Annotated in this window: 64 protein-coding genes (1 of these 64 only partly in view); 26 read left to right on the top strand and 38 right to left on the bottom strand. The window is 63.9% G+C overall.

The genetic code is table 11. The features are described from left to right. Window positions 1–327, top strand: partial view of a GntR family transcriptional regulator gene (locus K5R33_RS08775; protein ID WP_220748660.1) — the 3' portion only. 321 nt of this gene lie to the left of the window's left edge; only the last 327 of its 648 coding nucleotides appear in the window; its start codon lies off the left edge, out of view; the stop codon is at window positions 325–327. Window positions 328–334: 7 nt separating this feature from the next. Here the strand turns inward: K5R33_RS08775 and K5R33_RS08770 are convergent, their stop codons facing one another. From K5R33_RS08770 to K5R33_RS08685, 18 genes are all read right to left on the bottom strand, one after another. After that, window positions 335–967, bottom strand: coding sequence for a hypothetical protein (locus K5R33_RS08770; protein WP_220748659.1), 633 nt, complete (start codon window positions 965–967; stop codon window positions 335–337). A 241-nt stretch (window positions 968–1208) separates the two neighbouring features. Further along, window positions 1209–2603: a dihydrolipoyl dehydrogenase gene (gene lpdA / locus K5R33_RS08765; RefSeq protein ID WP_220748658.1), complete on the bottom strand. Its 1395-nt coding sequence runs from the start codon at window positions 2601–2603 to the stop codon at window positions 1209–1211. Between the two features lie 75 nt (window positions 2604–2678). Continuing rightward, complete coding sequence (locus K5R33_RS08760; RefSeq protein WP_220748657.1) at window positions 2679–3074, bottom strand: MAPEG family protein; 396 nt, start codon at window positions 3072–3074, stop codon at window positions 2679–2681. After that, the gene (locus K5R33_RS08755; RefSeq protein WP_220748656.1) at window positions 3071–3430 is read right to left on the bottom strand and encodes a hypothetical protein; all 360 of its coding nucleotides are present in this window, start codon (window positions 3428–3430) and stop codon (window positions 3071–3073) included. The genes K5R33_RS08760 and K5R33_RS08755 overlap by 4 nt, the downstream gene beginning before the upstream one ends. Further along, window positions 3427–3825: a cupin domain-containing protein gene (locus K5R33_RS08750; RefSeq protein ID WP_220748655.1), complete on the bottom strand. Its 399-nt coding sequence runs from the start codon at window positions 3823–3825 to the stop codon at window positions 3427–3429. Before K5R33_RS08750 ends, K5R33_RS08755 begins: the two co-directional genes overlap by 4 nt. Further along, window positions 3822–4001, bottom strand: a complete 180-nt coding sequence (locus K5R33_RS08745; RefSeq protein ID WP_220748654.1) for a hypothetical protein — start codon at window positions 3999–4001, stop codon at window positions 3822–3824. Before K5R33_RS08745 ends, K5R33_RS08750 begins: the two co-directional genes overlap by 4 nt. 494 nt (window positions 4002–4495) lie before the next feature. Continuing rightward, window positions 4496–6004: a 2-oxoglutarate dehydrogenase complex dihydrolipoyllysine-residue succinyltransferase gene (gene odhB / locus K5R33_RS08740; RefSeq protein WP_220748653.1), complete on the bottom strand. Its 1509-nt coding sequence runs from the start codon at window positions 6002–6004 to the stop codon at window positions 4496–4498. A 3-nt stretch (window positions 6005–6007) separates the two neighbouring features. Further along, window positions 6008–8971, bottom strand: coding sequence for a 2-oxoglutarate dehydrogenase E1 component (locus K5R33_RS08735; RefSeq protein WP_220748652.1), 2964 nt, complete (start codon window positions 8969–8971; stop codon window positions 6008–6010). Then, window positions 8968–9579, bottom strand: coding sequence for a hypothetical protein (locus tag K5R33_RS08730; protein ID WP_220748651.1), 612 nt, complete (start codon window positions 9577–9579; stop codon window positions 8968–8970). The genes K5R33_RS08735 and K5R33_RS08730 overlap by 4 nt, the downstream gene beginning before the upstream one ends. 94 nt (window positions 9580–9673) lie before the next feature. Then, window positions 9674–10423 (bottom strand): alpha/beta hydrolase family protein, encoded by a 750-nt coding sequence (locus K5R33_RS08725; protein WP_220748650.1) that lies wholly within the window; start codon window positions 10421–10423, stop codon window positions 9674–9676. 32 nt (window positions 10424–10455) lie between these two features. Beyond that, a complete protein-coding gene (gene sucD / locus K5R33_RS08720) occupies window positions 10456–11343 on the bottom strand; it encodes a succinate--CoA ligase subunit alpha (RefSeq protein WP_220748649.1) in 888 nt (295 codons plus the stop codon). A gap of 19 nt (window positions 11344–11362) precedes the next feature. Continuing rightward, window positions 11363–11947: a hypothetical protein gene (locus K5R33_RS08715; RefSeq protein WP_220748648.1), complete on the bottom strand. Its 585-nt coding sequence runs from the start codon at window positions 11945–11947 to the stop codon at window positions 11363–11365. Next, on the bottom strand, window positions 11944–12465 hold the full coding sequence (locus tag K5R33_RS08710) for a succinyl-CoA synthetase subunit beta (RefSeq protein WP_255576265.1): 522 nt from the start codon (window positions 12463–12465) through the stop codon (window positions 11944–11946). Before K5R33_RS08710 ends, K5R33_RS08715 begins: the two co-directional genes overlap by 4 nt. Further along, complete coding sequence (locus K5R33_RS08705) at window positions 12462–12848, bottom strand: hypothetical protein (RefSeq protein ID WP_220748647.1); 387 nt, start codon at window positions 12846–12848, stop codon at window positions 12462–12464. Before K5R33_RS08705 ends, K5R33_RS08710 begins: the two co-directional genes overlap by 4 nt. A 139-nt stretch (window positions 12849–12987) precedes the next feature. Beyond that, entirely contained in the window at window positions 12988–13287 is a 300-nt protein-coding gene (locus tag K5R33_RS08700; RefSeq protein ID WP_220748646.1) for a hypothetical protein, read from the bottom strand. Beyond that, window positions 13284–14477: an ADP-forming succinate--CoA ligase subunit beta gene (gene sucC, locus K5R33_RS08695; protein WP_220748645.1), complete on the bottom strand. Its 1194-nt coding sequence runs from the start codon at window positions 14475–14477 to the stop codon at window positions 13284–13286. Before sucC ends, K5R33_RS08700 begins: the two co-directional genes overlap by 4 nt. 323 nt (window positions 14478–14800) lie before the next feature. Then, the gene (gene mdh / locus K5R33_RS08690; protein WP_220748644.1) at window positions 14801–15763 is read right to left on the bottom strand and encodes a malate dehydrogenase; all 963 of its coding nucleotides are present in this window, start codon (window positions 15761–15763) and stop codon (window positions 14801–14803) included. A gap of 176 nt (window positions 15764–15939) precedes the next feature. After that, complete coding sequence (locus K5R33_RS08685) at window positions 15940–16269, bottom strand: hypothetical protein (RefSeq protein WP_220748643.1); 330 nt, start codon at window positions 16267–16269, stop codon at window positions 15940–15942. A 266-nt stretch (window positions 16270–16535) separates the two neighbouring features. Here K5R33_RS08685 and K5R33_RS08680 point away from each other — a divergent pair, with 266 nt between their 5' ends. The 5 genes from K5R33_RS08680 to K5R33_RS08660 are packed head-to-tail and all read left to right on the top strand — an operon-like array spanning window position 16536 to window position 19932. After that, the gene (locus K5R33_RS08680) at window positions 16536–17402 is read left to right on the top strand and encodes an HpcH/HpaI aldolase/citrate lyase family protein (protein ID WP_220748642.1); all 867 of its coding nucleotides are present in this window, start codon (window positions 16536–16538) and stop codon (window positions 17400–17402) included. A 3-nt stretch (window positions 17403–17405) separates the two neighbouring features. Next, the gene (locus K5R33_RS08675) at window positions 17406–17969 is read left to right on the top strand and encodes an NnrU family protein (RefSeq protein ID WP_220748641.1); all 564 of its coding nucleotides are present in this window, start codon (window positions 17406–17408) and stop codon (window positions 17967–17969) included. Continuing rightward, window positions 17969–18175 carry a DUF1737 domain-containing protein gene (locus tag K5R33_RS08670; protein ID WP_220748640.1) on the top strand — a complete coding sequence of 69 codons (207 nt, stop codon included), beginning with the start codon at window positions 17969–17971 and terminating at the stop codon, window positions 18173–18175. Before K5R33_RS08675 ends, K5R33_RS08670 begins: the two co-directional genes overlap by 1 nt. Next, window positions 18172–19206, top strand: a complete 1035-nt coding sequence (locus K5R33_RS08665) for a MaoC family dehydratase (protein ID WP_220748639.1) — start codon at window positions 18172–18174, stop codon at window positions 19204–19206. The genes K5R33_RS08670 and K5R33_RS08665 overlap by 4 nt, the downstream gene beginning before the upstream one ends. A gap of 39 nt (window positions 19207–19245) precedes the next feature. Then, window positions 19246–19932 (top strand): DUF4344 domain-containing metallopeptidase, encoded by a 687-nt coding sequence (locus tag K5R33_RS08660; protein ID WP_220748638.1) that lies wholly within the window; start codon window positions 19246–19248, stop codon window positions 19930–19932. On the opposite strand, the gene K5R33_RS08655 is transcribed toward K5R33_RS08660, so the two are convergent. Continuing rightward, window positions 19926–20477, bottom strand: a complete 552-nt coding sequence (locus tag K5R33_RS08655; RefSeq protein WP_220748637.1) for a YdeI/OmpD-associated family protein — start codon at window positions 20475–20477, stop codon at window positions 19926–19928. The genes K5R33_RS08660 and K5R33_RS08655 overlap by 7 nt on opposite strands. Window positions 20478–20501: 24 nt before the next feature. Further along, the gene (locus K5R33_RS08650; protein WP_220748636.1) at window positions 20502–20840 is read right to left on the bottom strand and encodes a DUF3140 domain-containing protein; all 339 of its coding nucleotides are present in this window, start codon (window positions 20838–20840) and stop codon (window positions 20502–20504) included. A gap of 206 nt (window positions 20841–21046) precedes the next feature. Between K5R33_RS08650 and sdhC the strand changes: the two genes are divergently transcribed. From sdhC to K5R33_RS08595, 11 genes are all read left to right on the top strand, one after another. Next, the gene (sdhC, locus tag K5R33_RS08645) at window positions 21047–21430 is read left to right on the top strand and encodes a succinate dehydrogenase, cytochrome b556 subunit (RefSeq protein ID WP_220748635.1); all 384 of its coding nucleotides are present in this window, start codon (window positions 21047–21049) and stop codon (window positions 21428–21430) included. 10 nt (window positions 21431–21440) lie between these two features. After that, the gene (gene sdhD, locus K5R33_RS08640) at window positions 21441–21812 is read left to right on the top strand and encodes a succinate dehydrogenase, hydrophobic membrane anchor protein (RefSeq protein ID WP_220748634.1); all 372 of its coding nucleotides are present in this window, start codon (window positions 21441–21443) and stop codon (window positions 21810–21812) included. A gap of 19 nt (window positions 21813–21831) precedes the next feature. Then, window positions 21832–23643 carry a succinate dehydrogenase flavoprotein subunit gene (gene sdhA, locus K5R33_RS08635; protein WP_220748633.1) on the top strand — a complete coding sequence of 604 codons (1812 nt, stop codon included), beginning with the start codon at window positions 21832–21834 and terminating at the stop codon, window positions 23641–23643. Between the two features lie 311 nt (window positions 23644–23954). After that, the gene (locus K5R33_RS08630) at window positions 23955–24098 is read left to right on the top strand and encodes a hypothetical protein (RefSeq protein ID WP_220748632.1); all 144 of its coding nucleotides are present in this window, start codon (window positions 23955–23957) and stop codon (window positions 24096–24098) included. Further along, window positions 24095–24397 carry a hypothetical protein gene (locus tag K5R33_RS08625; protein WP_220748631.1) on the top strand — a complete coding sequence of 101 codons (303 nt, stop codon included), beginning with the start codon at window positions 24095–24097 and terminating at the stop codon, window positions 24395–24397. The genes K5R33_RS08630 and K5R33_RS08625 overlap by 4 nt, the downstream gene beginning before the upstream one ends. Then, window positions 24394–24624 carry a hypothetical protein gene (locus K5R33_RS08620; RefSeq protein WP_220748630.1) on the top strand — a complete coding sequence of 77 codons (231 nt, stop codon included), beginning with the start codon at window positions 24394–24396 and terminating at the stop codon, window positions 24622–24624. Before K5R33_RS08625 ends, K5R33_RS08620 begins: the two co-directional genes overlap by 4 nt. Then, window positions 24621–25421: a sulfotransferase family protein gene (locus K5R33_RS08615; RefSeq protein ID WP_220748629.1), complete on the top strand. Its 801-nt coding sequence runs from the start codon at window positions 24621–24623 to the stop codon at window positions 25419–25421. Before K5R33_RS08620 ends, K5R33_RS08615 begins: the two co-directional genes overlap by 4 nt. Beyond that, a complete protein-coding gene (locus tag K5R33_RS08610) occupies window positions 25411–25776 on the top strand; it encodes a hypothetical protein (RefSeq protein WP_220748628.1) in 366 nt (121 codons plus the stop codon). The genes K5R33_RS08615 and K5R33_RS08610 overlap by 11 nt, the downstream gene beginning before the upstream one ends. A gap of 12 nt (window positions 25777–25788) precedes the next feature. After that, on the top strand, window positions 25789–26568 hold the full coding sequence (locus tag K5R33_RS08605; protein WP_220748627.1) for a succinate dehydrogenase iron-sulfur subunit: 780 nt from the start codon (window positions 25789–25791) through the stop codon (window positions 26566–26568). Beyond that, window positions 26565–26978, top strand: a complete 414-nt coding sequence (locus K5R33_RS08600) for a hypothetical protein (RefSeq protein ID WP_220748626.1) — start codon at window positions 26565–26567, stop codon at window positions 26976–26978. Before K5R33_RS08605 ends, K5R33_RS08600 begins: the two co-directional genes overlap by 4 nt. 114 nt (window positions 26979–27092) lie before the next feature. Further along, window positions 27093–27596 carry a redoxin domain-containing protein gene (locus K5R33_RS08595; protein ID WP_220748625.1) on the top strand — a complete coding sequence of 168 codons (504 nt, stop codon included), beginning with the start codon at window positions 27093–27095 and terminating at the stop codon, window positions 27594–27596. A 3-nt stretch (window positions 27597–27599) separates the two neighbouring features. On the opposite strand, the gene K5R33_RS08590 is transcribed toward K5R33_RS08595, so the two are convergent. Next, window positions 27600–27773 (bottom strand): hypothetical protein, encoded by a 174-nt coding sequence (locus tag K5R33_RS08590; RefSeq protein ID WP_220748624.1) that lies wholly within the window; start codon window positions 27771–27773, stop codon window positions 27600–27602. A 272-nt stretch (window positions 27774–28045) separates the two neighbouring features. Here K5R33_RS08590 and K5R33_RS08585 point away from each other — a divergent pair, with 272 nt between their 5' ends. Beyond that, a complete protein-coding gene (locus tag K5R33_RS08585) occupies window positions 28046–29212 on the top strand; it encodes a type III PLP-dependent enzyme (protein ID WP_220748623.1) in 1167 nt (388 codons plus the stop codon). 18 nt (window positions 29213–29230) lie between these two features. Here K5R33_RS08585 and K5R33_RS08580 read toward each other — a convergent pair whose 3' ends face one another. Next, the gene (locus K5R33_RS08580) at window positions 29231–29701 is read right to left on the bottom strand and encodes a DM13 domain-containing protein (protein WP_220748622.1); all 471 of its coding nucleotides are present in this window, start codon (window positions 29699–29701) and stop codon (window positions 29231–29233) included. Window positions 29702–29832: 131 nt separating this feature from the next. On the opposite strand from K5R33_RS08580, the gene creD reads away from it, so the two are divergent. Then, entirely contained in the window at window positions 29833–31176 is a 1344-nt protein-coding gene (creD, locus tag K5R33_RS08575; RefSeq protein WP_220748621.1) for a cell envelope integrity protein CreD, read from the top strand. A gap of 55 nt (window positions 31177–31231) precedes the next feature. On the opposite strand, the gene deoD is transcribed toward creD, so the two are convergent. The 3 genes from deoD to K5R33_RS08560 form a co-directional block, all read right to left on the bottom strand. Further along, on the bottom strand, window positions 31232–31936 hold the full coding sequence (deoD, locus tag K5R33_RS08570; protein ID WP_220748620.1) for a purine-nucleoside phosphorylase: 705 nt from the start codon (window positions 31934–31936) through the stop codon (window positions 31232–31234). Window positions 31937–32006: 70 nt separating this feature from the next. Next, window positions 32007–32312, bottom strand: a complete 306-nt coding sequence (locus tag K5R33_RS08565; RefSeq protein WP_220748619.1) for an H-NS histone family protein — start codon at window positions 32310–32312, stop codon at window positions 32007–32009. Between the two features lie 69 nt (window positions 32313–32381). Next, entirely contained in the window at window positions 32382–34373 is a 1992-nt protein-coding gene (locus K5R33_RS08560; protein ID WP_220748618.1) for an ethylmalonyl-CoA mutase, read from the bottom strand. Between the two features lie 245 nt (window positions 34374–34618). Here K5R33_RS08560 and K5R33_RS08555 point away from each other — a divergent pair, with 245 nt between their 5' ends. The 7 genes from K5R33_RS08555 (at window position 34619) to K5R33_RS08525 (ending at window position 41427) form a co-directional block, all read left to right on the top strand. Then, window positions 34619–35905: a 1-acyl-sn-glycerol-3-phosphate acyltransferase gene (locus K5R33_RS08555; protein WP_308443227.1), complete on the top strand. Its 1287-nt coding sequence runs from the start codon at window positions 34619–34621 to the stop codon at window positions 35903–35905. Window positions 35906–36036: 131 nt separating this feature from the next. Further along, entirely contained in the window at window positions 36037–37329 is a 1293-nt protein-coding gene (gene ccrA, locus K5R33_RS08550) for a crotonyl-CoA carboxylase/reductase (protein WP_220748617.1), read from the top strand. 201 nt (window positions 37330–37530) lie between these two features. Continuing rightward, the gene (locus tag K5R33_RS08545) at window positions 37531–37728 is read left to right on the top strand and encodes a hypothetical protein (protein WP_220748616.1); all 198 of its coding nucleotides are present in this window, start codon (window positions 37531–37533) and stop codon (window positions 37726–37728) included. Then, complete coding sequence (locus K5R33_RS08540; protein WP_220748615.1) at window positions 37688–38398, top strand: helix-turn-helix transcriptional regulator; 711 nt, start codon at window positions 37688–37690, stop codon at window positions 38396–38398. The genes K5R33_RS08545 and K5R33_RS08540 overlap by 41 nt, the downstream gene beginning before the upstream one ends. A 127-nt stretch (window positions 38399–38525) precedes the next feature. Beyond that, entirely contained in the window at window positions 38526–39143 is a 618-nt protein-coding gene (locus K5R33_RS08535) for an acyl-homoserine-lactone synthase (protein ID WP_220748614.1), read from the top strand. 38 nt (window positions 39144–39181) lie between these two features. Further along, window positions 39182–40708 (top strand): ATP-dependent DNA helicase, encoded by a 1527-nt coding sequence (locus K5R33_RS08530; protein ID WP_220748613.1) that lies wholly within the window; start codon window positions 39182–39184, stop codon window positions 40706–40708. Beyond that, entirely contained in the window at window positions 40705–41427 is a 723-nt protein-coding gene (locus tag K5R33_RS08525; protein ID WP_220748612.1) for an SDR family oxidoreductase, read from the top strand. Before K5R33_RS08530 ends, K5R33_RS08525 begins: the two co-directional genes overlap by 4 nt. Before the next feature lie 234 nt (window positions 41428–41661). On the opposite strand, the gene K5R33_RS08520 is transcribed toward K5R33_RS08525, so the two are convergent. From K5R33_RS08520 to K5R33_RS19160, 13 genes are all read right to left on the bottom strand, one after another. After that, window positions 41662–42429, bottom strand: coding sequence for a TIGR02186 family protein (locus K5R33_RS08520; protein WP_220748611.1), 768 nt, complete (start codon window positions 42427–42429; stop codon window positions 41662–41664). After that, entirely contained in the window at window positions 42429–43352 is a 924-nt protein-coding gene (locus tag K5R33_RS08515; protein ID WP_220748610.1) for a sulfite exporter TauE/SafE family protein, read from the bottom strand. Before K5R33_RS08515 ends, K5R33_RS08520 begins: the two co-directional genes overlap by 1 nt. Before the next feature lie 219 nt (window positions 43353–43571). Then, window positions 43572–44366 carry a purine-nucleoside phosphorylase gene (locus tag K5R33_RS08510; RefSeq protein WP_220748609.1) on the bottom strand — a complete coding sequence of 265 codons (795 nt, stop codon included), beginning with the start codon at window positions 44364–44366 and terminating at the stop codon, window positions 43572–43574. Next, complete coding sequence (locus tag K5R33_RS08505; RefSeq protein ID WP_220748608.1) at window positions 44350–45315, bottom strand: ABC transporter permease; 966 nt, start codon at window positions 45313–45315, stop codon at window positions 44350–44352. Before K5R33_RS08505 ends, K5R33_RS08510 begins: the two co-directional genes overlap by 17 nt. A gap of 3 nt (window positions 45316–45318) precedes the next feature. Next, the gene (locus tag K5R33_RS08500) at window positions 45319–45948 is read right to left on the bottom strand and encodes a LysE family translocator (RefSeq protein ID WP_220748607.1); all 630 of its coding nucleotides are present in this window, start codon (window positions 45946–45948) and stop codon (window positions 45319–45321) included. Beyond that, a complete protein-coding gene (locus tag K5R33_RS08495) occupies window positions 45945–47057 on the bottom strand; it encodes an ABC transporter permease (RefSeq protein ID WP_220748606.1) in 1113 nt (370 codons plus the stop codon). Before K5R33_RS08495 ends, K5R33_RS08500 begins: the two co-directional genes overlap by 4 nt. A 139-nt stretch (window positions 47058–47196) precedes the next feature. Then, window positions 47197–48747: an ABC transporter ATP-binding protein gene (locus K5R33_RS08490; protein ID WP_220748605.1), complete on the bottom strand. Its 1551-nt coding sequence runs from the start codon at window positions 48745–48747 to the stop codon at window positions 47197–47199. Next, window positions 48744–49106 (bottom strand): hypothetical protein, encoded by a 363-nt coding sequence (locus K5R33_RS08485; RefSeq protein ID WP_220748604.1) that lies wholly within the window; start codon window positions 49104–49106, stop codon window positions 48744–48746. Before K5R33_RS08485 ends, K5R33_RS08490 begins: the two co-directional genes overlap by 4 nt. After that, window positions 49106–50113, bottom strand: coding sequence for a BMP family lipoprotein (locus tag K5R33_RS08480; RefSeq protein ID WP_220748603.1), 1008 nt, complete (start codon window positions 50111–50113; stop codon window positions 49106–49108). The genes K5R33_RS08485 and K5R33_RS08480 overlap by 1 nt, the downstream gene beginning before the upstream one ends. A 137-nt stretch (window positions 50114–50250) precedes the next feature. After that, window positions 50251–50670: a GNAT family N-acetyltransferase gene (locus K5R33_RS08475; RefSeq protein ID WP_255576256.1), complete on the bottom strand. Its 420-nt coding sequence runs from the start codon at window positions 50668–50670 to the stop codon at window positions 50251–50253. Window positions 50671–50720: 50 nt separating this feature from the next. Beyond that, window positions 50721–51341 carry a tRNA (adenosine(37)-N6)-threonylcarbamoyltransferase complex dimerization subunit type 1 TsaB gene (tsaB, locus tag K5R33_RS08470; RefSeq protein ID WP_220748602.1) on the bottom strand — a complete coding sequence of 207 codons (621 nt, stop codon included), beginning with the start codon at window positions 51339–51341 and terminating at the stop codon, window positions 50721–50723. 51 nt (window positions 51342–51392) lie between these two features. After that, window positions 51393–51953, bottom strand: a complete 561-nt coding sequence (locus K5R33_RS08465) for a NifU family protein (protein WP_220748601.1) — start codon at window positions 51951–51953, stop codon at window positions 51393–51395. A gap of 143 nt (window positions 51954–52096) precedes the next feature. Next, window positions 52097–53104, bottom strand: coding sequence for a calcium-binding protein (locus tag K5R33_RS19160; RefSeq protein ID WP_220748600.1), 1008 nt, complete (start codon window positions 53102–53104; stop codon window positions 52097–52099). Window positions 53105–53126: the final 22 nt, after the last annotated feature.

The raw sequence follows: 53126 nt of genomic DNA, 5'->3' as shown, positions 1-53126 counted from the left end.
GCCCTGATCGAGCGTATGGAGGCGATCAATGTCGCCATCGCGGAACAGATCGCGAAACATGACGCCTCCGGCTATATTCGCACGAACCTGGAATTCCACCGAACACTCTATCTGCGCGCCCAGGCGCCCGCGATGCTGGCCATGGTCGAGACGGTTTGGTTGCAATTGGGTCCGACGATGCGGTCGCTGTACGGACGCCTTAACCGGACGGAGCTTCCGAAGAACCATAGGTTGATCGTGGCGGCCCTACGCGCGGGCGATGAACCGGGGCTGCGCCTAGCCGTGCGCGCGGATGTCACCCAAGGCCTTCGGCTCTTGGCGAGTTAAGCGCCCCTCACGTCGGGATCAGGTGCCGTAAATCGCGCAACTCGTGGCGGCGCAGGCGCAGGCCAGCCGCCAAGAACTTCAACATGTTCCGGTCGTGCATGGTCAACGGACCATCCGCCAAGAGGACGGACACCGCCGCATTGAAGACCACCAGCTTTTCTTTCTGCGTCAGGTCAGCCGCCATATACAGAAAGTTCGTGGGGATAATGACGCGGTCCGCGCGCACGGCGGCTTCGCGCAGGTGGTCCGCAGAATAATCCATGTTGGTCGTGTTACGGGCGACCTCGACGGCGCGCTTCAGACGCTCCCCGTCGATCTTTCGGGACCGCCAGACGCAATGGACAATCGCATCCGCCACGCGAAAACGGACCCCATCGGGCAGGCCCAGAATCTCACGCCGGAGGGCACGCCGCCGCAGGCGCAGCTTGTGCACACAGAACGCGAAAACGGCGGCGAGCCCCATCAGACCGATCACCCAAGGCAGCAGGCTCACGGTCTCCCACCAGTCGGCCAGGGCGGTTGGGACAAAGCTACGGTTCTGCGCCGGAGCCGTTTGCGCCTGCCCGGAGGCTGGCGCCAGCGCCCAGATGACTACGGCGGAGACAGCAAGGGACAGGTAGACGGACACGGGGGATTTCATGGCAGCGGACCCAGGTGATCTTCAACGACCTGTCTGAGAGACCACTAAAAGACGGCGACAATTTGAAACAATCGATGTCCGATCATGGCGTGCGAAGGGTAACACTTGGACGCCGATGCCGTGACCTAAGGTAAGGTTTTGGGGCCCTATCCCGCGCCGTATCCGCGCGGTCGTGGACCAAACCCCAGTGAACATCCGCTGTCGGCTTCACTGGGGCAAAGGGGCGGAGTTAATCCTGCCCTTAGCTGTGGATCGGCCCGTCCCCGCAGGCCAGCGCCGCTTCGCGCATGGCCTCGGAATAGGTCGGGTGCGCGTGGCAGGTCCGCGCCAGATCCTCGGCCGCCGCGCCGAATTCCATGGCGACGCAGACTTCGTGGATCAGGTCACCCGCCATGGGACCGATGACGTGGCAGCCCAGGATGCGGTCCGTTTCCTTGTCGGCCAGCATTTTAACAAAGCCGTCCGCTGCGAAGTTCGCCTTGGCGCGGCCATTGCCCATAAAGCTGAACTTGCCGACCTTATAGGCGCGGCCTTCGGCCTTCAGTTGGTCTTCTGTCAGCCCGACGCTGGCGACCTCGGGGTGGGTGTAGATCACGCCGGGGATCACGTTGTAGTTCACGTGCCCCGCCTGACCGGCCAGGATTTCAGCGATGGCCATGCCCTCGTCTTCGGCCTTGTGGGCGAGCATGGGGCCTTCGGTGACGTCGCCAATGGCGTAGATGCCGTCGACGTTGGTCTTATAGTGCTTGTCCACCGCGATTTGGCCGCGTTTGGTCATCTGAACGCCCAGGGCATCCAGACCCAGACCTTCGGTGAAGGGCTTGCGACCGGTGGCGACCAGGCAGATGTCGGCCTTCATCTCATGGGTGCTGTCGTCTTTGCGCAGGGCGTAGTCGATATGGGCCTTGCCGCCCTTGACCTCGACCTTGCTAACGGCGGCACCGGTGATGAACTTGAGCCCTTGCTTCGTCAGAAGCTTTTGGAATTGCTTGGCAACTTCTGCGTCCTGACCCGGCGTGATGCCATCCAGGTATTCGATCACGGTGACCTCGGCGCCCAGGCGCGCGTAAACGCTGCCCAGTTCCAAGCCGATCACACCGCCGCCCACGACCACCATTGAGGATGGGATCTTCGATAGCTCAAGCGCACCGGTGGAGGTCACGATGACCTTCTCGTCGATCTCCACCTCGGCGCCGGGCACATTGGCCGACTCGGAGCCGGAGGCGATGATGATGTGCTTGGCCTCGTGGACCTCGTCCCCGACCTTGACCTGACCGGCGGCGGGGATGGAGCCCCACCCTTTCAGCCAGTCTACCTTGTTCTTTTTGAACAGGAATTCGATGCCCTTGGTGTTCTGGCCAATGACGTCGGTCTTATACTCCAACATCTGCTTCCAATCGACCGAGGGCGCTTTGCCCTTCAGGCCCATCTTGGCGAAGTTGTGTTCCGCCTCGTGTAGCTGGTGCGAGGCGTGCAGCAGCGCCTTGGACGGGATGCAGCCCACGTTCAGGCAGGTGCCGCCGAGGGTCTCGCGCCCTTCGACAACGGCTGTCTTCAGCCCCAGTTGCGCGCAGCGGATGGCGCAGACATAGCCGCCTGGGCCGCTGCCGATGATGATGACGTCGTATTGGGCCATGGTGCCTCCGGTCGTTTATTCCATGGGTGATCTGGGGGTGACGCCGGTCGGATTTGGGTCCGACGCGATGGTGCCTCAGATCAGTGTCGAGATAACCATCAAGATGGTCGCGAAGAACCCCGCCATCCACACGACCGACCGCCAGGGGCTGAGGTCGAGGGCATAGGAGGGAACGTAAAGGATGCGCGCGCCCAGGTAGGCCCAAGCGCAGGCGGCGGTGAAGGTCGTGGATTGGTCGGAGAGGGTGACCAAGGTCACGGCGGCGGTGAAGAGGATCAGACCTTCGAAGTGATTGGTCAGCGCCCGTTGCAACCGACCGCCCAGGTCTGACATCGGGCGGCTGGGCGCGCGATCGCGGGCTGACATGGCATAGCCAGGGCCCACGTCCAGATTGGCCCGGATCGAATAGGCCCCGAACTGCACGGCTTGCAGCAGGATGGCCAAAGCCAGCACGGTGAGTTCTGCGGTCATTGCGCGGGCCTCCAGAACAGCAGGGCGAGACCCAGCAGCAACCCGGCGGCCAAGGGCACATCCAGGTGTAGGATCGACAGCCCATCGCGGCGGGCCGTGACAACGCCCTGGGCCAGGCCGATCAGGGCCAAGATGGCCAAAGCGGCTGCGGGCCAGGGCGACCCCGTCCGCAGCCAGAGGGCCAGGGCCAAGAACAGCGGGACCTCTCCGATAAGGAACGGGGTGAGCGACGCCCATTGGTCCCGTGGCGGCATCCATGCGGGGATCGTTGCCCCATGGCGGAACGCCTGGAACAGGGACAGCACCGCAAGACGCAAGGCGACCATGGCGCCCAGGATCGTCAAGGCTCCCGTCATGGCTCTGGCCAGTGGTAGGCCACGTCTGCCAAACGCGCGACGGGAAAGCTGAACAGGAACCGCATTTCGCTGTCTTCGGCGGCCCAACCATGGGTTAGCCCGGCTGGGATGAAGACGGTATCCCCGGCCTCAATGGGCTTGGCGCCGCCGGGCAACAGGACCGAGCCGCGCCCGGACAGCACATAGGCCGTCTCGGCGATGTCGTGGCTGTGGCTCTTTTCGACGCCTCCGGGGGCAAGGGTCGCGATGCCGTGGACCAGCGCGTCGGAGGGGCCATGTTCAGCATCCACCAGCATCTTGAACGATACGGTGCCCCGTTTGGGGTCGTTCCATTCGCTATCGATCAGATCCGCTTCGCGGATCAAAAGGGCGGGTCCGGTTGCCTGCGGGGTCATTTGCGACCCCGCCGGATCAGGATGTAGGTCGTGAAAGCCGAGATCGCCGCATAGCCCGCCGCCAGATACCAGAGCACGGGGTCGGGCCCCTGCCAGGCTTGGAGCGCGATGACCAGGACGACGGCGATGCCGACCCGGATAAGCCAGAAGGCGATGGCGCGGTTGGTGGGGGTCATTGGGGGTGCTTCCTCCCGTAACGTTCCATAAGGACAACGGTTATGAGGGCGCATCCAGGCAGGAGTGACAGATACACCAGCCATTCGGTTGAGATGAATGATAACGGTAGACCAAAGCTGATCGGCAGGGCCATTGCAGCGCGAGGATTATGTCTAAGTAGCCTTTTGATCCTGACAACAGGCTTAAGCAGCAGCCACCTTTGTTGTGTACACTCGGACATTAAGACAAAGCCACCACACGTTCCTGCAAGCAACAGGAGCAGCCAAGCGAATTGGATCAACCTGTTTTCGGCAGCAGGCACACCAAAAAGGCCCGCGAGCATGATACTCGCGACAACCCCTGCGATCCCGAGAGCTGTCACGAAGGAGAGCGCCGCCGTCTCTGACATTGGAGCATCTGGTTTCATCATGCTGTGCACTATCGAGCCGCCGCCTGCTTGTGGGTCGATGAAGCCCGGAACCCGATTGGGCCCAGGCTTCGTCTCGTTCTCAGGTCACAGGTCCATCAGCAACCGGCGCGGATCCTCCAGGGCCTCTTTGACGCGGACCAGGAAGGTCACGGCGCCTTTGCCGTCGACGATGCGGTGGTCGTAGCTGAGCGCCAGGTACATCATCGGGCGGATGACGATCTCGCCGCCGACGACCATGGGACGGTCCTGGATCTTGTGCATGCCCAGGATGCCCGACTGCGGCGGGTTCAGGATCGGCGAGGACATGAGCGAGCCATAAACACCCCCGTTGGAGATGGTGAAGGTCCCGCCCTGCATATCCGCCATGGACAGCTTGCCGTCACGGGCCGCTGCGCCCTTTTCGGCGATGGCCTTTTCGATCTCAGCAAAGGACATGGCGTCCGCATCGCGGATCACCGGCACAACGAGGCCTTGGGGCGTGCCTGCGGCGATGCCCATGTGGACGAAGTTCTTGTAGACCACGTCGGTGCCGTCGATCTCGGCGTTGACCTCGGGCACCTCTTTCAGGGCGTGGACGCAGGCCTTGGTGAAGAAGGACATGAAGCCCAGGCGGACGCCGTGCTTCTTCTCAAACAGGCCCTTGTACTCGTTGCGCAGGTCCATGACCGCCTTCATGTCCACCTCGTTGTAGGTGGTCAGCATGGCGGCTGTGTTCTGGCTGTCCTTCAGGCGCTTGGCGATGGTCTGGCGCAGGCGGGTCATCTTGACCCGTTCCTCGCGCGCGGCATCGGAGGCGGCCACAGGCGCACGCGGGGCGGCCGCGGGTGCAGGCGCCGGGGCCGCAACGGCGGCTGTGGCGGCCTTCAGCACGTCTTCCTTCATGATGCGCCCATCCCGGCCCGAGCCTGCGACGGTGGCAGGGTCGATGCCCTTCTCGGCCATGATCTTGTTGGCGGAGGGGGCGTTTTCCACGTCCGCACCGGTTGGTGCTGCGGCGGCCGGTGCGGGGACAGCGGTCGCGGCGGGGGCGACCACGGCGGCCCCGGCCCCGGCAGCGATCAGGGCCAGCTTGCCGCCGGCCTCGACGGTGGAGCCTTCGGCGTGCAGCACTTCGGTCAGGGTGCCAGCGGCAGGGGCAGGCACCTCGACGGAGACCTTGTCAGTCTCCAACTCGCAGAGCATCTCATCGGCGGCGACGGCGTCACCGACCTTCTTGAACCAGGTTGCCACGGTGGCTTCGGTCACGCTCTCGCCCAGGGCCGGGACCATGACATCGACGACCTCCGCAGCCGCTGCTGCGGCGGGCGCTTCGGTCGCTGGGGCCGCGGCGGCTTCGGGGGCAGGGGCTGCGCCAGCACCTTCGGAGATGGTTGCCAGCAGGGCGTCGACACCCACGGTATCGCCTTCGGCGGCGACGATTTCGCCCAGGGTGCCAGCGGCGGGCGAGGGCACTTCGACAGTGACCTTATCCGTTTCCAACTCACAGAGCATCTCATCCACGGCGACGGCATCGCCTGGCTTTTTGAACCAGGTGGCGACCGTGGCCTCGGTGACGGATTCGCCCAGGGTGGGGACTTTGACTTCAGTGGACATGGTTTACTCCGTCGTCAGCGCTTCGTTCACGAGCGCGGCTTGCTGTGCTTTGTGTTGGGAGGCGAGGCCCGTCGCGGGCGAAGCCGAGGCGGCGCGGCCCACATAACGGGCGCGGCTGTGGGTGGCGCCGATGCGGGTCAGCACCCATTCGATGTTGGGCTCGACAAAGGTCCAGGCGCCCTGGTTCTTGGGCTCTTCCTGGCACCAGACGATTTCGGCGCCCTTGAAGCGCTCCAATTCGTTGACCATAGACAGCGCCGGGAACGGATAGAACTGCTCCAACCGCAGGATGTAGACATCGTCGGCACCGCGGCTGTCCCGCTCCTCCAGCAGGTCGTAGTACACCTTGCCGGAGCAGATCACGACGCGCTTGATCTGGTCATCGGGCTTGAGCGTCAGATCCGAGTTGCCCAATTCCGCATCGTCCCACAGCACCCGGTGGAAGCTGCTGCCAGGCAGGAACTCTTCCTTTTTGCTGACAGCCAGCTTGTGGCGTAGCAGGGACTTGGGCGTCACCAGGACCAGCGGCTTGCGGAAGTCGCGGTGCAGCTGACGGCGCAGGATGTGGAAGTAGTTGGCCGGCGTCGAGCAGTTCGCGACGATCCAGTTGTCCTGGCCACACATCTGCAAGAAGCGCTCCAACCGGGCGGAGGAGTGCTCTGGGCCTTGCCCCTCATAGCCGTGGGGCAGCAGGCAGACGAGGCCCGACATCCGCAGCCACTTGCTCTCGCCGCTGCTGATGAACTGGTCGAACATGATCTGGGCGCCGTTGGCGAAATCGCCGAACTGGGCCTCCCACATGGTCAGGGCGTTGGGTTCGGCCAGGGAGTAGCCGTATTCAAAGCCCAGCACCGCGTATTCCGACAGCGCCGAGTCGATCACTTCGTAATGGGCCTGCCCCTCACGGATATTGTTGAGCGGGTAGTAGCGCTCTTCCGTCTCCTGGTTGACGAAGCCGGAGTGCCGTTGGCTGAACGTGCCGCGGGTGGAGTCCTGACCGGCCAGGCGCACGCCGTAGCCTTCGGTCAGCAGCGACCCAAAGGCCAGCGCCTCGGCCGTGGCCCAGTCGAAGCCGGTGCCGCTGTCGAACATCTTGCCCTTGGCATCCAGCAGGCGACCAATGGTCTTGTGCACGGGGAAGCCGTCGGGCGCCGAGGTCAGGGCCGTACCCACCTGGTCGAAGGTTTCGGGCGCGATGGCGGTTTCGCCGCGCACGTATTCCTCGGCGTCGCGCTTATCGAGGTGGGACCAGCGACCATCCAGCCAGTCGGCCTTGTTCGGTTTGTAGTCTTTACCGGCCTCGAATTCCTGCGCGAGGCGGTCCTGGAAGGCGGCCTTCATGTCCTCGATCTCGCCTTCGGGGATCAGACCGTCCTTCACCAGACGCTCCGTATACAGCGACAGGGTCGTCTTATGGCCCTTGATCCGTTTGTACATCACCGGGTTGGTGAACATGGGCTCATCGCCCTCGTTGTGACCGAACCGGCGGTAGCAGAAGATATCCAGAACCACGTCCTTGCCGAACTTCTGCCGGAACTCGGTCGCGACACGGGCGGCGTGGACCACAGCCTCCGGGTCGTCGCCGTTGACGTGGAAGATCGGCGCCTCAACCACCAGCGCGTTGTCGGTGGGGTAGGGGCTGGACCGGCTGAAGTGGGGCGCGGTCGTGAACCCGATCTGGTTGTTGACGACGATATGGATCGTGCCGCCCGTGCGGTGGCCGCGCACGCCCGAGAGCGCAAAGCATTCGGCCACGACGCCCTGGCCCGCAAAGGCCGCATCGCCGTGGAGCAGCACGCCGGTCACTTTCACGCGGTCAACGTCGGCTTTCTGATCCTGCTTGGCGCGCACCTTACCCAGAACGACGGGGTTCACCGCCTCCAGGTGGGAGGGGTTCGCGGTCAGCGACAGGTGGACCACGTTGCCGTCGAATTCCCGGTCGGATGAGGCCCCCAGGTGATACTTCACATCACCCGATCCATCGACGTCCTCGGGCTTGAAGCTGCCGCCTTGGAATTCGTTGAAGATCGCCTTGTAGGGCTTGCCCATCACGTTGGCCAAGACCGACAGACGGCCCCGGTGGGGCATGCCGATGACGATTTCCTCAAGACCCAGCTGACCGCCGCGCTTGATGATCTGCTCCATCGCGGGGATGAGCGCTTCGCCCCCGTCCAGGCCGAACCGCTTGGTGCCCATGTACTTGACGTGCAGGTATTTCTCAAAGCCCTCGGCTTCGACCAGCTTGTTGAGGATCGCGCGGCGCCCGTTCTGGGTGAAGGCGATTTCCTTGCCGAAGCCCTCGATCCGCTCCTTGAGCCAAGACGCCTGCTCCGGGTCGGAGATGTGCATATACTGGAGCGCGAAGGTGCCGCAGTAGGTGCGCTTCACGATGTCCACGATCTGCCGCATGGTCGCGACTTCGAGGCCCAGAACGTGGTCGATGAAGATCGGGCGATCCATGTCCGCTTCGGTGAACCCGTAGGAGGCGGGGTTCAGCTCCGGGTGGTCGGAGGCGTCGCGCATTCCCAGCGGGTCCAGATCGGCGGCCAGGTGCCCCCGGATCCGGTAGGCCCGGATCAGCATCAGCGCGCGGATACTGTCGAGCACGGCGCGCTTGATCTGATCGGCGGTGGGCTCCGGCGCGCCGACGGCGGCGGCCTTGTCCTTGATCTTTTTGGCGGCGGATTTCGCCTCTTTCGGGTCGGGCGCCCATTCGCCGGTCAGCGCGGCGGTCAAATCGTCGGCGGGCTGCGGCGGCCAGTCGGTGCGCGCCCAGCTTGGGCCCTCGGCCTCGGCGCGGGCGGCAGATTTGTCGTCAGCCAGGGCCTCGAAGAATTGCTTCCAGGTCTCATCCACCGCGCTGGGGTCGCTCGCGTAGCGGGCATACATCTGTTCCAGGTATTCCGCGTTGTGCCCCTGCATGAAGGACGTGGAATGGAAGACGTCGTTTTTGGAATGTTCGGTCATTGGCCTTCCTCGGGGTTATAGACAGATACGGTTTCGACGATGGACACGGTCGCCCGGTCGGTCGTCAGCTCGGAAAGGGGGGCGGGATCCAGTGCGATGACCATCACCCGGCGCAGGGGGGCCTCGGCCAGGGTCTCAAAGGTCGAGGGGCCGAAGCCCTCGTCGGTGCCGCTGGCGGGCGTGCCCTCGGGCGTGGCAATCCGGCAGATCACCTCGACGATGTCGAGACGGCCCTGTTGGGGCTTGCCCCAGTTGAAGGTCATGGCCGCATCGCCGCGGGTCAGGACCCGCTGCTTGGCCAAGTCGGTGTCAACCCGGCGGGCGAGGCCAGGGACCGTGCGGCGTTGGAGATCCATGATCTCGGGCAAGGTCGATCCGCCCCGGTCGGTGGAGGCGTAGAAAATCGTGCGCGCCAGGGCGATCCGCTCGACGGCTGCGTCGGGCAGGGGCGCGCCGGGGGCTAGGGCCGTCCACCCCTCCGACTCGAGCGACGCGAGCAGGCTATCGAAGTTGCGGTCATCGGCCAGGCAGGCCGCAGGGGCCGTTTGCGCGGCAGCCGGGAGCGAGAGCATGGCTGTCACAAAACAGGTTGCGATAAGTCGTTTCATTCTGGTCGCCTCCCTTGGCCGATGTCGTGGGTTTGGTGTCCGATGCCCTGTCGAGGTTGGGCGGTCGGCCCGATCCCAGGTCGTATCGCGATGGTCAGCGGGCATTGGCCACCGCCTGACGCACCGCGCCCGCCAAACCGTTGAAGCCATGACCGGCGCCCGACACCTCTTGGTAGCGGGCCGTCAACCCGCGGGCCTGCGCCTTCGCCACGTAGTCACGGGCCAGGGCGGGGACTGTGTTGTCGTCACGTGCCCCGGTGATGGCCACAATCGAGGTGCCCGAGGGCACGGATTTCAGAAAGCGGTCGGGCGATTGGCTGCGGGTCCAGGCGCTGCGCCCCCGGATCTCACGCCACCGGCGAATGTCGCAGGGGCAGGCGGCCAGGATGGCCGTGTCCACAAGACCCGGATACCGGCCAATGATGGCGCCAAGTTGCGCCGCGCCGCCGGAATGGCCCACCGCGATGACGCGCCCCGCGCCGACCTGTTGGCGGAGCGTCGAAATGGTTTGTGCCACCAGATCGTTATTGCGGCGCGTGTAGTGGTCCCGCGTGCCGGAGTTCGACCCCGGCGCGCGGTTGCCTGCGCTATCGGTGAATCCTGGACGGATGATCGCCGCGGCAACGGCCCCGCGCTTGGCCCCGGCGAACCGCGCCGCATAGGGGCGCAGGTAATCCGGGCCGCTATCTCCGTGCAGAAGCACGATCAGCGTCCCGCCCCGCGTCCCGGTGGCGGCATAGGGCAAAGGCTGTGCCTGTGCCGAAGACATGCCGAGCAGGCAAAGACAGACAGCCACCACCATCGCGCGCGCAAACCACGCAACGATATGAGGGGCTGTCGTCATGTCTTGTCCTCCTGCTCGGCAAAGGACGGGGCTTAGCCCGCGTCGATGGCTTCCTTGACGGCTTCGCCCAGGGTTGCCGGGCTGTCGGCCACGACGATGCCAGCGGAGCGCATGGCCTCGATCTTGGACTCGGCGTCGCCCTTGCCGCCTGCCACGATGGCACCGGCGTGGCCCATGCGGCGGCCCGGAGGCGCCGTGCGACCGGCGATGAAGCCAGCGGTGGGCTTCCAGCGGCCCTTCTTCTTTTCGTCGGCCAGGAACTGGGCGGCTTCTTCTTCGGCGGTGCCGCCGATCTCACCGATCATGATGATCGACTGGGTTTCATCGTCGGCCAGGAACATCTCCAGCACGTCGATGTGCTCGGTCCCTTTGATGGGGTCGCCGCCGATGCCCACGGCGGTGGACTGGCCCAGGCCCATGTCGGAGGTCTGCTTCACCGCCTCATAGGTCAGCGTGCCCGAGCGGGACACAACGCCCACCGAGCCGCGCTGGTGGATATGACCGGGCATGATGCCGATCTTGCAGGCGTCCGGCGTGATGACACCCGGGCAGTTGGGCCCAATCAGGCGCGTGGCGGAGCCATCCAGCGCGCGCTTGACCTTCATCATGTCGAGCACCGGGATGCCCTCGGTGATGCAGACGACCAGGGGGATCTCGGCGTCGATGGCCTCCAGGATGGAGTCAGCGGCGAAGGGGGGCGGCACGTAGATCACGGAGGCATTGGCACCGGTCTTTTCGACGGCCTCATGGCAGCTGTCGAACACGGGCAGGTCCAGGTGGCTCTGGCCGCCTTTGCCGGGGGTCACGCCGCCCACCATTTGGGTGCCGTAGGCGATGGCTTGTTCCGAGTGGAACGTGCCCTGGGATCCGGTGAACCCCTGGCAGATCACCTTGGTGTCTTTGTCGATGAGAATGGCCATGTCGTCTCCGGTCAGTCGTTTACTTGTGGATGATAAGGATCACAGGGTGGTCAAAGCGCTCGCTCTGACCGGTGTCTGGATTGGTGAAGGTGGTCGAGGCGATGGGCAGGGTCACCGCCACATCATCGAAGAAGAATCCCACGCCGCCCGCGGAATTGGTGCCCGCGCCCACGGGGGCCGAGGTGATCGGGCTGCCATCCACCAGGCGCGGGGCCAGGATTTCGCCGACCAGCCGGTTGGCGTCGCGCAGGCCCACGGCGGGCGATCCCACCGAACAGCCATTCCCGCGATAGACCTGCCGTGGGCGGCCCGGGAGGTTCAGCGCCTGCTCGGGCACCGGCCCGATGCGTAGGAACGTCAGGGTGCCCGGGTTGATGTAGACGGTCGTATTGCCGTCCCGGTCCCGGATCGGGAAGTTCAGCGACCGCGCGGCGCGGTCCTGCCGGCTGCGGGTGGTGTTGTTCAAACAGACGGCTTCAGCGGCAAAGCTCATGCGCTGGGCGGCAATTTGTTCGAACCCGGCGGAGGTTTGCAGCGAGGCATCGCTGGTCACGCAGCCGGTCAGGGCAAGCGCTGCGACGAGAAGTGCGGAAAGTCGTCTCATCTTGCGGCCTCTCTCTGGCTGGCGTCAGGGGTGAGGCGTTCAACGGCCAAGAATGTCTCTGGCCCGTTGGGGCCGGGCCGCGTGCCGGTGTGGACCACGGCGATCCGCTTTGGGTTCAGGAACCGAGCCGCCAGCAAGGTCGTGCCGGGCACAGCGGCATCGGTATGGGTCGCGGGCAGTGGCGCCTCGGTGCGGATGCCTTCGGCGGACAGCGCGGCCATGGCGACCTCTGCCGCGTCCTCACCGTAGGCCCCATCGAAAGCGACTTCGCAGCGACGGTCGGTTCCGGGCGTCACATCTGACCCCAGCGACGGAGGCACATCGGAGAATGGATTGAGATCGTAGAAGGCGACGCGCGCGCCCGTGCCGGCAATGCGCGCCTTGGCCGTGTCGGCGGTCAGAAAGGGTGAGAAACAGTTCTGCGCAAAGGCATCGAGGATGGCTGCGCGCTGGGGGTTGGCGCTCAGCGGGGCTGCCACCAAGGACAGGGCGGCGAGCAGGACGGGCAACTGGCTCATGTGTCCCGCCCTTTCAAATTGCGCCTGCCGACGGTGCCGTCACCGTTCAGCCAAATCGTGGCTTGCCGGTCTGACACGGAACACAGTTGCTCCTCTTCGGTCGCGAGCACGTCGACTGAGATGCCGGACCCATCCGTCGTGACTGCGCTTTCACGCGCGCCCAAAAGACCGCCGTCTTGATCAACGAAGTCAGCATGTTCGACGTCGCTGTACCGATCCCCTTTGCCGAGTTCGGCCCGAACTCGACCAATCTTTCCATCCGTGGCGAGACAGATGCGCGCGAACTCCTCTGCCAACGGGGCAGAAAGAGCCACGGGATCGGGAACGACGGGGTCGCGCGTCTCTGCCGGGGTCTCTTGGCACCCAGCTGGAAGAAGGAACAAACTGATGAGTGACCCTTGGGCGAGAGGCCAATCGCGGCCTCGGGTAGGGCGCCTCACAGCGTGCCGGACGCCGGACATCACGGGCGCGGGCGCCCTTGTGTCTCCGGCGCGCGCCATGCTGTGGAGCAAAGCCATTCGGTCAGTCCTCTTCGCTTTCGGGACGGTACGGTGCGCCCTGGGGCGTGTAGTTTGCCGTCCAGTTGCCGTCGGGGATGTTGGTCGGGGCCGTGCCCGCGTTGTGGAAGTTGCAGGCCCCAAGGCCGGTGACCGCCACAAGCGACAGGGCGAGGGCCGTTCGGCGCGGCGCCGCACATACGGCGGTTGAAAGGCCCAATGGACCTTTCGCAGGCCGCGCCGTACCGCGTTCAGAGCTACGCCCCTGCGGCTCTCGCAAGGTCCGTTGGACCTTGCGTTGGACGATGTCCGGGGTGAGCGTCACCCTTTCACCGCTTTCACGATTTTCTGGGCGCCGTCCTTCAGGTCGTCGGCGGCGATCACGTCCAGGCCGGAGTTGTTGATGATGTCCTTGCCCTGCTGGACGTTCGTGCCTTCTAGGCGGACGACCAGCGGAACCTTCAGGCCCACCTCTTTGACAGCTGCGACCACGCCCTCGGCGATGACATCACAGCGCATGATGCCGCCGAAGATGTTGACCAGGATGCCTTTGACGTTCTCATCGGAGGTGATGATCTTGAAGGCCTCGGTCACCTTCTCCTTGGTGGCGCCGCCACCCACGTCCAGGAAGTTGGCAGGCTCCGCACCATACAGCTTGATGATGTCCATGGTCGCCATGGCCAGACCAGCGCCGTTCACCATGCAGCCGATCTCACCGTCGAGCGCGATGTAGTTCAGGTCGTACTTGGAGGCGGCGAGTTCCTTGGGGTCTTCCTCGGTCTCGTCGCGCAGCTCGGCGATGTCCTTGTGGCGGTAGATGGCGTTGCCGTCGAAGCCGACCTTGGCGTCCAGCACCTTGAGGTTGCCCTCGTCCGTGACGATCAGCGGGTTGATCTCCAGCATTTCCATGTCCTTCTCGGTGAAGGCTTGGAACAGCTGACCCATCAGCTTAACGCACTGCTTGACCTGCGCGCCTTCCAGGCCCAGCGCAAAGGCGACGCGGCGGCCGTGATAGGCCTGGTAGCCCGTGGCCGGGTCCACGTCGAAGCTGATGATCTTTTCAGGGGTCGAGGCGGCGACCTCTTCGATGTCCATCCCACCCTCGGTGGAGCAGACGAACCCGACGCGGCTGGTCTGACGGTCGACCAGCAGGGCCAGGTACAATTCCCGCGCGATGTCAGAGCCGTCTTCGATGTAGATGCGGTTGACCTGCTTGCCCGCCGGGCCGGTCTGATGCGTGACAAGGGTGTTGCCCAGCATCTTCTTGGCTTCCTCGGCGGCTTCTTCGACCGACTTGGCCAGGCGCACGCCGCCTTTTTCACCGGCTTCCGCTTCCTTGAAGGAGCCTTTGCCACGGCCACCGGCGTGGATCTGCGCCTTGACCACCCACAGCGGGCCATCCAACTGACCGGCGGCGTTCTTGGCGTCTGCTGCTTTGGTGACCGGCACGCCGTCCGAGACGGGCGCACCGTAGTCGCGCAGAAGAGCCTTGGCCTGATATTCGTGGATGTTCATGGGGTCGCCCTCGTCTGGTCAATGCGGCTGTCTGGGGGCCGCTTGGCACGCAGACAGGGCCGTGAGAACCACAAAGGGGCGAATTGGACGAATGTTGGCGTGCTTTTCGCCGTTTGTGATCACAGTCCCCGAAGGTGTGATCACAAAACGATTCAGGTCGACTCGATCAGGGGAGCGCGAGACGAATCACCGATCCACAACTTTGTAAACGTAGTGTGATGGGCAAAAGGACAAGGGCAATTGACACCCTCCAGGATCCGGGCCCGGCAAAGAAATGGGGCGCCCCCTGCAGGGCGCCCCCGGTGTTTGCGATCTGACGGGCCTTAGGCCAGCGTGCTGTCGATGCCCTTGCAGGCCTCGACCAGGCCGTTCACGGCCTCAACGGATTTGTCGAACATGGCCTGCTCGTCGCGGTTCAGCTTGATGTCGACGATCCGCTCGATCCCGCCCGCACCAATGATGGTCGGCACACCGACGTACATGCCGTTCAGGCCCAGGGCGCCGTCCACATAGGCGGCGGCGGGCAGCAGGCGCTTTTGATCCTTGAGGTAGGCTTCGGCCATCTCAATGGCGCTGGTAGCGGGCGCATAGAAGGCGGAGCCGGTCTTGAGCAGGCCCACGATCTCCGCGCCACCGTCACGGGTGCGTTGAACGATGGCGTCCATGCTTTCCTGGCTGGTCCAGCCCATGTCGACCAGGTCGGGCAGGGGGATGCCGCCCACGGTGGAATAGCGCACCAATGGGACCATCGTGTCGCCGTGGCCGCCCAGCACAAAGGCCGTCACGTCGCGCATGGAGACGTTGAATTCCTCTGCCAGGAAGTGGCGGAAGCGGGCGCTGTCGAGAACGCCGGCCATGCCGACGACTTTCTCGTGGGGCAGGCCGCTGAATTCACGCAGGGCCCAAACCATCGCGTCGAGCGGGTTGGTGATACAGATGACAAAAGCGTCGGGGGCATTGTCGCGGATGCCTTCGCCCACGGCCTTCATGACCTTGAGGTTGATGCCCAGCAGGTCGTCGCGGGACATGCCCGGCTTGCGCGGCACACCGGCGGTGACGATGCAGACGTCGGCGCCTGCGATGTCGGCATAGTCGCCTGTGCCCTTCAGCGAGACGTCGAAACCTTCGACCGGGCCGGACTCAGCGATGTCCAGCGCCTTGCCCTGGGGCACGCCGTCGGTGATGTCGAAGAGGACGACGTCCCCCAGTTCCTTGATCGCGGCCAGGTGCGCGAGCGTGCCGCCGATTTGTCCTGCGCCGATGAGGGCGATCTTGGGTCGGGCCATGTGATGTCTCCGGTCTGTCCGTTCAAGGTCCGGGGGGTGGCTACCCCCGGAGACAGGGGGCGCGCAAGGGGACAGACAGGGGATGACAGCGCTAAACCTGGTGGATTTTGCCCGAAATCAGGCCTTCGGATGCACGGCCGCCAAGGTACACGCCGAGGATTCGCCAGCCACCGGTCTCAGGTATCGACGTCCGCCAAGTGGCTCAGATCGTCCATCCGATCCTCCCAAGATTGGCCAGACGCCACCAGGCATGTGACCCCATCGGGGCGTGTGACCGTGACCGTCCAGGTTCCATTATCGTCCGAGGCAAAGACCTCCACCACGCGGTTCTGGGGGGCCAGACCAATGCCACGACGGGTCTCACCAAAATCGGAGGACAGCCGTTCGACCACGATGCCCCGGGGGCCGCAATTGGCGGCTTGTGCCTGTGCGGGCAAGGTCAGCACGAGTGCCGCGAAGGAGGTCAGCGCAATCAGTGCAGTGTTCAACTTTTGCGTTTTTGTCATGGCACGTTCCTTTCGAATATGCAGACCGGCCCGCCGCCCCAAGGTATGGCGGTACGCCAGATCTCGGGTCAGGGCCGGACGGTGCCGGCGTCGAAGGTAGTGCCATGAGGGTGACACATGGGGCCGAACAAACCGTTAACGCCTGAGCCCCATCGACCGCGCTGCGGAGCAGCGTGAACAACAGCAACAATCGAACCAAAACGGACACAGGTCTTGCCATTCATTGCGCAACCTGTTCCAAGGCGCCAAATTGATCGGAGACTAAGATGACCGCAGCCGACCGCCCCTATCGTTCCGTTCTGTATATTCCCGGATCCAAGGATCGTGCCCTCGATAAGGCACGGACCCTGCCTGTGGATGCGATCATTTTCGACCTGGAAGACGCCGTCGCACCCGATGAAAAGGTGAATGCGCGGAAGACGTTGCAAGATGCACTGGCCGCTGGCGGATACGGGCCACGCAGCCGGATTGTCCGTCTCAATGGGGCCGATACGGAATGGGGCGCCGAGGATCTAGCGACCTTTGCCAAGGTCGACGTGGAGGCCGTTCTTCTCCCCAAGGTGAACACCCCCGAAGACGTTGCTGCGGCTGCGAAGGTTCTGGACGACGCAGGCTCTAACGCGACGATCTGGGCCATGATGGAGACGCCGGAGGGCATCCTGAACGCTGCCGCCATTGCCCGGGCGCCCCGCATGGGGGGATTCGTCATGGGGACGAACGACTTGGCCAAGGATCTAGGGTGCCGCACACGGGCCGACCGCCTGCCCATGATGTTCGCCTTGCAGACCTGCCTCACAGCGGCGCGAATGGCGGGCATTCCCTGCATCGACGGCGTCTATAACGCCTTTAAGGATGACAACGGCCTGCACGCCGAATGTGAGCAGGGCCGAGATCTTGGGATGGACGGCAAGACCCTGATCCACCCCGCGCAGGTGGCGATTACCAACGCGGCCTTTGCCCCCACCGAGGCCGAAGCCGACCTGGCGCGGCGTCAGATCGCCGCATTCGATGAGGCCATGGCTGCCGGACAAGGGGTCGCCGTCTTGGACGGTCGCATCGTCGAAAACCTGCATGTGGACACGGCCCGCCGGACCCTGGCAAAGCTGGAGGCGATTGCCAAGCTGGAGGGCTAAGCCATGGGGTTCGTCTTACTGATTGCGGGTCTGTTGTTGTGGAGTGGGGCGCATCTGTTCAAGCGCCTCGCCCCTGAGGCCCGCGCCCGTTTGGGCGAGCCCGGAAAGGGCCTGGTTACGGTTCTTTTGGTCCTCTCCATCGTGATGATGGTCTACGGCTATCGCTGGGCCGATGGGCCGTGGTTCTGGGGCCGCTCGGCCCCGCTGGTCGGGATTAACAACCTGCTGATGGTGGTGGCGTTCTACGTTTATGCCGCCAGCGCGGCCAAATCCGCCAAGATTTGGCTGGGCACCAAGGTCCGGCATCCGCAACTGACCGCCGTCCTGATCTTCGTGGCCGCCCACCTGTTGGTGAATGGCGATCTCAAGTCCTTCGTCCTGTTCGGTGGCCTCGCGCTCTGGGCCATTGCAGAGATTATCATCATCAACCGTCAAGAAGGTCCCTGGACGCCGCCGCCGCGCGCCAAGCCCATCAAGGAAATCACTACGCCCGTCATCGCGATGGTTGCCATGACCGTCGTGATGTTGATCCACAACTGGCTGGGCGTGCAGCCCTGGGGCGCGTGATGGCCACGCTTTACCGTCTGCTGACCGCCGAGGACACATCAGCCTTTTGCCATAAGGTGTCAGAGGCGCTGGCCAAGGGCTGGGTTCTGCATGGGTCCCCGGCCTATGCCCATGATCCGGCGACCGGAGTCATGCGTTGCGCCCAGGCTGTGACCAAGGACGTGGACACCCCCTACCACCCCGACATGAAACTGGGACAGCAATGACCAAGACCAATCCTGGCCGCTTTTTCGAGGACTACAGCCTCGGGCAGACCATCCGCCACGCCGTGCCCCGCACCATCGCCGAGGGCGAGCGGGCGATGTATCACGCGCTCTATCCGCAGCGGTTCGCGCTCTATTCGTCGGACGCATTCGCCATCGATTGTGGGCTGGACGGCGCGCCTTTGGATGACATGGCAGTGTTCCACACGGTGTTCGGCAAGACGGTGCCCGATGTGTCCCTGAACGCAGTCGCGAACCTTGGCTATGCGGAGGGTCGGTTCCTGAAGCCGGTCTATGCGGGCGACACCCTGCGGTCGGAATCCGAGGTCATCGGCCTCAAGCAGAACTCCAACGGCAAATCGGGCGTCGTCTGGGTCCGCACCACGGGCTACGACCAGAACGATACGCCCGTGCTCAGCTATGTGCGCTGGGTCATGGTGCGCAAGCGCGACACCGAGGCGCCCGCGCCCGAGACGACCATCCCAGATTTGGCTAAGACCGTTGCCGCCGAAGACCTCGTGATCCCCGAGGGGCTGACCTTCGAAGGCTATGACGCCGAATTGGCGGGGGAGCCGCACCGCGCCGCCGATTATGAGGTGGGCGAGGTCATCGACCATGTGGACGGCACCACCATCGAAGAGGCGGAGCATATGCTCGCCACGCGCCTCTGGCAGAACACCGCCAAGGTGCATTTCGACGCCACCTTCCGCGAAGACGGCAAGCGCCTGATCTATGGCGGCCACGTCATCAGCTTGGCGCGCGCCCTGTCCTTCAACGGCCTGGCTAACGCTCAGATGATCGTCGCCATCAACGCGGGCGCCCATGCGAACCCCTGTTTCGCGGGCGACACCGTGCGCGCCTGGTCCGAGGTGCTGGACAAGGCCGAGGTCGCGCCGGGCATCGCCGCCGTCAGGCTGCGCCTTGTGGCGACGCGGGGGGCTCAGGCCATGCCGGGGCAGTTGCGTGGTGAGGACGGCAAGTACCTGCCGGACGTGTTGCTCGACCTCGACTATTGGGCGCTGATGCCCGCCTAGGGGCTTGCCCCAGGGGGCGAAGGCGGGCCTTCATCGCGTATGATCCGCCTTATCCTTCTGTTTGTCGTGCTTGCCCTGCCGGTGCGGGCCGACTTCGTCCTCAATAACCTGCGCATGACCCTGTACCATGAGTTGGCCCATGCGGTGATCGACCAGCATGAGGTCCCGCTTTTCGGCCCGGAGGAAACGGCGGCGGATACCTTCGCCTTGGTCCTGGCCAACCGTTTACACGGCGAGGACGAGATGACGGCCATGGTTCAGGATATGGTCGCCGTTTATCGGGCCGATGCAGCGCGTGCGTTATTTGACCCTTGGGCCGAGTATATGCCGACGCCCCAACGGTTGGCCTATGCCATCTGTCTCTACTATGGGCAGAACCCCGAGGTGCGGCGCCCCCTCGCCCTGGCCATGGGCCTGCGCCCGGATGAGCGGCGGCCCTGCGTGGAGCGCGCCGCCTCAGTCACGGCGGCCTGGGGCCCGGTCCTGGATAGGATCGCCCCGTCCGAGCCGACCGACAGCTTGCGCCCCGCCCGTTTGGGCAAAGCCCTGCGCCTGCTCGGCAAGGACATTGCCCGGGTAAATCGGACCATTGCCTTGCCCCGGCCCATCCCCGTGCAAACCGAAGCCTGTGGCGAGGACAACGCCTTTTATTATCATTTCGATGAGCGGATCGTGTTCTGCCATGAGATGGTGACGACCCTCCGCCGCCGCGCCCGGGATCAGTAGTGCGGGACCTTTTCTCCGCGCTGGGCATGGGCGGCGACGGTATCGATCCGTTTTGTCCGGGTTGGTGCGGTCTTCGCCTGGGCGATCCAGCGTAGCACATTCCGCCGGTAAGACGGGGCAGCGCCGTCGAACCACCCCGCACCCGACCCGAGGGCGGCGCGTAGGTCGTCCGGCACCTGTAAGGCATCCACATCTGCCATGGCGTCCCACAGGCCACTTGCCTTGCCCGCAGCCACCGCGGCGCGGCCCGCCGGATGCATCCGTCCCTCCGCCTCCAACCGCGCGGCCCGGTCCTTATAGGTCTTGGCCCAAGTTTGCTCCCGGCGGGGCGAGATCAACTGCATCGTCCGGTCGGCGTCCAGCTTGTACCGCCGCCCGTCGATCCAACCATGGGCGATCAACGCGTCAAGCACCGCGTCCCGCGATAGGTATTTGTCCCTGTGGGTGGCCTTCCAGGTCACCAACAGCACGCCGTCGGCCCGCCCGTGGTGCGCTCCAAGCCAGGCCCAAAGCGCGGCCTCCGAGGTGACTTCTATCCGGTCCATACCGTCCATCGGCTGGCAGATAGGTCAGTCCTTCAGCGGGTCATGTCCCCAGTTCATCAGGCTGTAGCGCCAGGCCGAGGTCTCCACGTCGTCGTCTGGGCCACCCTGTGACAGGTGGCGTTTGATATAGCCGATCACGCGGGCCATGTGATCCCAATCGTCGTCAGACAGATCGTCCTTCTTGGTTCGCTTGACGTCCACGATGCGGCGGCCGGACTTATGTCCTTTGCTTTCGCCGTCGCCGCTGTCGGCGCCGACGGACTGGCTCTCATCGGTGTCCAACCAGTCTGACAACTCCTGTGGGGCCATATTTACAAGGTCTTTCCATTCGTCCCAAATCTGGTCTCGCGACTTGTCCGACATCGAATCCTCCTGTCTCGGTGATCCCTTCCAACGGTCGGACCAAAAATCCGGTTCCTTGTGATCACACCTGTACGGAGCGTGATCACAAAATTTGGATTTAGAGGCATTTTAACCGGCTGCGACGGTGCGACCCCGTGACACCGCGCGTCAAATCGGTAGGAGTACCGCCCAACAGACCGGATACAGACCAACATAGGAGCGTCGAGATGGCCGACGTGAACCGGGGCAACCGTCCCCTCAGCCCGCATTTGCAGGTCTATCGCCCGCAGCTGACTTCGATGACCTCCATCCTGACGCGGATCACGGGCAATGCGCTCGTGCTCGGCGGGATCTTGATCACGTGGTGGTTCGTGGCCGCTGCGGCTGGTCCCGAGGCTTTCGCCACGGCGGACGCGGTCCTGACCTCCTGGTTCGGTAAGCTCGTGTTCTTCGGCTCGATCTGGGCGCTTTGGTATCACACGCTCGCGGGCATCCGGCACCTGGTCTGGGATCAGGGATATGGTCTGGATGTTGAGACGGCCGAAAAGATGGGCCTCGGCATCATCATTGGGTCGGTCCTGCTGACCCTGTTCACCGTCATCGTGCTGTAAGGAGGCGACCATGGCTTATCTGACCGACCGCAAACGCGTTGCTGGCCTGGGCGCCTCTGGAACCGGCACGGAACATCACTGGCACCAGACGCTGCTGTCCTCGGCGCTCGTGATCCTTGTGCCGCTGTTCCTCTTCACCTTTGGCGCGATCCTGGGGGCCCCTTACGAGGAGGTCGTCGCCTATTACTCCCGGCCCTGGCCTGCGCTGATCGCCATCCTGACGCTGACCGTGGGGTGGGTGCATTTCGCCAAGGGCGTGCAGGTCCTGATCGAGGATTACGTCCACGGCACCGCCCGGAAGGTCAGCATCGTTGCGACCACCTGTCTCAGCTACGCTGGCGCGTTGGCAGGCGTTTACGCCTTAGCCCGCCTGGCCCTGTAAGTCTTTAGGAGCGACCCAAATGGCAGCTTACGAATACGAGACCCATGAATATGACGTCGTGGTGGTCGGGGCCGGTGGCGCTGGCCTCCGCGCGACCCTCGGCATGGCGGAACAAGGTCTGCGCACGGCCTGCGTGACCAAGGTCTTCCCCACCCGCTCCCACACCGTGGCGGCCCAGGGCGGCATTGCCGCATCCTTGGGCAACATGGGGCCCGACTCCTGGCAGTGGCACATGTACGACACCGTCAAAGGGTCGGACTGGCTGGGCGACACCGACGCCATGGAATACCTCGCCCGCGAGGCGCCTAAGGCCGTCTATGAGCTGGAACACTACGGCGTGCCCTTCTCCCGCACCGAAGAGGGCAACATCTACCAGCGTCCCTTCGGCGGCCACACGACCGAGTTCGGGGAAGGCCCTCCGGTGCAGCGTACCTGCGCCGCCGCCGACCGCACCGGCCACGCCATCCTGCACACGCTCTATGGCCAGTCGCTGAAGGAAAAGGCCGAGTTCTTCATCGAATACTTCGCCATTGACCTGATCATGTCCGAAGACGGTCAGTGCCAAGGCGTCCTCTGCTGGAAGTTGGACGACGGCACGCTGCACCTGTTCAGCGCCAAGATGACCGTTCTGGCCACGGGCGGCTATGGTCGCGCCTATTTCTCGGCCACCTCGGCTCACACCTGCACCGGCGACGGTGGTGGCATGGTGGCCCGGGCTGGCCTGCCGCTCCAGGATATGGAGTTCGTGCAGTTCCACCCCACCGGTATCTACGGCGCCGGCTGCCTCATCACCGAAGGCGCGCGCGGCGAAGGCGGCTACCTCACCAACTCCGAAGGTGAGCGGTTCATGGAGCGTTATGCGCCCACCTATAAGGATCTCGCCTCCCGCGACGTGGTCAGCCGCTGCATGACCATGGAAATCCGCGAAGGTCGCGGTGTCGGCAAAGAGGGGGATCACATCCACCTCAACCTGTCGCACCTGCCGCCTGAGACGTTGAACCTGCGCCTGCCCGGTATCTCCGAATCCGCGCGCATCTTCGCCGGTGTGGACGTCACGAAGGAGCCGATCCCGGTTCTGCCCACCGTTCACTACAACATGGGCGGTATCCCCACGAACTACTGGGGCGAAGTTCTGGCACCAACGCCCGGCAACGACGACAACGTGGCACCCGGCCTGATGGCCGTGGGCGAAGCAGGGTGTGCATCGGTTCACGGTGCCAACCGTCTGGGCTCCAACTCGCTGATCGACCTGGTCGTCTTCGGCCGTGCCGCCGCGATCCGCGCCGGTCAGGTCGTCGATCCCTCGACGCCTGTGCCCGCGCCGAACATGCGCTCGGTTGAAATGGCCCTGGCCCGCTTTGACGGCTTGCGGCACGCACGCGGTCAGGTCGCCACCGCCGAGCTGCGCCTTGAGATGCAGAAGACCATGCAGGCCGACGCCGCCGTCTTCCGCACCGAAAAGACGCTGGCCCAGGGTAAGGACAAGATGGAGGACATCGCGGGCAAGCTGCCTGACGTGGCCGTCACCGACAACACGCTGATCTGGAACTCCGACCTGATGGAGACGCTGGAGCTGGCCAACCTGATGCCCAACGCCGTGGCCACCGTGGTCGCCGCCGAGGCGCGCAAGGAAAGCCGGGGCGCGCACGCGCACGAGGACTTCCCTGATCGCGACGACGAAAACTGGCGTAAGCACTCGCTGACCTGGTTCAAGGGTGATGAGCAAAAGGCGTCGCTCGGCTATCGCGGTGTTCACCTGAACCCGTTGACCAGCCACAACGACGGCGGGATCGACCTCAAGAAGATCGCACCCAAGGCGCGCGTCTACTGATGCGGACACCTGTCTTCTTGGGTCTGGCATGTGCGCTTCTGGCCGCATGTCAGACCTCTGGGCTCTCGCGGGCGCCCACGGCTGAAGAACGGAGCATTTGCTTGGGTCAGATTGGAAAGGGTCCTGGCGGCTCCAATGGACAAATGTTGTCGATGGAAGAAGCCGAGGTCTATCAGGCCTGTCTTTCTGAACTCATCGGCTAAGGCGCAAGAGGCGAGAGGATGCTGGTAGGGACAACAAACAGCGGCAGCAGTCGGATGCGGTCCACGCCCACCGGGCTGGCTCTCGGTTTGTGTTGTCTGTCTGCTTGTATGCCCACAGGGCCTGAAGCGCGGCGCGCGGCCTATCTGGACTGCGCCCGCGATCAGGGTCTGACGGTGACCGATGGCACTATCCGCACGACCTCCGCCGCCGATCTCGCGCGGCTCGACGCTTGCGAGGCCATCCCCAGATGATCCGCATTGCTGCCTTCCTGCCGTTGGTTTTGATCGCCTGCGGCCCTCCCGCACCGATCACGCCCGAGCGGGCGGAGCGGCTGTGCCGGTCCGAGGCGGAACAGGCCGACGGCATATCCGGCTCCATCGGCGTGGGTATCGGCTCTGACGGGCCAAGCGCACGGGGCGGCATCACGATCACGGACGACATCTTCAACCCGCGCCCCCGGGATGAGGCGCTGGCCGATTGCATCGCACGCCGTACCGCCGGAGAGCCTACCCCGACCACCGTCGGGATCACCATCGGGGGCCGCACATGAGGGGGGCTGCTGGTCTCCTCCTCGTCGGTCTCGCGGGCTGTGGCGGAAATGCGCCCGGGCCGTCGGCCACAGATTTCGTGGGAACCGACGCCGAGGTCTCGCCCGGCCTCGCGTCTTGCGTAACAGCGATCGGGCGCCCGGATCTGGCCACGGATCCCGACGCCTCCATGACCAATGATGAAATCGAGGCCTTACTCACCTGCACCGCCGAGAGGGCGCGCGGATGAGTGATCTGATCGCCCCGCGCGTGTTCTGCATCGGGACACATCACAAGACTGGAACGCTTTGGATGCGCTCCGTTTTTCGCAAGCTGGCTGCTTGGATGAAGGTGGGCGAGCGGGTCGTCTATCCTTCGGTGACGGGCAAGGTAATTCCCGACCGGGAGCGGATGTTCCTGTTTTCCTGGTCTTCGACGTTCCGGTCCGCGATCCTGGACCTGCCGGAGGTTCGCATCCTGCACGTCATCCGCGACCCCCGCGATGTGTTGCTGTCGGGCTACCGGTATCACCAGCACGCCCCCCAGCGGGGCGAGGATTTTCTGCACCAGCCGCGCGCGGATTTGGACGGGCAGACGTACCAACAGCATTTGAATGCCTTGCCGACCGAGGTCGATAAGATGCTGTTCGAAATGGGTGAGAAGCACGCCAAGACCTTGGATGAGATGCTGGCCTGGGATTATGGGCGACCGAACGCGATTGAGGTCCGCTACGAAGACCTGATCGCCGATGTGACCTGCGACGGCTTTCGCGAGCACCTGCGCAATTTGGGCCTGACCGAGCCGGAGGTGTCCCGTGGCGGCGACATCTTTTGGGGCAACGCTTTGTTCGGGGGCCTTGCCAAGCCCGAGGATCGTGTGGCCCGCGTTGCGGCGCATGTCGCCTCGGGTCAGGCGGCGCAGTGGCGCACCAAAATGCCCCGTCCGGTGGCCGAAGCCTATGCCGAGGCCCATGGCGATGCGCTCGTGGCGCTCGGCTACGAAACCCACCCGTCTGACTGGGTGGAGGAGGTGCGCCATGCGGCCTGATGGAGTGCGCCAAACCGCGGGTCACCCCGCGGTGGGCCTCCGGTTTACCGGAGGCGCCGCCCTCCTGGTCCTGGCGGCGTGCAATACGCCCCTGGGCACCGAGGTCACCCGTGCCGCCGCCAAGGCGACCGTGAACCCCATCGTGGCCAGCCGTTTCCCGGGCCTGCCCGTGCAGCCCGCCACCGACTGCGTGATCGACAATGCCACGGGCGACGAGCTTGTCACCCTGGCCTCTGCCGCCGCGACCCGCGACGACCCGACCGCCACGCGGATCGTGGTCGATGTCGCAGGCCGCCCCGAGACCATCCGATGCTTTGGGCAGGACGCGCTGCCCGCCATTCTGAACACCCTCTAGGAGGAACGACCCATGGTTCAATTCACCCTGCCCAAGAACTCCAAGATCACCGTCGGTAAGACCTGGCCCAAGCCCGAAGGCGCCAACAACCTGCGGAAGTTCCAGATTTATCGCTGGAACCCCGAAGACGGCAAAAACCCGCGGCTCGACACCTATTGGGTCGATTTGGACACCTGCGGGCCGATGATCTTGGACGCGCTGATCAAGATCAAGAACGAGATCGATCCGACGCTGACCTTCCGCCGCTCCTGCCGGGAGGGGATCTGCGGGTCCTGCGCCATGAACATCGACGGGATGAACACCCTGGCCTGTACCTGGGGCATCGACGAGGTGAAGGGCGACGTGAAGATCTATCCGCTTCCCCACATGCCGGTCATCAAGGATCTGATCCCCGACCTGACCCACTTCTATGCGCAGCACGCTTCGGTCATGCCTTGGCTTGAGACCAAGTCGAACACGCCCGCCAAGGAATGGAAGCAGAGCATCGCCGACCGCGAAAAGCTGGACGGTCTCTATGAATGCATCATGTGTGCCTCCTGCTCGACGTCCTGCCCCAGCTATTGGTGGAACGGCGATCGCTACCTTGGGCCGGCCGCGCTGCTCCATGCCTATCGCTGGATCATCGACAGCCGGGATGAGGCCACAGGAGAGCGGCTCGACGATCTGGAAGATCCGTTCAAGCTGTATCGCTGCCACACGATCATGAACTGCGCCAAGACCTGCCCCAAGGGTCTGAACCCGGCCAAAGCCATCGCCTCCATCAAGAAGATGATGGTCGAGCGGCACGTATGATCCGGCTGGTCCTCGCCTTTGCTCTGCTGGGCAGCCCGGCGGCTGCCCAAAGCTCCAACGCGGCGCGGTACCTTGCCGCGCAAGAGGTGTCGGAGGCCTGTGATGGCCGTGGCGGGACCGTATCGGACGGCCTGTTCGAGAGGGATCTGGACGGCGATGGTCGCGACGACTTACTCATCGCCCACGAAGGTATCCGGTGCGCGGGCGGTGGCTTCGCCCGGAGCGCCTATTGTGGGATGCAGGTCTGTACGGTGAAAATCTGGTTGCGGCGCGGGGATTTGCTCAAACTGGAAGAGGAGTTCCTGGGCGGGGGGATCACCCTGGGTCCGACCTCTGTGCCTGTCATTTCCGGTTATGCCCACGGCGGCGCCTCCTGGTCCATGCGCTGGTCCGGCGGAGGGTTCCGTTAACGCGGTCCCTCTGGACCAATCGCAGCAGAGCCGACCACCCTGTGCGCCCATGCGCGTGGCCCTCGTCGGCATACTGGGTCACTTTGGCGGTCTGACCCTCATCGGAGCATCCAGATGCCGAAGCCCGCCACCGCAGCCCCCAAGCTCCAAGTGCCGCTCCTGTCAGGCGGACCCTACACCCTCGCCGATCAGCCCCGCGAAGTGCTGATCGTGTTCTATCGCGGTGTTCACTGCCCCGCATGCCGCAAGCAGCTAGAGGCCTTGGTCCCCCTCATGCCTGCCTTTGAGGAACGTGGCATCGACGTCGTCGCCATCTCCATGGACGAGGAGGATCGGGCCCAAAAAACCCAAGTAGACTGGGCCGTTGACGGCATCCCCATCGGCTACGCCATGCCCGAAAAGATGGCGCGTGACTGGGGGCTTTGGATCTCGGAACGAGTTGTCGAGAAAGAGCCGCCGATCTTCTCAGAGGCGGCGCTCACCTGGGTCGGGGCGGATGGCACGATCCTGGCCCATTGGCAGCAATCGGTGCCCTTCGCGCGTCCTCCGTTCGACGACATCCTGTCGGGCATCGACTTCGTTCGGGCCAATGGCCGTCCACCCCGGGGGGCGGCCTGAGGGTCAATCGGCACCGCCTATTTCCACGCCGTCTTCTTCGATCGCGCCGTCGCCATCTAGATCCGCGTCCAGGGCTGCCTCTCGCTCGGCCAGGGTATCGACCCGATCATTGGACATACAGCCCGCCAGCAAGGCGGTCAGGGCGGCGGCGGTCACGAGGGGTAGGGCGCGGGTCATGGGCAAGCTCCGTTTTGCATGATGGCCCCCAACGTGGCGCCACCCGCATCGGTTCCCTTTTGTGAATTTTCCATCTTGACCGACTCGCGATTTGGCCCCATGTGGCCGCGCATAGACGCCAACGCACGCGCCTCTGGCACGGCACTTCGCGGAGGCTTTCGGTCCGAAAGCCCCGCTGCACGGTTACGTAGCGACGGTAACGTCTCCCCTTGGAAGTGAGCGGTCTGCGCCGGGAAAGCCCCGGAATGGCCGGGTCTGACTGGAGATGACCAATGAACGCAGTAACCGGCTTCGGCCGTCCCGAAATCGTTGCGCCGTCGCGCGTGGAATCTTTCATCGCGGCCCATGACTTCGATCAGCCTACGCTGGTCTTGGACGTCGACGCGGTGGAGCGTCAATTCCGCGCTCTCGCCGCCGGTTTGGGCCGTGCGCACATCCACTATGCCGTCAAGGCGAACCCCCATGTGGCCATTGTCGAGCGTTTGGTGCGCCTCGGCTCTGGCTTCGATGCCGCTTCGCGCGGGGAAATCGAACTGGTGCTGAGCCAAGGCGCGGACCCGGCTCATGTGTCCTTTGGGAATACCATCAAAAAGGCCGCTGACATTCGCTTTGCGGCCCAAGCGGGCGTGACCCTCTTCGCGGCCGATGCCGAGGAAGAACTAGCCAAGATCGCGACCAACGCGCCGGGTGCCCGTGTTTATATCCGCGTGATCGTGGATAACCCCGAGGCCGATTGGCCGCTCAGCCGCAAGTTCGGCTGCGCCCGTGACAAGGCTTTGGCGCTGCTGGGCCTGGCCCGTGACCTGGGCCTGGTGCCCTTCGGCCTGTCGTTCCACGTCGGCTCCCAAACCCGTCAGGCGCGTATGTGGACCGGCACCTTGGATCAAGTGGCTGCCATCTGGCACGAGGCGCGGGAGGCTGGCTTCGACCTGCAACTGCTCAACATCGGCGGGGGCTTCCCGGCCTTCTATGGTGAGGAAATCGCCCACCCGACCACCTATGCCGCTGCTGTCATGGACCTGATCACCGAGCGGTTCGGCGACGTGCCCCAGATCATGGCCGAACCAGGTCGCGGCCTGGTGGCCGAAGCTGGCGCCATCGCTGCCGAGGTCCTGCTGACCGCGCGCAAGTCGGACGACGACCTGCACCGCTGGGTGTATCTGGACATCGGCAAATTCTCTGGCCTGGCCGAAACCATCGACGAGGCGATCCGTTACCAGTTCGTCACCCCCCGCGATGGCGACACCACGGGTCCCTGCGTTCTGGCTGGCCCGTCCTGCGACAGCGCCGATGTGCTGTATGAAAAGCGGCCCATTCAATTGCCGCTGTCGCTGCAAGCGGGCGATAAAGTGATCATCCGCAACTGCGGGGCCTATACGTCCAGCTACTCCTCGGTGGGGTTCAACGGCTTCCCGCCGCTGGCGACCATCGTGCTGTGATCCATCCCGGCGGGGACCTTAGCGATAGGTGCCCGCCGTGATGAACTCCCCAAAGCTTTCGCACCAGACAACCACAGTGGTGTAGGCCTCCAGATCTACTCCCTCGGGCACGTCGAGAACAAAGCCGTCGAAACTGCGCACATCGCCCACATGGAGCGCATCGGGACGGGCGGCGGCAAAGGCGGCTTCGTCCTCCACGAAGACGGTGGTCAGGTACAGTTTGTAGTCCGGCCCCGGCGCCAAGCGCCCGGTATGGACGATCCGCTCCGGCCCAAGGGCGATGGTCCCCTCGCCCCAATGCAGGAAATCGCTGCCCGCCAGGTCTCGCGTCAGCTCCGCCTGATAGGTGGCGCCTTCGGACATCGCCGCCAATTCCTCAGCCGAGGGGGCAGGGGGCGCCGTCAGGATTGGCAAGAAGTAGATCCCAAGCGCGAACCCCACGGCCACAGCAATCCCATGGGTGATGCCCCGAACGATCCACGTAACCATGTCATACCTCTCTGCTGACGCCTGACCATGGCATGATCCACGGGCTGCACAAACCCTGCACGACTGATAGCGATGGACTGCAGGGCCGATCGCTATTCCAGAGGACAGTCACACCAAAACGGGGGGTCACCATGCGGTCAGCCGGTGTTCGTTTCTTCATTGTCTTTGTGCTCACGCTGTTGATGGTCATCCCGCTTTGGATGGTCGGCGGCATTGTCCGGGAACGCTCAGACTATGCCGAGTCTACCCAACGGACCATTGGCCGCGAATGGGGTGGGGCCCAAACCGTGTCTGGCCCGGTTCTGGTGATCCCAGTGGAGGGGATCGCCTATCGCCTGGAAACCCGCGAAGTGGTGGATCGGGTGACCGGCGACACCACGACCGAAACCATCGAGACGCCCTACGCCGTTCGGCGGGACCCGGTCATCCTGCGCCCCGAAGACCTCGATATTTCGGTGGCGACAGCCTCCCAGATCCGCAGCCGGGGCATTTTTGAGGTTCCCGTGTATACCGCCGAGACGGAGTTGGCTGCGTCCTTCGACACCACCCGCGCTGCGACCGCCCTAGAGGCCGATGAGACCCTGCAATGGGACGCCACCGTTTTGCGCCTCGGGCTCAGCAGCAACAGCGGCGTGCGCCCAGGAGCCGAGATCAAGGGGCCAAACGGTCCCCTGGATCTGCGTCCCTTCGGGGATGGTACGTCCGGCGGGATCGAGGGCGACCTGGGCGCCGTGTCGGGCCGCGTGGCCGTCTCCGCCCGTCTGACGCTGAACGGCTCCTCGTCCTTTCGGGTCACGCCAGATGGGCGGACCACCCGGGTGACCATGTCCGGCGATTGGCCCGATCCGGGGTTCACCGGCGCCTTCTTACCAGAGACACGCACCGTCACCGCCGAAGGCTTTACGGCCACCTGGGCCGTGCCCCACTTGGCCCGCGCCATGCCCCAAGTGACACGAGGGGATGCCAACCGCGCCTTCGGGTTCGGGACCGACTTCGTACAACTCGGAGACTTTTACCAAAAGGCCTGGCGCGCCGCGCGCTATGGCATCCTGTTCATTGCCCTGACGTTTCTCTGCGTGTTGCTGACCGAACGCCGGGGGCAGCCGACCCACCCCGTGCAATACGTGCTGATCGGATTGGCCCAATCGCTCTTCGTGCTGTTAATGGTGGCCTACGCGGAGCAGGTCGGTTTTGCGCTGGCCTATGGCGGGGCTGCGGCGGCCACCATTGCGCTTTTGGTGATGTTTGGGGCCATCGGTTTGCGGCTGGGCCGCCGGACCTGGGTTCTGGGCGGGTTGCTGATGGTGCTTTATGCCGTGCTCTACCTCATCCTGACGGCGACCGACTTGGCCCTGTTGGCCGGCGCGACCCTGGCCTTCCTCGCCCTCGCCGCAACGATGATCGTTACCCGCAACGAAGAGTGGTTTGGCCCGAAAGGTCCCCGCGATGGGTTCCGTCGCCGCACCAAGGACTGACGACCAGGCGGCGGGGGGCGCTGGCATCCCCGCCGTCCGGAAGCCGCAGGAGGGCTTAGGTAAATGCGGCTTCCAGCGCGATCTCAACCATATCACCGAAAGAGGTCTGGCGGTCTTCCGATGGCAGTGCCTCTTCGGTCAACAGGTGGTCGCTGACGGTCAGAACGGCCAGGGCCCGACATCCATGGCGGGCGGCCAGGTTATACAATTCCGCCGCTTCCATCTCGACCGCCAGGATCCCGTGGTCCGTCATCATCTTATTGAGGTCGGGGCGCTGATCGTAGAACACGTCCGAGGAATAAATCCCGCCCACATGAACCGCGCTGGCTTTGGTTTGGGCGGCGGCATGGGCCGCTGACAGCAAGCCGAAATCCGCGCAGGGTGCGAAATTGATTTCCTTGAAGACCCCAACTGAGGGTGTGGAAATGGAGGAGGCCGTTTGCGCCAAAACGATATCCCGCAGCTTTACGTGCTGTTGCATCGCGCCGGTCGATCCAATTCGGATGAGGGTTTTTGCGCCATAAACCGTTATCAATTCGTTTGCATAAATCGACAGGGACGGCATTCCCATGCCAGAGCCGTGGAGTGTTACGCGATGACCGCGCCATGTCCCCGTATACCCCAGCATACCTCTGATATCGTTCACCAATTCAGGTGTCTCTAGAAACGTTTCCGCCGCCCATTTCGCGCGCATGGGATCGCCGGGCATAAGGATCGTTTCGGCGATTTGGCCAAGGTCTGCACGGATATGAGGTGTCATGTCGGTCTCTCCTAGACGGCAAAAAGGGGCGCGGTCAGCGCCCCTTTGATTTGTGTCTCTCTAGGTCAGGCTAGATCGCCAAATCGGCCTCGGTCTTTCCGGCGGCAATGGCGTCTTTGAACCACTGCGGTTGACGCCCACGTCCCGACCAGGTCTTGGCGGGGTTTTCTGGGTGCACAAACTTCGGCGGCAGCCCCGCCGATTTCGCTTTCTTCGCGCCGGCGAAGTCAGCCAGCGAGAACCCCATCTCCGCGGCCATCGACTCCAGCTTAACCTGCGCCTCTTTCATCCGACGTTCATCGAACGACTTCAAAGCGGCTGCCACATCCTTTTGGAGCTTCGTCAGCTCCTCGCGGCTCATGTCTTCAAGATTCATTTTGCAATCCCCATTGCTGCTTCCCAAGAATCGCAATAGGCCGCAAAAATTCTGAATGCAAGAACCTGATTATTGAGCGGCGATTTCTTTAGGGTCCGCCAATTCGACAATGTCGCCCATAATCCGATTCAATTCGAAGTCTTTAGGCGTATAAACCTCGGATACACCAAAAGATTTCAAACGCACCGCATCTTCATCAGGAATAATTCCGCCGACGATAACAGGGACGTGCGATAGGCCTGCGGTCCGCATCCGCTCCATCAGATCCTCGACCAAAGGCAGGTGCGACCCCGATAGGATCGACAGGCCGACCACATGGGCGCCTTCGTCCAAAGCGGCGGCCACGATGGCCTCGGGCGTGAGGCGAATGCCTTCGTAGCGGATGGCCATGCCACAGTCGCGGGCGCGCACGGCGATTTGCTCGGCGCCGTTGGAATGGCCGTCCAATCCGGGCTTGCCCATCAAGAACGTCAGGCGACGTCCCAGCTTATCGCTGACCGCGTCTACGGCACCGCGCAATTCCTCCAGACCCTCGGTCCGGTTCGATTGAGAGGCGGACACCCCGGTGGGGCCGCGATACTCTCCGTGGACGCCGCGCATGACACCGGCCCATTCGCCGGTGGTGACGCCCGCCTTTGCGGCGGCAATCGACGGCTCCATGATATTGGTGCCCTCGCGCGCCGCCCGTCCCAGGGCGTCCAGCGCCGCTTTGACGGCCTCATCGTCGCGGGCCTCGCGCCAGGCGTCCAGGCGCTCGATCTGGTCGGCCTCAACGGCTGGGTCGACGACCATGATGCCACCGTCTTCACCGACCAGCGGCGAGGGCTCCCCTTCTTTCCAGGCGTTGACGCCGACAACCGTCGTATCGCCCCGCTCGATCCCGCCCAGACGGTCCGCATTCGATTCGACCAGACGGCTTTTCATATACTCGATGGACGAGACCGCCCCACCCATGCCGTCCAGCACGGCCAATTCGGCGCGGGCACCTTCCTTCAGGGCCTCGACCTTCTTGGCGACCACTGGGGAGCCATCGAACAGATCGCCGTATTCCAAGAGGTCCGTCTCATAGGCCAGGACCTGCTGCATCCGCAGGGACCATTGCTGATCCCAGGGGCGGGGCAGGCCCAGGGCTTCGTTCCAGGCGGGCAATTGGACCGCGCGGGCCCGGGCCGTTTTGGACAGGGTCACTGCCAGCATTTCCAGCAGGATACGATAGACGTTGTTCTCCGGCTGTTGCTCCGTCAGCCCCAGGGAGTTCACCTGCACCCCGTAGCGGAAGCGGCGGAACTTCGGATCCTCCACGCCGTAGCGTTCGGTGCAGATCTCATCCCACAGCTCGACAAAGGCGCGCATTTTGCACATCTCGGTCACGAACCGGATGCCCGCATTCACGAAGAACGAGATCCGCCCGACCAGCCGGGGGAAATCCTCCTCCGGGACGCGCCCGCGCAACTCATCCAGGACCGAGGTCGCGGTGGCCAGCGCAAAGGCCAACTCCTGCTCCGGCGTCGCACCGGCCTCTTGCAGGTGGTAGGAGCAGACGTTCATCGGGTTCCACTTGGGGATCGCCTGGTAGCAATACTCGGCCACATCCCCGATCAGCTTCATCGACGGCTTCGGAGGCAGGACATAGGTCCCCCGGGACAGGTATTCCTTGACTAGATCGTTCTGCACCGTGCCCTGCAGCTTGGAGGTATCGGCCCCCTGCTCCTCGGCCACAGCGATATAAAGCGCCAGCAGCCAAGGCGCCGTCGCGTTGATCGTCATCGAGGTGTTCATCTGCTCCAGCGGGATATCTTGGAACAGCGTCCGCATGTCGCCCAGATGCGCCACCGGCACGCCGACCTTACCGACCTCGCCCCGCGCCAGGATATGGTCGCTGTCATAGCCCGTCTGCGTGGGCAGGTCGAAGGCGACCGACAGACCGGTCTGACCCTTGGCCAGGTTCGCCCGATACAGGGCGTTGGATTTCGCCGCGGTAGAGTGACCGGCATAGGTGCGGAACAGCCAGGGACGATCCTTGGCGGGGCGGGACTCTGACGTCGTGTCTTGCTGCGACATGGCGAAGCCTCTTGTAACAATCTTGCGCTTTGGGTCAGTTATCCGAAAGATCAGGCAACTGTCAATTCGCCGCGTTGCGGCATTTCCGAGGCACTCTTTTCACCGGCCCAAGCAGACACAGGTCTGCACGGGGGGTGTACCGTGGTATGTACGCCCGGTGTACGCGACTTTCGGAGGGGCAGGGCCTGTCACACGCCGTTGAGATCCCGGTTTGGGCCCTGATCCTGCTGTGTGGATTCGCGGCCGTGACCTTTGCGTCCCACTTCCTCTTTCCGTCGGTGCGGTGGTTCTTTCGCAAACGGGCGGAGCGGTTGGTTGCCCGCCTGAACACCCGGCTCGCGCGCCCCATTCAGCCGTTCAAGCTGGCCCATAGGACCGAGACGGTGAACCGCCTCGCCTATGACCCGCAGGTGGCCCAAGCCGTCATCGACTTCGCCGCCGCCGAAGGCATCCCAGAGGCCGTCGCCTTCGAGACCGCGCGCCGCTACGCCAATGAGATCGTGCCAGGTTTCTCCGCGACACTCTATTTCAGCGTGGCCACGCGGGCGGCCCAATGGCTCTCCCGGTCGCTCTATCGCGTGCGTGTTAGTGGGGAGGTGGCGGCCCTGGACGGGATCGACACCGATGCCACGGTCGTCTTCGTTCTCAACCACCGGTCCAACATGGATTACGTTTTGGTGACCTGGCTGGCGGCCCGTCAAACGGCCTTGGCCTATGCGGTGGGTGAATGGGCGCGGCGCTGGCCCCTGGCCCCGCTGATCCGGGCGATGGGGGGCTATTTCGTGCGCCGGAAGAACCTCAACCCCCTGTATCGCAAGGTTCTGGCCCGATACATCCAACTGGCAACGGCGGGTGGCGTGACCCAAGCCATTTTCCCCGAAGGACGGCTCAGCCGCACGGGCGCGTTGCAGGACCCGAAGCTGGGCATCCTCAGCTACCTCATTGCGGATCATGATCCAGACGCGGCTCGCGACGTGGTCTTTGTGCCGGTGGCCGTCAATTATGAGCGCGTCCTAGAGGATCGAGTCCTCATCGCGGCGTCGACGAAAGGCGCAAAGGCCTTTCGCCTACGCTGGTGGATGGTGGCGCGGCACCTCTTTCGGCATTTACAACTGCGTGTGACCGGTCGGTTCACCCGGTTTGGCTATGCGGCGGTGTCCTACGGGCGCCCGCTGTCTCTGCAGGCCTTCTTGGCCCACGACCACGACGACCCAACCGAGGCGCTGGGGCAGGCCCTGATTGGTCGGATTGCCGACGTTTTGCCGGTCCTTCCCTTGGCGCTGGTGAGCGAGGCCCTGCTGTCTGGCGCGCAGACCGTTGCAGCCGTGGCCGCTCACCTGGATACTCGGCGGGTGGCTCTGGCCCAGGCCGGCCATCCTGTCCATGGCGCCCGTCGCCCGGCCAAAGAGGCGGCCCTGATCGCCCTGCGTATGTTGGCCGTTCGTCGGGCTATCAGCCTGGATCGCCCCGAGATAGAGATCCACCCAGACTGGCGCCCGGTTCTGTCGTTCTACGCCACGACATTGCCATAGCAAAAATCCACGGCGACATAAAATTACAACATATACGTTTTGGGGGTTGGAAAGTTACTCAGGTGCTGCTACCTCCGTCGCAGCGCAGCATTGCAGTTCCGCACTGCGGCATGACTCATCAGGAGGAAGGCATGGCCTTAGATACCGACACGCAACCGTTGGCGTATGACGCCGTCGCCAAAGACCTTTACGAGATGGGCGAAATGCCCCCCATGGGTCACGTGCCAAAGCAGATGTATGCTTGGACGATCCGTCGCGAACGCCACGGTGAGCCGGACACGGCGATGCAGCAGGAAATCGTCGACGTCCCCACGCTGGACAGCAACGAGGTCCTGGTCCTCGTGATGGCCGCTGGCGTCAACTACAACGGCGTCTGGGCCTCGCTCGGCAAGCCGATCTCGCCCTTTGATGGCCATGGTCAGCCCTTCCACATCGCGGGCTCCGACGCGTCCGGTATCGTTTGGGCCGTTGGCGAAAAGGTTACGCGCTGGAAGGTCGGTGACGAGGTCGTCATCCACTGCAACCAGGACGACGGCGACGACGAGGAATGCAACGGCGGCGACCCGATGTATTCCCCCAGCCAGCGCATCTGGGGTTACGAGACGCCCGACGGCTCCTTCGCGCAGTTCACCAATGTGCAGGCCCAGCAGTTGATGCCGCGCCCCAAGCATCTCACCTGGGAAGAGGCCGCTTGCTATACGCTGACGCTGGCCACCGCCTACCGGATGCTGTTCGGGCATGAGCCCCACGACCTGAAGCCCGGCCAGAACGTTCTGGTTTGGGGTGCTTCGGGTGGCCTCGGCTCCTACGCGATCCAGCTGATCAACACCGCGGGTGCCAACGCCATCGGCGTCATCTCGGACGAGAGCAAGCGCGACTTCGTTATGGGTCTGGGCGCCAAGGGCGTGCTGAACCGGAACGACTTCAAGTGCTGGGGCCAGCTGCCCACCGTGAACACGCCGGAATATGCCGATTGGTTCAAAGAGGCCCGCAAGTTCGGCAAGGCCATCTGGGACATCACCGGCAAGGGCAACAACGTCGACATGGTGTTCGAGCACCCTGGCGAAGCGACCTTCCCTGTCTCGACCTTCGTCGTGAAAAAGGGCGGCATGGTCGTGATCTGTGCCGGGACCACCGGGTTCAACCTGACCTTCGACGTCCGCTACATGTGGATGCACCAGAAGCGCCTGCAGGGCTCGCACTTTGCGCACCTCAAGCAGGCCAGCGCCGCCAACAAGCTGATGGTGGAGCGTCGTCTGGACCCCTGCATGTCCGAGTGCTTCACCTGGGCCGATCTGCCCGCCGCGCACATGAAGATGCTGCGCAATGAGCACAAGCCGGGCAACATGTCCGTCCTGGTGCAGGCGCCCAAGACGGGCCTGCGCACCCTGGAAGACGTGCTGGAGGCCGGCAAGACCGCCTAAGCCCCACGCGAATCCCCCTTTGAACGGCCCCGCCATCGTGCGGGGCCGTTCTTTTTTCGTTCTACGACATCATTGACGTCAGAGGGTTACGCGCCTGCTCCTCGCTATTTTGGGGGAGGGAAAATCCGCGAATTTCGGGGAAAACTGCCCTGGGGTAGGGTTTGCTTAATGGTTCGTTAACACTCCCGAAAGGATGCTCGGATGTCGAAGAATTGGATCATCGAGGTGCTGGGCGATCTGCGCGGCTTCGCGGTCATGAACGACTTGCCGACCCTGGCCGACCAGCTGGAAGAGGCCATCGTCGTCGCCATCGCGGAGATCCCGCCGGAGGACACCGCATCCGCAGGGGCAGGGCCGAATGGCGCGGAAGCTGGACGATTTGCTGGAACGACTCGGTGATGCCACGGATCTGTCGGCATTGGATTCGGCGGTGTTCGACTTGCGGGACCGCTACGATGTGGAACACCTCGTCTACCACTCGGTGAAGTCGTCGGGCGACCAATGGGCCGCCCTGACCTATCCGCAGCCCTGGGTCGACGCCTATGTGGAAAACAACTTTCAGACCATCGACCCCGTGGTCCTGTCTTGTTTCCGCGGCTTCACGCCCGTGGATTGGAAGCGGCTGGATTGGTCGTCCCGCCCGGCCCGCGCCCTGTTTGGCGAGGGGATCGCCAACGGTCTTGGCAACCAGGGCTTCAGCCTGCCCATCCGGGGGCCGTCGGGGCAGTTTGCCCTGTTCACGGTGAACCACCGATCCGGCGATGATACCTGGGGCAAGTTCACCCGAGGGTATATGCATGACCTGCTGCTGGCGGCCCATTTCGTCAATGAGCGGGCGCTGGCCTTGGACGGCGAAGGACATGCGCCGCACCAGGCCCTGTCGCCCCGCGAAACTGACGCGCTCACCCTGTTGGCCGCTGGCAAGAGCCGGGCGCAGGCGGCCGAGCGCCTCAAGATCAGTGAGCACACCCTGCGCGTCTATATCGAAAGCGCCCGGTTCAAACTGGGCGCGCTGAACACGACCCATGCCGTGGCAAATGCGCTGAGCCGTGGGTTGATCTGCCTCTGACGCCACGTGCGCGCGTGGGTCGGAGCACGGCGCGGTTGCCGCCTTTCTTAAGCGGCGACCGGTTACACATCGTTAATCTGCTCTCGGAGAAGCCCCCTGTCACGTGCTGACAGGAAAGGGCCCTCCGATGATCCGCTATCTTTATGCTTCCGACTTGGACCGCAACGGAGCCTTGGCGGCGGGCATGTTCCGCGACCGCACAGCGCAGTTCCGGGACCGCATGGGATGGGATGTGGATGTGGACGCCCTGGGGTGGGAGACGGATGCCTATGACCGCTTGGACCCGCTCTATGTGATCGCCGAGGACCATAGGGGCCGCCACGCGGGGTCCTTGCGGTTTTTGCCGACCACCGGCGATACAATGCTGGGCGATGTCTTTCCGCATCTGACCGGTGGCGGGCCGATCCGCTCACCGTTGATCTGGGAATGCACGCGGTTCTGCCTGTCGCCCACAGCGGATGCCGGGGTGGCACGCCGCCTGTTGTTGGCCGCGTCCGAGGTGGGTCTGGCCATGGGGCTCCGCCATTCGGTCGCGGTTTTTGATGCACCCATGGTCCGTGTCTATCGCCGGTTGGGGTGGCAGCCTGATATACTGGGCACAGATGCGGGGATTTCAGCGGGACTCTGGACATTCTCGGACGCGGTCCATGACGGGCTGTGCGACCGCGCGGGGATCTCACCGCAGCAATCCCGCGCTTGGCTCGAAGCCGATCTGGGGCACCTGCCGCTGGCCGTGGGTGCCTAAGGGCCTTTCGGTCCAGGATGCAGCCGCTACAAGGGGGCATGGATGCTTCTGTTCCCGCTCTGTCCCCGGACCAGGCCACGGCCTGGGATCGCATCGCCGAGGTGTTGAGCGAGAGCGGCGTTGACCTCGTCGAAGGCTATGCCGCCCCCCGCGAAGACGACGACAGCCGCGTTCTGGCCGTGACCGGCAAGGCGGGATCGGGCAAGACGCTGTTGCTGGCGGAATTGGTGAAATCCCTGAAGGGGGCCGGGCTGGACGTGGTGTCGGGCGATTGGGAGCGGAAGGGCGGCGACCGCCGCACCATGGCCGTCTTGGCGCCCACCAACAAAGCGGCCAGCGTCTTGCGCACCCGGGGCGTGCCCGCGACCACGATCCACCGGATTCTCTATACGCCCGTCTACGACCCGGAATATGAGAAACTGGCCGAATGGCTGGCCGGGGATGCAGAGCGTCCCGTGATCGAGGGCCTGACCGAAGAGGCCATGGACCGCGCCAAACGGGTGTATGACGAAACCGACAGCGTCCCTGGCGCCTTGGCGGCGGCGGGCCTGCGGGGCAGCGATTTCATCACAGGGTGGAAGCGGCGCGAGAGCCCGTTGGACATTGGCTTCGTCGATGAATCCTCCATGCTCGACGACAAGCAGTTCGACGACCTCAAGGAGATCTTCCCAACACTCGTCCTGTTCGGTGACCCCGCCCAGCTTGCCCCAGTCAACCAGTCGGGGCGTATGGTGTTCGACCGGTTCTCCGGTGACGACCACCTGCATTTGGACCGTGTCCACCGGCAGGAGGCGGACAGCCCTATCCTCGATCTGGCCCATGCCTTAGGCGACCCTGACCTGAGCTTTGAGACCTTTGAGCGGATGGTGGAGGATGCTGCCGCGCGGGATGATCGAGTGCAGGTGGCAGGCCGAGTGGACAGTGATCTGATGGCACGCTCACCGGTGCTGGTCTGGCGGAATGCGACGCGGATCCGTCTCATCCACGCCTTTCGCCGGGCCCACGGCGCCGATGACACCCATCTGCTGCCCGGGGAGCCGTTGATCTGCGACGGTCTGGAACTGCCGCTCAAGCATCGCAAACGCCGCATCGACCTGGAGGCACGCGGGCTGATCAAGGGCGCGCAAGTCGTCTATCTGGGGCCAGGGCGCAAGCCGGGGTTTTCCAAGCTGCACGTGGTCGGCGCGCCGGAACCGGAAATCAGCGTCAGTTCCATCGTCAAAATCGAACAAGTGGATGAGGAAGAGCCGTTCCTTCCCTTTGCGGCGCGCATGGGCGCGGCCTTTCTGCATGGGGCGGCGGTGACGACGCACAAGGCCCAAGGCTCCCAATGGGGAGAGGTGCAGGTCTTTGCCCCAGACCTCTACGCCGCCAGTCGCGCAGGCCGGGTCGAGGCCGGGCAACAGCTCTGGAAGCGCCTGGCTTACGTGGCCATCACCCGCGCGGTGAACCGCGTGATTTGGGTGCGTCGCTATGCACTGGCGATGCCTAAGACGGACCTGGGCACGGCGGACCTGAAGGCCCCTGCGGCCCCCCTGACCCTGGAAGCGGAGAGCTCGGAATGAAGAGTATCCTGATCACTGGCGCCTCATCTGGTATCGGTGCGGCGACGGCCAAATTGTTCCTGGAGGCGGGCTGGACCGTGGGCCTGATGGCCCGGCGCCCCGAGGCGCTGTCCGACGTGGCGGCGGACCATCCACAGTCACATGTGTTGCCCGGGGATGTGACCGTGCCCGAGGACTGCGACCGCGTCGTGTCCGACTTCGCGGCCTTGGCCGGTCGGTTGGATGTTCTGTTCAACAACGCGGGTGTTTTCGTGCCAGCGGCCCCCATCGATGAGACCTCGGTCGCGGATTGGACCCATGCCGTCTCGGTCAATCTGACGGGGATGTTCCTGATGGCCCGTGCGGCCTTTGGTCAGATGCGGCACCAGGGCGGGGGACGGATTATCAACAACGGCTCCATCAGCGCCCATGTCCCGCGCGAGGGCGCGGTGACCTATACGGTTACCAAACACGGGGTCACCGGCTTGACCCGTCAATTGGCGCTAGACGGCCGCGCGCTGGGCATCGCCTGCGGCCAGATCGACATCGGCAACGCGCGCACGCCGATGCTGGAAGCCCTGGATGCCGCCCAAAGGGATGCGGGCGGCGAGGGTGTGGCGATGATGGATGTGGCCGATGCGGCGCGGGCCGTGAAACATATGGCCGATCTGCCGCCCGAGGCAAATGTTCTGACCATGACGATCATGGCCAACGGGATGCCTTACGTCGGTCGCGGGTAACGCAGGGTCAATGCCCGCAGTGGCGGGCGGTGGTTGACCGTGGAGACCTGGCTCGGAGGTGGCATGGACCGGGTCCCTGACGTCTTACCTGGATCTGCCTAGGTCGCGCCTGGGCGATCGGGGGCGCTTTGCATATTTGTGGAACATCGAATGGGGGGCGCGCGCCAGGTCTGGACTGGTGGTATGTCGGGTGGCCGGGTCTGTGAGCGTTATTTTTCGCGCGCGGACGGGGGCTTAGGGCAGCAAGTACCGGAACACGGTCGAGGCGATCCAGCCAGCGGCAATCGCGATTGCCAGCGACAAAAGCCCGTAGATCAGCGGTTGTTCATGGGCGAGCGCATAGATGAAGCGCTCCAACCCGACCTTCTGGACAAAGATGGAGGTCGCGTAGCTGTCCACGACTTGCCCGTCTCGCGTCAGAAAGATCCGGGTGTTGTAGTCGCCCTCGGTCAAGGCCGCCGGCAGGGCGATCTCTGTTGAGAAAAGCGTCGAGTCCCGGAGTTGAACGGTCTCAGCCGCTTGAATGTAAATGCCGTCGGCCTCTCGCACGCGGATCAGGGCCTCCAGGAAGGCCGGTGGATTTTCCGCCATCTCGGTTGCCCCCACGGCCCGTAGCTTGCGCCCGGTGGAGATGTTCCAGCGTTGGTCTTCGGTCTCGCTCAACGCCCGGTCCAGGGGGACGGTGGAGGCGACGGCGTAGAAGCTCGGTGCGCGCTCCACCTCGACCCCTTCGACATTGACCCAAATGCCGAACCGGCGATCTTTGCGGCGGACAGTCACGACCTCATCTGGGCCGGAGATGGTGATGATGACCGCCAAGGGGGACGCACCCTGTGGGATTGGCGCATCCCGTTTGACCGCGCCGAACACAAGGATCTCGGAGCCGTCGAAGGACGTCGAGATGGAAACGCGGTCTTGGGACAGATCCGCGACCACCTCTTCGGCGTGCAGCGGTAGGGCGACGCAGATCAAACAGGCCAGCGCTGAGAGGAGGTGCCGCATCAATGCCCCCCGTCCACGCCGACGCTGAACAACTCGGAGGGCATGATCAGCAGGTCCAACGCCAGTTTGCCGCAAACGGCGAGAACCATGATCGCCAGAAGAATGCGCAGTTGTTCGGCCTTGAGGCGGGTCCCGATGCGCGTCCCAACCTGCGCGCCCACGACGCCCCCAACCAGCAACAAAACCGCCAGGACCATGTCTACGGTGTAGTTCGTTGTCGCATGCAGTAGCGTGGCGAAACCCGTCACGAAGATGATCTGGAACAGCGAGGTGCCGACGACCACCTTGGTGGGCATCCCCAGCAGATAGATCATCGCGGGGACCATGATGAAGCCGCCCCCGACGCCCATGATCGCCGCCAGGATGCCCACGAACAGCCCCACCAGCATCGGCGGAATGACTGAGATGTAGAGCCCGCTGGTGCGAAACTTCATCTTGAAGGGCATGGCGTGGATCCAGCCCCGTTGGCGGCGCACGGTTTTCGGGGCCGGTCCCTTTGCCCGGGACTTTCGGATCGCGTTCAGGCTTTCGAAGAACATCAGCCCGCCAATGATCCCGAGGAACACGACGTAGCAGAGCTTCACCAGCAGATCGACTTGGCCCAACTCCTTCAGGAGGGAAAAGACCTGCACGCCAAGGCCTGCCCCAATCAAGCCGCCAATCAGCAGGACGATCCCCATGCGCAGGTCCACTGATTTTCGCCGGAGGTGGGCCAAAACGCCAGAAAAGCTGGAGGCGACGATGATATTTGCCTCGGTGGCAACGGCGACCGCCGGGGGGATGCCGATCATGAACAGGAGCGGCGTCATCAAGAAGCCGCCGCCCACACCGAACATGCCAGACAGAATCCCGACCATGCCGCCCAAGCCCACAAGGAGGAAGGCGTTGACGGAGACTTCGGCGATTGGAAGGTAGACTTGCACGGGGCACCTCTGGGGTTACCCTGCAATAGGCGGAACCAGTGGGTCATTTCAAACCCTGCGCGTTCACTTTAGCGGAACAATCGGAAAGATTGCGTGCCGTGGACTTATCGGCACGGCCAAACTGGCCTGACTTAAAGGGCGCTGCGCCATGCACTCCACGGCTCTGGCCGATGGCGCACCGCTGCCCTTAGCCGTGTCTGCTTTGGGGCGGTCTTTGGGTTATCCCAGAAAGTCGGTCAGCACGGACGACAGCTTTGCGGCGCCCAAGGGCGCCATGGCTTTGGTATGGTCATGGCTGATGGCCTCGTCCGATAGGCCCGCCGCCATATTCGTGATTGTCGAAATGGCCGCGGCCTTCAGCCCAAGAAAGCGCGCCAAGATCACCTCGGGCACCGTGGACATGCCGACGGCATCGGCGCCGAGGGTGCGGATCGCGCGGATCTCGGCAGGGGTTTCGAAGGAGGGACCAGAGTACCAGGCATAGACACCTTCGTGCAGGTCGACCGACGTCGCCTCGGCAGACGCCCGCAGCTTTGCGCGCAGGCCCGGGTCATAGGCGTCGCCCATGGGCACGAAGCGGCGGTCGCTTGGCTCACCGATCAGCGGGTTCAGGCCAGAGAAGTTGATATGGTCGGTCAACAGCATCAGCGAGCCCGTCGGCATATCTGCGCGCAGGCTACCGGCGGCATTGGTCGCCACAAGGGCCTCGGCGCCCAGGTCCGTCAAGACTTCGAGGGGCAGGCGCATGGCATCGGCGCGGCCGCTTTCGTAATAGTGTGACCGTCCACCGAAGACGGCAACGCGCGTGCCGCTCAGTTGGCCGATGACGAGCTTCGGCGTATGGCCGCTGACCCCCGCATGGGGGAAGCCCGGAAGATCCGCGTAGTCGATCGCCACGCCGTCCACTTGGTCCGCCAGATGGCTAAGACCAGACCCCAGGATCAGGCCGTAACGCGGAGGCTCGGCCCCCGCGCGGTCCTGGATCAGGCGGGCGAGGTCACCGCTCTTTGACATAGGGTTCTCCTCCGGCGCGGGGCGGGATGGCTTTGCCAACGAAACCGGCCAGGATCACGACGGTCAGGATGTAAGGCAGGGCTTGCATGAACTGAGTCGGGATCGCGATGCCCATAAGCTCCAGGCTCTGAAACCGATTGCCAAGTGCTTCGAGCAACCCGAACAGGAACGTTGCGCCCAAAGCCTGCCAGGGGCGCCATTTGGCGAAGATCAGCGCGGCCAAGGCGATGAAGCCCCGGCCTGCCGACATCTCTTTGACGAAGCCTGCCGACAGCGCCGTGGCCAGATAGGCGCCCGCGATCCCGCAGAGGACGCCGCAGATCATCACGGCGGCAAAGCGCAGGCCCACAACGCTGATGCCGGCTGTGTCCACCGCAGCCGGGTTTTCGCCCACGGCCCGCAGGCGCAGGCCAAAGCGTGTGCGCGACAGAATCCACCAGGTGGCGGGCACACAGGCCAAGGCCACGTAGACGAGGATCGAATGGCCAGACAGCAGGTCGGCGTAGATGGGCCCGAGGAAAGGCACCCCGCGAATGGCGTCGGCGAAGGGCAGGGTGATTTCGTGGAAGCGGGCGGCGCCCTCGAGCTGCGGGGTGCGCCCGCCCAAGCCGAACCACGCCTCGCCGATCACCACGGTGAGGCCCGACGCCAAAAAGTTGATCGCCACGCCCGAGATGAGCTGATTGCCCCGAAACGTGATCGAGGCCACCCCATGGATCGCCGCCAGCATCAGCGATGCCAGCACGCCAGCCAGCAGGCCAAGCCAGACATTCCCGGTGTAGGCCGCCATGGCCGCCGACAGAAAGGCCGAGGCGAGCATCTTGCCCTCCAGCCCGATATCGAAGATCCCGGCGCGCTCGCTGAACAGACCGGCCAAACAGGCCAGCAGCAGGGGCGTGGCCAACCGCAGGGACGAGTCGAGGATTTGGATGATGTCGAGGAAGTCCAACGCTCAGGTCCTTTCCGTGGCCAGCCGTAGGGCGAAGGTTGACAGCACAACACCAAGCGCCCCGTCGATCCAGCGGCGCAGGCGGTGATACGCGGTGCCGACGATCGCCGTGGAAAAGGCCATGGCATAGGCTCCGTGGCCCGCAAACGACAACGCCATGCCCATCCCGATCAGCAGGGCGCCAACCTGCCAAGGGGCGCTAGGCGCCAAGGCGACGGCGGCGATGCCCACCCATTGCAGCGCCGCCTTGGGGTTGGTCATCTGGATGGTAAGGCCTGACAAAAAGGCATTCCCGCGCACTGGTGTCGCGGTTTGTCTTTCGGGGTTGGGTCGGACCGCCGCGCGAAACGACTTGAACGCGAACCACAAGAGAACGGCGGCGCCGAGATATCGCAGAAGGGTCATGGCGCTCGCATACTGCGCGACAAGGGCCGTTAGGCCCGCGACGGTCATGGCTGCCCAGAGGCCGGAGCCAACGGCGATCCCCGCTGACATGGCCAGGCCCCGGCGCCGCCCATGGGCCAGCGATGTGGCGATGATGGCGGCGAGGTTTGGCCCGATCACCAAGAACCCCATGGCGAAAATGCCAAGCCCTGCCAGCAGGCCCGGCACATGGGGCAGGATATCGCTCATGATCCCGCCTTCTGCGCCGGTTTGCGCCGCAAGGTCAGAAAGACGCGCGCGATGGGCGCCCGCACCATGTTGTCCAACGCCCCGGTAAATAGGATCACCAGGGCTTGGATGACGAGGATGATCTCTCGCGTCATGCCGTTCATCTCAAAGGTCAATTCGCCGCCGCCTTGGTAGAGAGCGCCGAACAGCAAGGCTGCCAGGAAGACGCCAAGGGGGTGGGACCGGCCCATCAGTGCCACGGCGATTCCCACGAACCCGGCGCCTTGGACCGGGTCGATGACCAGGCGCTCGGCCTCCCCCATGACCGAGTTGATGGCCATCAGACCGATCAAGCCGCCAGAGATGAGCATCGCAACCATCGTGATCCGGGTTGAGGAGATCCCCCCGTAAAGGCCTGCGGGTTCGGACTTGCCGAATGACCGGATCTCATACCCCAAACGTGTGCGCCAAATCAGGGCCCAGACGAAGACACAGGCGGCGAGTGCGAGAAAGAACGAGACGTTCAGGGGGGTCGAGCGGCTGAACCCGAGCCAAGGCGCGATGTCATAGGCATTCGGTAGGCGCACGGCCTCGACGAAGCGCGCGGTCTCGGGCGATCCGCCCGCTCCCGGGACAAGCAGCACGCGGCTGAGCAGGTAGACCATCAGGGCCGAGGCGATGAAGTTGAACATGATCGTCGTGATGACGATATGGCTGCCCCGTTGTGCCTGTAGGTAGGCGGGGATCGCGGCCCAGGCCGCCCCGAACAGCGCGGCCCCCAGTGAGGCGGCGATTATTGCCAAGGACCAATGGGGTAGGGGCAGATAGAGCAACACGAGCGCAACCCCTAGGCCGCCGAGCGCGGCTTGACCCTCGCCGCCGATGTTGAACAGACGCGCATGGAAGGCCACCGCGACGCCGAGGCCGGTGAAGATGAAGTTTGTCGTGTAAAAGAGCGTATAGCCCCAGCCGTAGGCCGAGCCGACGGACCCATTCACGAGGATGTAGAGCGCCTCGAACGGGTCTTTGCCGATCAGAGCGACCACGATGCCGGAGACGATGAGTGCCAGAACCAAGTTTACCAGCGGGATCAGAAGGATATCGGCCCATTTGGGCAGGGACTCGGTCATGATGTGCCCCTGGCGCTGATGGGCGCGCTGCGCGTGGGGGCTTTGCCCCCGCCGCCCTTCGGTCGTCCCCCCCAGCATATTTTAGGAACATCGAAGGGGCGGGCCGTTAACCTTAATGAAGGGTGAAACGCGAAAGGAGTCATGCGGCGGCGTCTTTCCCTGTCATGCCGGCCATCAAGAGGCCGAGTTCATTGGCATCGGTTTGGTCCGGGAGTCGTTCCCCCATGATGCGCCCGTCGAACATGACGGCGATCCGGTCGGAGAGGGCCATGATCTCATCGAGTTCCACCGACACGAGTAAGATCGCCTTGCCCTGGTCTCGCAGGGCGATGACTTGTTGGTGGATGAATTCGATGGCGCCGATATCTACGCCGCGTGTGGGCTGACCGATCAGGAGCAGATCTGGGTTTCGCTCGATTTCCCTGGCGAGGACGATCTTTTGTTGATTGCCGCCCGAGAAGTTTTTGGCGGCCAGCGTGGGATCAGGTGGGCGCACATCGAAGCGTTCCATCTTGGCGGCGCAGTCGTCCCGCATGGCCCCGTGGTCCATGAAGAGGCCCCGACAGAAGGGCTCGGAATGGTGGTAGCCAAAGGCCACGTTTTCCCAGGCACCGAAGTCCATGATGAGGCCTTCGCGCTGCCGGTCCTCGGGCACATGGGCAATGCCGCGGGCCCGCCGCGTTCGCGCATCGGAGGCCGTGCCGGTCAGGTCGATCTGCTCACCGTTCATAGTGATCGTGCCGGTGCCCTGCGTGTAGCCGCCCAGGACCTCCAGCAACTCGGACTGGCCGTTTCCGGCCACGCCAGCGATCCCCAGAACTTCGCCCGCCCGAATGTCCAGGTCGATGCCGCGCAGGCGTTCCACGCCTTGATCGTCCACAACGCGCAAGCCCCGGACGGATAGGACCGTCTCGCCGGGTGTTGCTGGCACCTTGTCCACGCGCAGCAGGACCTTGCGACCCACCATCAGCTCCGCCAATTGCTCCGGGGAGGTCTCGGCGGTTTTCACGGTGGCCGTCATCTCGCCGCGCCGCATGACGCTGACCGTGTCGGTAATCTCCATAATCTCCCGCAGCTTGTGGGTGATGAGGATGATTGTTTTCCCCTCGTCCTTGAGGCCCTTGAGGATGCGGAAGAGGTGGTCCGCCTCGGCGGGGGTCAGGACGCCCGTGGGCTCGTCCAGGATGAGAATATCGGCCTCGCGATAGAGCGCCTTCAGGATCTCGACCCGCTGCTGTTGACCCACGCCCAGGTCTTCGATCACGGCGTCGGGATCCACGTCCATCTCGTATTCTTGGGCGAGATCGGTCAACAGTTTCCGAGCCTTGGCCAGGGAGGGCTTGAGCAGGGCGCCGTCCTCGGCGCCGAGGATCACGTTTTCCAGAACGGTGAAATTCTCGACCAGCTTAAAGTGCTGGAAGACCATCCCGATGCCCGCGTCGATGGCGGCCTGACTGTCGGGGATCGGGGTCGTCTTGCCGCCGATCAGCACTTCGCCGGCGTCGGCCTTGTAGAACCCATAGAGGATCGACATGAGCGTGGATTTGCCCGCGCCGTTTTCGCCGATGATCCCGTGGATCGTGCCGCGTTTGACTTGGATCGAGATGTCCTTGTTGGCCTGTACGGGGCCGAAGGCTTTGGAGATGCCGCGCAATTCGATGGCGAGGTCTGGATTGCCGTCAGATGTCATTCGCTCTCCACAAAGCCGGTGACGCGGGTCAGGGCCCCGGCGTCTGCCTGGCCAATAAAGATCAATCGCGCGAACTTCCGTCCGCTGCGGTCCAGCCGCGCCGACACAAGCGCCGTGCCATGGGTCACCTTCGGCGCCTCGACGGGGTGTAGTTCTGCGTCGGGCAGGTTCTGGCGGAAAATGCTGAGGTACTGGGCCATGCCATCGCGCCCTTCGAAGGGTGCGGGGGCGTGGGGATCCTCGTAGAGGAACGAGGCCGCGACGGCCTCGTCCAAGATTGTGTCGCGCGCCCCGGAGTCGGGCTCATTCCAGGCCCGCAGCAGCGTCAGGAGCAACTTACCGGGGGACGCCTCGGACATTAGAAGGCCGGGCAGGAGTTGTCCGACAGGTAGTCGTGGACGGTGATCTCGCCCGCGATGATCTGGGCTTTGGCCGCTTCGACAGCGGCGACCATCTCTGCGCTCACCAGGTCGGCGTTGTTCTCGTCCATGGCGAAGCCCACGCCTTCGTTGTCGAGGCCCATGACGGTGATGCCTGTCTCAAGCTCGCCCGCCGCAGCGGCGGTGAAGCTGTCGTAGACGGCGTTGTCCACGCGCTTGACCATGGAGGTCAGAACCTCGCCCGGGTGCAGGTAGTTCTGGTTACTGTCGACGCCGATGGACAAAATATCCGCATCGGCGGCGGCTTGCAGGACGCCGATACCGGTGCCACCGGCGGCGGCAAAGACCACGTCGGACCCTTGGGAAATCTGCGAACGGGTCAGTTCCGCGCCCTTGACCGGGTCGTTCCAGGCCGTGGGCGTGGTGCCGGTCATGTTGACGATGACGTTCATGTCAGGGTTCACGGCCTTGGCGCCCTGGGCGTAGCCGCAAGCAAACTTGGAGATCAGCGGAACATCCATGCCGCCGATGAAGCTGACGGTGCCAGACTCAGACGCCATCGCTGCCATCATACCCACAAGGTAGGAGCCCTCGTGCTCGGAGAAGACGATGGATTTCACGTTGGGCTGATCGACGACCATGTCCACGATCACAAAGTCGGTGTCGGGATAGTCAGGGGCCACAACGTCCAGCGTCGATGCGTTGGCAAAGCCCAGAACCACGACCGGGTTGGCGCCGCGCTCGGCCATGCGGCGCATGGTCTGTTCGCGCTGTGCCTCGTTGGCCAGTTCCGTCTCAGCATAGTCGGCGCCGGTTTCTTCGGCCCAACGCTGGGCGCCGTTGAACGCGCTTTCGTTGAAGGATTTGTCGAACTTTCCGCCCAGGTCGATGATCAGGCCGGGGCTTGCGTGACCATCGGCAAAGGCCATGCCCGAGGTCAGGGCCAAGGCCGCAGCAGCGCCCATCAGTTTGGTGGTGATTTTCATCGGTCTCTCCCGTTGGTGCTGGCCCGGGTTCAGACGTTCCACATCCATGGAAGGCCCCCCGGCCATGCCGTAATGCAAGGGATAAGGCCGCAGCGATCCACGAAGATCAACCGGATTCGTGTGGCTCTGCCCTTCCGTCACAGGTCCTTGCGCAGGACCAAGGCATCTACGCCGTCGTAATAACCGCTGCGACGACCGGCTTCGGACCAGCCGCAGCGTCCATAGAGCGATCGGGCTGGCATGTTGTCCGCCGCGACTTCCAAGAAAGCGGCCTGGGCTGTCCTGCTGCGCGCGGCGTCTTCGAACCGGGCCAAAAGGCGGACGCCCTTGCCCTGTCGACGTGCGGGCTTCGCGACGACGAGGGTCAAAAGCTCCGCTTCGTCGGCGACGGTGCGCCCGAGGGCAAAGCCGCCCGGGTCTGCATCCGGCCCGTCCAAGAGCAGAAAGCAGCTGCGATCCTCGATGGCGGCCTGAAAGGCGGGGGGCGACCAACGGGCCGCACCTGTGAAGGCGCTTGCGTGAAGGGCCGCGAGTGTCTGAGCGAGGGGCATATCCATCCGGCCTTGTTATCGACTGCACCTAGACAGCGAAGACCGTCAGACAAGGTTTACAGTATGCGTGGCGGCAAATCAGATGTCGGGGCTGCATCCGCAGGGCGAAGGTACACCGGTGCGGGACGCATTCCGATTGTATTTGCGCCTTTTCTTGTCGCGAGCCCAATCGCTGGCGCCAGGTCTGGAGTGTCGAGCAAAACCGCTCCGGTGGCAACCGCGACGTCCTCGGCGGCAGGCCCGCAGACCCGGTTCGGCATTCCCTCTGGCACCGCATCCTCGATGCCTTGCGTCTCAATATGGGTCCCGTGGCCAAGGATGACGCGACCGCGCGGCGCGGGCAGGCACACTGTCACGTCGCGCCCGTCCCCATAGGCCTCAATGGCGCTGACGCCCTGGGCCTGAATGCCCACACCCAGGGCGATGCCCCGGGCCAAAGCCACGGAAATGCGCGTCCCGGTGAAGTTTCCGGGCCCGGTGCCAACCCCGATCCGGGACAGGTCAGAGGGGGCGAGACCGACCTCGGTCATGGCCGTTTCGATGAGGACCGGCAGACGCTCTGCCTGGCCCTTTGTCATAGCTTCGACCCGGTGAAACAGAACCTCGCGCCCATCCAAGATCGCGACGGCGCAATGGGGTTCAGAACTGTCGAAGGCGAGCGTGATGTCCCGTGTCACGGTGCTGGTGTCCGATGGTGCGGCCGGCCCAGGCGTGGTGCCCGCTGGGCGCTAGACACCAACGGGCCGCACCTCCAACACTTCGGGGATGTAGTGACGCAGCAGATTTTCGATACCCATCTTGAGGGTCATTGTCGAAGAGGGGCAGCCCGCGCAGGCGCCCTTCATCTGCAGATAGACCACCCCACGGTCGAACCCGTGGAACGTGATGTCCCCCCCGTCTTGGGCGACTGCGGGCCGCACGCGCGTGTCCAGCAGCTCGGTGATCTGGCCCACAACGGCGGCGTCGGCCTCATCGTGGTTGGCCTGGTGCTGGGCCTGCGCATCGCCCTCCATGACCGGGGCACCAGATTGGAAGTGTTCCATGATACCGCCAAGGATGGCAGGCTTCACGTGGTCCCATTCGGTGCCGTCGTCCTTTGTCACGGTCACGAAGTCATGGCCAAAGAACACGCCAGTCACGCCGTTGATGGCGAACAGGCGGGTGGCCAAGGGGGACGGCTGCGCCGCGTCGGCAGTCGGGAAATCGGCTGTCCCTGTTTCCAGCACGGTTTGGCCGGGCAGGAACTTGAGGGTGGCAGGGTTTGGCGTCGTCTCGGTCTGAATAAACATCGGGGGTACCTCCGGCAGGGTCCACACCAATGTGCGCTTCCAGCGAGGGAAGGTCAAGAACTTGGAATGATTCTAAGACGGGTCGGGCGCTTGGGCTGTCGGCCGCGCTCTACCGGGGTGGCTATTGCGGGCCAAGCGCTCGCCTAGAATAGGTTGAAGTCCTCTGCGGAGAGTGTGGGCGCGCCGTTAACGATGAAGACAACCTCCAAGGCGTCGGTGTCTAGGTCGCGGATCGAGAAAGCCCCACTTTCGGCGTCATAGGCAACCAGGCCGTCCAGGAGCGCTCGGTCGTATTGGGCCTCTGTGACGGAGCGCATGGTCCAGGCCCATGTCCCGCAGCCAAAGAACCGGTCATCAACGGCGATCACGTCGCCGTCTTTGAAATCAATGATCGTGTCGGTCCCGGGTGCCCCCGCAAGAATGACGAAGTGATCGGCGCCGACGCCCCCGACATAGGTGTTGTCTCCGACACCTCCGATCAGAGAGTCATTGCCAGCGCCGCCGATCAGGTTGTCATCGCCGTGTTCGCCGTGAAGGCTATCGTCTCCGGAGCCACCGATCAGCGTATCGTTGCCATTGTATCCACGCACATCATCGTCGCCGCCCTGCCCATCCAGGCGATCATTTCCATGGTGTCCAATGAGTCTTTCATCCCGATCTCGGCCCGTTCTGTCCTGATCAACGGGGTCTAGGAAAAAACGCTGCGTCCAAGTTGGATAGGGATAAGCAGGCTTGTCGCTAAGGTCGTCGATGTCAAAAGTCGGAGGATTTACAATGTTGATGGGCCCGCTTTCATCCCTGACAGTTGCCTCAGTCAACCTGAGCGCCAGCCTGTTTAGATCGCTGATCGGGACACTTAGGACACTGTTTTCAATGGCCCCTTCGATGACAAGCTGTCCATTCTCCATCCGCTGATCGATTTGAACAAAAGTGCCCGCCTCATCGGAAAAGTCGCCCCCCAAACCTGTCATGTGTTGGTTGCCGACGTCAAAGACGAGGGTAAACGTCACGCGACCATCAGGCAGCGCCCCCATCGTATCAAGCAGAACGTTGACGGACCCGTAGTCCACAATGGCTCGACTGGGGTAACTAACGACTTGGTACGCGATAAACTCGAAGTCCAAGCTCCAGTTTTTCGTCTCGTCTGACATTCTTTGCGCCTATTTTCAATAA

Source organism: Jannaschia pagri (genome assembly GCF_019655435.1).
Lineage (GTDB): Bacteria > Pseudomonadota > Alphaproteobacteria > Rhodobacterales > Rhodobacteraceae > Jannaschia > Jannaschia pagri.
This window is presented reverse-complemented; position numbering and strand designations above follow the sequence as displayed.

Bases quoted from the DNA above. Each gene is read 5' to 3' on its own strand.
- K5R33_RS08665 (WP_220748639.1), top strand. From the start codon at position 18,172: ATGACCAAGACCAATCCTGGCCGCTTTTTCGAGGACTACAGCCTCGGG.
- K5R33_RS08735 (WP_220748652.1), bottom strand. From the start codon at position 8,971: ATGACCGAACATTCCAAAAACGACGTCTTCCATTCCACGTCCTTCATG.
- K5R33_RS08600 (WP_220748626.1), top strand. From the start codon at position 26,565: ATGATCCGGCTGGTCCTCGCCTTTGCTCTGCTGGGCAGCCCGGCGGCT.
- K5R33_RS08520 (WP_220748611.1), bottom strand. From the start codon at position 42,429: ATGCGGCACCTCCTCTCAGCGCTGGCCTGTTTGATCTGCGTCGCCCTA.
- K5R33_RS08540 (WP_220748615.1), top strand. From the start codon at position 37,688: ATGGCGCGGAAGCTGGACGATTTGCTGGAACGACTCGGTGATGCCACG.
- sdhD (WP_220748634.1), top strand. From the start codon at position 21,441: ATGGCTTATCTGACCGACCGCAAACGCGTTGCTGGCCTGGGCGCCTCT.
- K5R33_RS08525 (WP_220748612.1), top strand. From the start codon at position 40,705: ATGAAGAGTATCCTGATCACTGGCGCCTCATCTGGTATCGGTGCGGCG.
- K5R33_RS08730 (WP_220748651.1), bottom strand. From the start codon at position 9,579: ATGAAACGACTTATCGCAACCTGTTTTGTGACAGCCATGCTCTCGCTC.
- K5R33_RS19160 (WP_220748600.1), bottom strand. From the start codon at position 53,104: ATGTCAGACGAGACGAAAAACTGGAGCTTGGACTTCGAGTTTATCGCG.
- K5R33_RS08465 (WP_220748601.1), bottom strand. From the start codon at position 51,953: ATGTTTATTCAGACCGAGACGACGCCAAACCCTGCCACCCTCAAGTTC.
- K5R33_RS08685 (WP_220748643.1), bottom strand. From the start codon at position 16,269: ATGACAAAAACGCAAAAGTTGAACACTGCACTGATTGCGCTGACCTCC.
- K5R33_RS08630 (WP_220748632.1), top strand. From the start codon at position 23,955: ATGCCCACAGGGCCTGAAGCGCGGCGCGCGGCCTATCTGGACTGCGCC.
- K5R33_RS08710 (WP_255576265.1), bottom strand. From the start codon at position 12,465: ATGAGCCAGTTGCCCGTCCTGCTCGCCGCCCTGTCCTTGGTGGCAGCC.
- K5R33_RS08475 (WP_255576256.1), bottom strand. From the start codon at position 50,670: ATGGATATGCCCCTCGCTCAGACACTCGCGGCCCTTCACGCAAGCGCC.
- K5R33_RS08660 (WP_220748638.1), top strand. From the start codon at position 19,246: ATGATCCGCCTTATCCTTCTGTTTGTCGTGCTTGCCCTGCCGGTGCGG.
- K5R33_RS08500 (WP_220748607.1), bottom strand. From the start codon at position 45,948: ATGAGCGATATCCTGCCCCATGTGCCGGGCCTGCTGGCAGGGCTTGGC.
- sdhC (WP_220748635.1), top strand. From the start codon at position 21,047: ATGGCCGACGTGAACCGGGGCAACCGTCCCCTCAGCCCGCATTTGCAG.
- K5R33_RS08605 (WP_220748627.1), top strand. From the start codon at position 25,789: ATGGTTCAATTCACCCTGCCCAAGAACTCCAAGATCACCGTCGGTAAG.
- K5R33_RS08610 (WP_220748628.1), top strand. From the start codon at position 25,411: ATGCGGCCTGATGGAGTGCGCCAAACCGCGGGTCACCCCGCGGTGGGC.
- deoD (WP_220748620.1), bottom strand. From the start codon at position 31,936: ATGACACCTCATATCCGTGCAGACCTTGGCCAAATCGCCGAAACGATC.
- sucD (WP_220748649.1), bottom strand. From the start codon at position 11,343: ATGGCCATTCTCATCGACAAAGACACCAAGGTGATCTGCCAGGGGTTC.
- K5R33_RS08750 (WP_220748655.1), bottom strand. From the start codon at position 3,825: ATGACCCCGCAGGCAACCGGACCCGCCCTTTTGATCCGCGAAGCGGAT.
- K5R33_RS08485 (WP_220748604.1), bottom strand. From the start codon at position 49,106: ATGTCCGAGGCGTCCCCCGGTAAGTTGCTCCTGACGCTGCTGCGGGCC.
- K5R33_RS08650 (WP_220748636.1), bottom strand. From the start codon at position 20,840: ATGTCGGACAAGTCGCGAGACCAGATTTGGGACGAATGGAAAGACCTT.
- K5R33_RS08530 (WP_220748613.1), top strand. From the start codon at position 39,182: ATGGATGCTTCTGTTCCCGCTCTGTCCCCGGACCAGGCCACGGCCTGG.
- K5R33_RS08725 (WP_220748650.1), bottom strand. From the start codon at position 10,423: ATGACGACAGCCCCTCATATCGTTGCGTGGTTTGCGCGCGCGATGGTG.
- K5R33_RS08620 (WP_220748630.1), top strand. From the start codon at position 24,394: ATGAGGGGGGCTGCTGGTCTCCTCCTCGTCGGTCTCGCGGGCTGTGGC.
- K5R33_RS08755 (WP_220748656.1), bottom strand. From the start codon at position 3,430: ATGACGGGAGCCTTGACGATCCTGGGCGCCATGGTCGCCTTGCGTCTT.
- mdh (WP_220748644.1), bottom strand. From the start codon at position 15,763: ATGGCCCGACCCAAGATCGCCCTCATCGGCGCAGGACAAATCGGCGGC.
- K5R33_RS08580 (WP_220748622.1), bottom strand. From the start codon at position 29,701: ATGGTTACGTGGATCGTTCGGGGCATCACCCATGGGATTGCTGTGGCC.
- K5R33_RS08560 (WP_220748618.1), bottom strand. From the start codon at position 34,373: ATGTCGCAGCAAGACACGACGTCAGAGTCCCGCCCCGCCAAGGATCGT.
- K5R33_RS08760 (WP_220748657.1), bottom strand. From the start codon at position 3,074: ATGACCGCAGAACTCACCGTGCTGGCTTTGGCCATCCTGCTGCAAGCC.
- K5R33_RS08655 (WP_220748637.1), bottom strand. From the start codon at position 20,477: ATGGACCGGATAGAAGTCACCTCGGAGGCCGCGCTTTGGGCCTGGCTT.
- K5R33_RS08595 (WP_220748625.1), top strand. From the start codon at position 27,093: ATGCCGAAGCCCGCCACCGCAGCCCCCAAGCTCCAAGTGCCGCTCCTG.
- K5R33_RS08675 (WP_220748641.1), top strand. From the start codon at position 17,406: ATGGGGTTCGTCTTACTGATTGCGGGTCTGTTGTTGTGGAGTGGGGCG.
- K5R33_RS08770 (WP_220748659.1), bottom strand. From the start codon at position 967: ATGAAATCCCCCGTGTCCGTCTACCTGTCCCTTGCTGTCTCCGCCGTA.
- K5R33_RS08745 (WP_220748654.1), bottom strand. From the start codon at position 4,001: ATGACCCCCACCAACCGCGCCATCGCCTTCTGGCTTATCCGGGTCGGC.
- odhB (WP_220748653.1), bottom strand. From the start codon at position 6,004: ATGTCCACTGAAGTCAAAGTCCCCACCCTGGGCGAATCCGTCACCGAG.
- K5R33_RS08715 (WP_220748648.1), bottom strand. From the start codon at position 11,947: ATGAGACGACTTTCCGCACTTCTCGTCGCAGCGCTTGCCCTGACCGGC.
- K5R33_RS08480 (WP_220748603.1), bottom strand. From the start codon at position 50,113: ATGAAAATCACCACCAAACTGATGGGCGCTGCTGCGGCCTTGGCCCTG.
- K5R33_RS08625 (WP_220748631.1), top strand. From the start codon at position 24,095: ATGATCCGCATTGCTGCCTTCCTGCCGTTGGTTTTGATCGCCTGCGGC.
- lpdA (WP_220748658.1), bottom strand. From the start codon at position 2,603: ATGGCCCAATACGACGTCATCATCATCGGCAGCGGCCCAGGCGGCTAT.
- K5R33_RS08615 (WP_220748629.1), top strand. From the start codon at position 24,621: ATGAGTGATCTGATCGCCCCGCGCGTGTTCTGCATCGGGACACATCAC.
- sucC (WP_220748645.1), bottom strand. From the start codon at position 14,477: ATGAACATCCACGAATATCAGGCCAAGGCTCTTCTGCGCGACTACGGT.
- K5R33_RS08535 (WP_220748614.1), top strand. From the start codon at position 38,526: ATGATCCGCTATCTTTATGCTTCCGACTTGGACCGCAACGGAGCCTTG.
- K5R33_RS08495 (WP_220748606.1), bottom strand. From the start codon at position 47,057: ATGACCGAGTCCCTGCCCAAATGGGCCGATATCCTTCTGATCCCGCTG.
- K5R33_RS08585 (WP_220748623.1), top strand. From the start codon at position 28,046: ATGAACGCAGTAACCGGCTTCGGCCGTCCCGAAATCGTTGCGCCGTCG.
- creD (WP_220748621.1), top strand. From the start codon at position 29,833: ATGCGGTCAGCCGGTGTTCGTTTCTTCATTGTCTTTGTGCTCACGCTG.
- K5R33_RS08590 (WP_220748624.1), bottom strand. From the start codon at position 27,773: ATGACCCGCGCCCTACCCCTCGTGACCGCCGCCGCCCTGACCGCCTTG.
- K5R33_RS08510 (WP_220748609.1), bottom strand. From the start codon at position 44,366: ATGTCAAAGAGCGGTGACCTCGCCCGCCTGATCCAGGACCGCGCGGGG.
- K5R33_RS08670 (WP_220748640.1), top strand. From the start codon at position 17,969: ATGGCCACGCTTTACCGTCTGCTGACCGCCGAGGACACATCAGCCTTT.
- K5R33_RS08490 (WP_220748605.1), bottom strand. From the start codon at position 48,747: ATGACATCTGACGGCAATCCAGACCTCGCCATCGAATTGCGCGGCATC.
- ccrA (WP_220748617.1), top strand. From the start codon at position 36,037: ATGGCCTTAGATACCGACACGCAACCGTTGGCGTATGACGCCGTCGCC.
- K5R33_RS08545 (WP_220748616.1), top strand. From the start codon at position 37,531: ATGTCGAAGAATTGGATCATCGAGGTGCTGGGCGATCTGCGCGGCTTC.
- K5R33_RS08565 (WP_220748619.1), bottom strand. From the start codon at position 32,312: ATGAATCTTGAAGACATGAGCCGCGAGGAGCTGACGAAGCTCCAAAAG.
- sdhA (WP_220748633.1), top strand. From the start codon at position 21,832: ATGGCAGCTTACGAATACGAGACCCATGAATATGACGTCGTGGTGGTC.
- K5R33_RS08680 (WP_220748642.1), top strand. From the start codon at position 16,536: ATGACCGCAGCCGACCGCCCCTATCGTTCCGTTCTGTATATTCCCGGA.